The 57,671-nt window shown below is 42.9% G+C and carries 46 protein-coding genes (1 of these 46 only partly in view); 27 read left to right on the top strand and 19 right to left on the bottom strand.

What is annotated here, in order from left to right:
• The first annotated feature begins 112 nt into the window (after positions 1–112).
• The 9 genes from AC5RDS_RS04775 to AC5RDS_RS04735 all read left to right on the top strand — a co-directional run bounded on the left by AC5RDS_RS04775 (position 113) and on the right by AC5RDS_RS04735 (position 13,111).
• A complete protein-coding gene (locus AC5RDS_RS04775; protein WP_022160153.1) occupies positions 113–1,348 on the top strand; it encodes a sigma-54 interaction domain-containing protein in 1,236 nt (411 codons plus the stop codon).
• Between the two features lie 18 nt (positions 1,349–1,366).
• Entirely contained in the window at positions 1,367–1,966 is a 600-nt protein-coding gene (locus AC5RDS_RS04770) for a sigma-70 family RNA polymerase sigma factor (protein ID WP_288791543.1), read from the top strand.
• A gap of 68 nt (positions 1,967–2,034) precedes the next feature.
• Complete coding sequence (locus tag AC5RDS_RS04765; protein ID WP_288791544.1) at positions 2,035–3,195, top strand: FecR family protein; 1,161 nt, start codon at positions 2,035–2,037, stop codon at positions 3,193–3,195.
• A gap of 99 nt (positions 3,196–3,294) precedes the next feature.
• Positions 3,295–6,747, top strand: coding sequence for a SusC/RagA family TonB-linked outer membrane protein (locus AC5RDS_RS04760; protein ID WP_288791545.1), 3,453 nt, complete (start codon positions 3,295–3,297; stop codon positions 6,745–6,747).
• A gap of 17 nt (positions 6,748–6,764) precedes the next feature.
• Complete coding sequence (locus AC5RDS_RS04755) at positions 6,765–8,195, top strand: RagB/SusD family nutrient uptake outer membrane protein (protein ID WP_288791546.1); 1,431 nt, start codon at positions 6,765–6,767, stop codon at positions 8,193–8,195.
• A gap of 14 nt (positions 8,196–8,209) precedes the next feature.
• The gene (locus tag AC5RDS_RS04750) at positions 8,210–8,926 is read left to right on the top strand and encodes a DUF4843 domain-containing protein (protein WP_288791547.1); all 717 of its coding nucleotides are present in this window, start codon (positions 8,210–8,212) and stop codon (positions 8,924–8,926) included.
• A 13-nt stretch (positions 8,927–8,939) separates the two neighbouring features.
• Complete coding sequence (locus tag AC5RDS_RS04745) at positions 8,940–10,391, top strand: PKD-like family lipoprotein (RefSeq protein ID WP_288791548.1); 1,452 nt, start codon at positions 8,940–8,942, stop codon at positions 10,389–10,391.
• Positions 10,392–10,395: 4 nt separating this feature from the next.
• Entirely contained in the window at positions 10,396–11,745 is a 1,350-nt protein-coding gene (locus tag AC5RDS_RS04740) for a TlpA family protein disulfide reductase (RefSeq protein WP_288791549.1), read from the top strand.
• Between the two features lie 16 nt (positions 11,746–11,761).
• The gene (locus AC5RDS_RS04735) at positions 11,762–13,111 is read left to right on the top strand and encodes a TlpA disulfide reductase family protein (RefSeq protein ID WP_288791550.1); all 1,350 of its coding nucleotides are present in this window, start codon (positions 11,762–11,764) and stop codon (positions 13,109–13,111) included.
• An 86-nt stretch (positions 13,112–13,197) separates the two neighbouring features.
• Here the strand turns inward: AC5RDS_RS04735 and AC5RDS_RS04730 are convergent, their stop codons facing one another.
• A complete protein-coding gene (locus AC5RDS_RS04730) occupies positions 13,198–14,070 on the bottom strand; it encodes an Rpn family recombination-promoting nuclease/putative transposase (RefSeq protein WP_288791551.1) in 873 nt (290 codons plus the stop codon).
• A gap of 135 nt (positions 14,071–14,205) precedes the next feature.
• Here AC5RDS_RS04730 and AC5RDS_RS04725 point away from each other — a divergent pair, with 135 nt between their 5' ends.
• The 5 genes from AC5RDS_RS04725 to groL all read left to right on the top strand — a co-directional run bounded on the left by AC5RDS_RS04725 (position 14,206) and on the right by groL (position 18,421).
• Entirely contained in the window at positions 14,206–14,727 is a 522-nt protein-coding gene (locus AC5RDS_RS04725; protein WP_013612558.1) for an LptE family protein, read from the top strand.
• A 15-nt stretch (positions 14,728–14,742) separates the two neighbouring features.
• On the top strand, positions 14,743–15,825 hold the full coding sequence (locus tag AC5RDS_RS04720) for a DUF8458 domain-containing protein (protein ID WP_013612559.1): 1,083 nt from the start codon (positions 14,743–14,745) through the stop codon (positions 15,823–15,825).
• A 2-nt stretch (positions 15,826–15,827) separates the two neighbouring features.
• Positions 15,828–16,190, top strand: a complete 363-nt coding sequence (secG, locus tag AC5RDS_RS04715; RefSeq protein WP_013612560.1) for a preprotein translocase subunit SecG — start codon at positions 15,828–15,830, stop codon at positions 16,188–16,190.
• Between the two features lie 283 nt (positions 16,191–16,473).
• A complete protein-coding gene (locus AC5RDS_RS04710; RefSeq protein ID WP_013612561.1) occupies positions 16,474–16,743 on the top strand; it encodes a co-chaperone GroES in 270 nt (89 codons plus the stop codon).
• Positions 16,744–16,792: 49 nt separating this feature from the next.
• Positions 16,793–18,421 carry a chaperonin GroEL gene (gene groL / locus AC5RDS_RS04705; protein ID WP_013612562.1) on the top strand — a complete coding sequence of 543 codons (1,629 nt, stop codon included), beginning with the start codon at positions 16,793–16,795 and terminating at the stop codon, positions 18,419–18,421.
• 59 nt (positions 18,422–18,480) lie between these two features.
• Here groL and AC5RDS_RS04700 read toward each other — a convergent pair whose 3' ends face one another.
• The gene (locus tag AC5RDS_RS04700) at positions 18,481–18,960 is read right to left on the bottom strand and encodes a hypothetical protein (RefSeq protein ID WP_013612563.1); all 480 of its coding nucleotides are present in this window, start codon (positions 18,958–18,960) and stop codon (positions 18,481–18,483) included.
• Between the two features lie 382 nt (positions 18,961–19,342).
• Between AC5RDS_RS04700 and AC5RDS_RS04695 the strand changes: the two genes are divergently transcribed.
• Positions 19,343–21,109 (top strand): Na/Pi cotransporter family protein, encoded by a 1,767-nt coding sequence (locus AC5RDS_RS04695; protein WP_013612564.1) that lies wholly within the window; start codon positions 19,343–19,345, stop codon positions 21,107–21,109.
• A 42-nt stretch (positions 21,110–21,151) separates the two neighbouring features.
• The gene (locus AC5RDS_RS04690; protein WP_087381317.1) at positions 21,152–22,705 is read left to right on the top strand and encodes a glycine--tRNA ligase; all 1,554 of its coding nucleotides are present in this window, start codon (positions 21,152–21,154) and stop codon (positions 22,703–22,705) included.
• 509 nt (positions 22,706–23,214) lie between these two features.
• On the opposite strand, the gene AC5RDS_RS04685 is transcribed toward AC5RDS_RS04690, so the two are convergent.
• The 6 genes from AC5RDS_RS04685 to AC5RDS_RS04660 form a co-directional block, all read right to left on the bottom strand.
• Positions 23,215–23,844: a hypothetical protein gene (locus AC5RDS_RS04685; RefSeq protein WP_118107874.1), complete on the bottom strand. Its 630-nt coding sequence runs from the start codon at positions 23,842–23,844 to the stop codon at positions 23,215–23,217.
• Between the two features lie 177 nt (positions 23,845–24,021).
• Positions 24,022–25,956: a discoidin domain-containing protein gene (locus AC5RDS_RS04680; protein WP_118121981.1), complete on the bottom strand. Its 1,935-nt coding sequence runs from the start codon at positions 25,954–25,956 to the stop codon at positions 24,022–24,024.
• Between the two features lie 109 nt (positions 25,957–26,065).
• Entirely contained in the window at positions 26,066–27,517 is a 1,452-nt protein-coding gene (locus AC5RDS_RS04675) for an oligosaccharide flippase family protein (protein ID WP_022160169.1), read from the bottom strand.
• Between the two features lie 47 nt (positions 27,518–27,564).
• Positions 27,565–28,086: a hypothetical protein gene (locus tag AC5RDS_RS04670; protein ID WP_046404215.1), complete on the bottom strand. Its 522-nt coding sequence runs from the start codon at positions 28,084–28,086 to the stop codon at positions 27,565–27,567.
• A gap of 16 nt (positions 28,087–28,102) precedes the next feature.
• Positions 28,103–28,465, bottom strand: a complete 363-nt coding sequence (locus AC5RDS_RS04665) for a hypothetical protein (protein ID WP_046403989.1) — start codon at positions 28,463–28,465, stop codon at positions 28,103–28,105.
• Positions 28,466–28,537: 72 nt separating this feature from the next.
• A complete protein-coding gene (locus AC5RDS_RS04660; protein ID WP_494222232.1) occupies positions 28,538–28,759 on the bottom strand; it encodes a hypothetical protein in 222 nt (73 codons plus the stop codon).
• A 224-nt stretch (positions 28,760–28,983) separates the two neighbouring features.
• On the opposite strand from AC5RDS_RS04660, the gene AC5RDS_RS04655 reads away from it, so the two are divergent.
• The 3 genes from AC5RDS_RS04655 to AC5RDS_RS04645 all read left to right on the top strand — a co-directional run bounded on the left by AC5RDS_RS04655 (position 28,984) and on the right by AC5RDS_RS04645 (position 33,498).
• Complete coding sequence (locus AC5RDS_RS04655) at positions 28,984–31,194, top strand: sensor histidine kinase (RefSeq protein ID WP_494222231.1); 2,211 nt, start codon at positions 28,984–28,986, stop codon at positions 31,192–31,194.
• Positions 31,184–31,816 carry a response regulator transcription factor gene (locus AC5RDS_RS04650; protein WP_013612571.1) on the top strand — a complete coding sequence of 211 codons (633 nt, stop codon included), beginning with the start codon at positions 31,184–31,186 and terminating at the stop codon, positions 31,814–31,816. Before AC5RDS_RS04655 ends, AC5RDS_RS04650 begins: the two co-directional genes overlap by 11 nt.
• 437 nt (positions 31,817–32,253) lie before the next feature.
• On the top strand, positions 32,254–33,498 hold the full coding sequence (locus AC5RDS_RS04645) for a DcaP family trimeric outer membrane transporter (protein WP_494222230.1): 1,245 nt from the start codon (positions 32,254–32,256) through the stop codon (positions 33,496–33,498).
• 858 nt (positions 33,499–34,356) lie between these two features.
• On the opposite strand, the gene AC5RDS_RS04640 is transcribed toward AC5RDS_RS04645, so the two are convergent.
• The 4 genes from AC5RDS_RS04640 to AC5RDS_RS04625 all read right to left on the bottom strand — a co-directional run bounded on the left by AC5RDS_RS04640 (position 34,357) and on the right by AC5RDS_RS04625 (position 39,374).
• Positions 34,357–35,286 (bottom strand): bifunctional riboflavin kinase/FAD synthetase, encoded by a 930-nt coding sequence (locus tag AC5RDS_RS04640; protein WP_013612573.1) that lies wholly within the window; start codon positions 35,284–35,286, stop codon positions 34,357–34,359.
• Between the two features lie 175 nt (positions 35,287–35,461).
• A complete protein-coding gene (locus tag AC5RDS_RS04635) occupies positions 35,462–38,002 on the bottom strand; it encodes an adenosylcobalamin-dependent ribonucleoside-diphosphate reductase (RefSeq protein WP_013612574.1) in 2,541 nt (846 codons plus the stop codon).
• Between the two features lie 276 nt (positions 38,003–38,278).
• Entirely contained in the window at positions 38,279–38,812 is a 534-nt protein-coding gene (rimM, locus tag AC5RDS_RS04630; RefSeq protein WP_046403980.1) for a ribosome maturation factor RimM, read from the bottom strand.
• A gap of 10 nt (positions 38,813–38,822) precedes the next feature.
• On the bottom strand, positions 38,823–39,374 hold the full coding sequence (locus tag AC5RDS_RS04625) for a 30S ribosomal protein S16 (RefSeq protein ID WP_013612576.1): 552 nt from the start codon (positions 39,372–39,374) through the stop codon (positions 38,823–38,825).
• Positions 39,375–39,592: 218 nt separating this feature from the next.
• Here AC5RDS_RS04625 and AC5RDS_RS04620 point away from each other — a divergent pair, with 218 nt between their 5' ends.
• Both AC5RDS_RS04620 and AC5RDS_RS04615 read left to right on the top strand, forming a co-directional pair.
• On the top strand, positions 39,593–40,183 hold the full coding sequence (locus AC5RDS_RS04620; protein WP_022160280.1) for a hypothetical protein: 591 nt from the start codon (positions 39,593–39,595) through the stop codon (positions 40,181–40,183).
• A 3-nt stretch (positions 40,184–40,186) separates the two neighbouring features.
• A complete protein-coding gene (locus AC5RDS_RS04615; protein WP_013612578.1) occupies positions 40,187–40,765 on the top strand; it encodes a PepSY-associated TM helix domain-containing protein in 579 nt (192 codons plus the stop codon).
• A 3-nt stretch (positions 40,766–40,768) separates the two neighbouring features.
• On the opposite strand, the gene AC5RDS_RS04610 is transcribed toward AC5RDS_RS04615, so the two are convergent.
• Together AC5RDS_RS04610 and AC5RDS_RS04605 are read right to left on the bottom strand one after the other, a co-directional pair.
• Positions 40,769–41,698 (bottom strand): PorV/PorQ family protein, encoded by a 930-nt coding sequence (locus AC5RDS_RS04610; RefSeq protein ID WP_118404707.1) that lies wholly within the window; start codon positions 41,696–41,698, stop codon positions 40,769–40,771.
• 4 nt (positions 41,699–41,702) lie between these two features.
• Entirely contained in the window at positions 41,703–44,384 is a 2,682-nt protein-coding gene (locus tag AC5RDS_RS04605; protein WP_494222229.1) for a S8 family serine peptidase, read from the bottom strand.
• 251 nt (positions 44,385–44,635) lie between these two features.
• On the opposite strand from AC5RDS_RS04605, the gene AC5RDS_RS04600 reads away from it, so the two are divergent.
• The 6 genes from AC5RDS_RS04600 to AC5RDS_RS04575 are packed head-to-tail and all read left to right on the top strand — an operon-like array spanning position 44,636 to position 52,957.
• Complete coding sequence (locus AC5RDS_RS04600; protein WP_195305515.1) at positions 44,636–47,419, top strand: TonB-dependent receptor; 2,784 nt, start codon at positions 44,636–44,638, stop codon at positions 47,417–47,419.
• A 4-nt stretch (positions 47,420–47,423) separates the two neighbouring features.
• Entirely contained in the window at positions 47,424–48,677 is a 1,254-nt protein-coding gene (locus tag AC5RDS_RS04595; protein ID WP_046451038.1) for a DUF4876 domain-containing protein, read from the top strand.
• Between the two features lie 10 nt (positions 48,678–48,687).
• Entirely contained in the window at positions 48,688–50,214 is a 1,527-nt protein-coding gene (locus AC5RDS_RS04590) for a DUF6850 family outer membrane beta-barrel protein (protein ID WP_087394958.1), read from the top strand.
• An 11-nt stretch (positions 50,215–50,225) separates the two neighbouring features.
• Positions 50,226–51,116 carry an ABC transporter ATP-binding protein gene (locus AC5RDS_RS04585; RefSeq protein WP_013612584.1) on the top strand — a complete coding sequence of 297 codons (891 nt, stop codon included), beginning with the start codon at positions 50,226–50,228 and terminating at the stop codon, positions 51,114–51,116.
• A gap of 4 nt (positions 51,117–51,120) precedes the next feature.
• Positions 51,121–51,792, top strand: a complete 672-nt coding sequence (locus AC5RDS_RS04580) for a hypothetical protein (RefSeq protein WP_195203501.1) — start codon at positions 51,121–51,123, stop codon at positions 51,790–51,792.
• Positions 51,793–51,814: 22 nt separating this feature from the next.
• On the top strand, positions 51,815–52,957 hold the full coding sequence (locus AC5RDS_RS04575) for a DUF4857 domain-containing protein (RefSeq protein WP_013612586.1): 1,143 nt from the start codon (positions 51,815–51,817) through the stop codon (positions 52,955–52,957).
• Between the two features lie 32 nt (positions 52,958–52,989).
• Here the strand turns inward: AC5RDS_RS04575 and AC5RDS_RS04570 are convergent, their stop codons facing one another.
• The 5 genes from AC5RDS_RS04570 to AC5RDS_RS04550 form a co-directional block, all read right to left on the bottom strand.
• Complete coding sequence (locus AC5RDS_RS04570; protein WP_113028473.1) at positions 52,990–53,709, bottom strand: precorrin-2 C(20)-methyltransferase; 720 nt, start codon at positions 53,707–53,709, stop codon at positions 52,990–52,992.
• A 159-nt stretch (positions 53,710–53,868) separates the two neighbouring features.
• Positions 53,869–54,822, bottom strand: a complete 954-nt coding sequence (locus tag AC5RDS_RS04565) for a DUF4369 domain-containing protein (RefSeq protein ID WP_022160271.1) — start codon at positions 54,820–54,822, stop codon at positions 53,869–53,871.
• On the bottom strand, positions 54,819–56,081 hold the full coding sequence (locus tag AC5RDS_RS04560; protein ID WP_022160270.1) for a hypothetical protein: 1,263 nt from the start codon (positions 56,079–56,081) through the stop codon (positions 54,819–54,821). Before AC5RDS_RS04560 ends, AC5RDS_RS04565 begins: the two co-directional genes overlap by 4 nt.
• 22 nt (positions 56,082–56,103) lie before the next feature.
• Positions 56,104–56,304, bottom strand: a complete 201-nt coding sequence (locus tag AC5RDS_RS04555; protein ID WP_013612590.1) for a hypothetical protein — start codon at positions 56,302–56,304, stop codon at positions 56,104–56,106.
• Positions 56,305–56,319: 15 nt separating this feature from the next.
• Positions 56,320–57,671, bottom strand: the 3' portion of a protein-coding gene (locus tag AC5RDS_RS04550) for a RagB/SusD family nutrient uptake outer membrane protein (protein ID WP_041557372.1). Its footprint extends 25 nt past the window's final position; the window shows 1,352 of its 1,377 coding nt (coding positions 26–1,377); its start codon lies off the right edge, out of view — the gene reads right to left on this strand; it ends in the stop codon at positions 56,320–56,322.

The following is a 57,671-nucleotide window of genomic DNA, read 5'->3' as shown; positions in this document are numbered from 1 at the left end:
GAAAGAGTAAAAATGAATAAATGTTTCCTGATTCGGGCTTTTTAATGTAATTTTGTCAGAGTACCTGTAACTTTTACAGGTCCGGAAGAAAATATGAACAAGATAGCTGAATATGGAAGATATACAAGCGATCAAACAACGATTTGAAATCATCGGAAACAATCCGGGTTTAAATCGGGCCATCGATATTGCTACCCAAGTAGCCCCGACAGATTTGTCCGTATTGATAACCGGAGAGAGCGGAGTCGGGAAAGAGATTTTTCCCCGTATCATCCATGCCTACAGTACCCGCAAACACGCTCAGTATATAGCGGTAAACTGCGGTGCGATTCCTGAAGGAACGATCGACTCCGAGCTTTTCGGTCATGAGAAAGGGGCTTTTACCGGAGCCGTATCCGACCGGAAAGGATATTTCGAAGTAACGGACGGCGGAACCATTTTTTTGGATGAAGTAGGAGAACTGCCTTTACCGACCCAAGCCCGTCTATTAAGGGTATTGGAAACGGGAGAATTTATCCGGGTAGGCTCCTCGAAAGTACAGAAAACCAACGTCCGGGTTATCGCAGCCACCAACCTCGATATCCCGCAAGCGGTAAAAAACGGAAAATTCCGGGAGGACCTGTATTATCGTCTGAATGCTATTCCGATCACGATCCCTCCTTTACGCGAACGTAAAGAAGATATTCCTTTGTTATTCAGGAAATTTGCCGCCGATTTTGCCGAAAAATACCGGATGCCGGCAGTCCGGTTAACGGAAGAAGCCGTTAAAATCCTTCAGGACTTCCGTTGGCCGGGAAATATCCGGCAACTGAAAAACGTAACGGAACAAATCTCCATCATCGAACGAGAACGTATGGTAGATGAAACCACCTTACGTAAATATATACCGGAACACGATCCGATGTTACCGACCCTGACCACCGGCCACGACAAAGGAGAAGCCAGTTTCGCCTCTGAAAGAGAAATCCTGTATAAAATCCTTTTCGACATGAAAAAGGATATGAACGACCTGAAACGCCTGGTCTATGATCTGATGCAAAATGAACCTCAGCAAGAAACAGGGACTACCGAGCCAACCACTTCTCTGGTACTGAGGAATCTCTACGATCACGAACCGGGACAATTCACTCCTTCCCCCAGTCCAACCCTCCTCAACCACCGGGAAGATCATATTCAGGATACCGAAGCAGTCATCGAGGAGTCGTTTTCTATCGAAGAAAAAGAAAAAGAACTGATTACAAAAGCTCTGGAAAAAAACCATGGGAAACGCAAACTGGCAGCGAAAGATCTGGGCATATCGGAGCGGACGCTATACCGCAAACTGAAAGAATACAATCTGGAAAACTAAACTCCAATCACCGGCCATATGATAACTCCACATACGCCCGATAAAATCACGAATCATCCGGAAGAGGAGATCTGCCGGCTATGGACTGCCGGCGATTGGCGGGGTATGGAGTTGATGTTCCGGGTCTATTACAAACGTCTCGTCGTATATGCCGACACTTTCGTCCAAGACATGCAACTAGCGGAAGACATTGTACAGGAGTTATTTATTACCCTTTGGGAAAAAAGGAAAAAGAAAGATTTACAAAGTTCTTCCTTATCCTCTTTTTTACTTGTGTCGGTACGTAATCGATGTTATCACCGTCTGGAAAAAAAAGATATACTCCGGCATACTTTAGATTTGAAAGAAGTAAATGTAGCTTTTGAAGAATATAATGAAAAACATGATCATATTATCACCCGGATACTGAGTGAGATCGAAAAATTACCACCCCGTTCACAGGAAATTATGCTGGCCGTATTTGTAGACGGCCTAAAATACCGGGAAGTAGCTGAAAAATATCATATTTCTTTATCCACTGTAAAAACTTTGTTAGGTAATGCTGTCCGCAAACTGAAAAAGGAATTAGGAGCAGAAGGACTTTCCATTTTTTTATTCTTTTTCCGAATTAAAAAATAATTTTTTCTTTTCGTTAGACTTTTTGGGGATTATCCGGTATTATTATCAAAGAGCCCTATACGAATAATATGAAAAAAGAAATTCCAGCATCGGTAACGGAAGAACGGTTAATCGCCTATTTTCATCATGAATTGGAGGAAAGAGAGCAAAAAGAGGTAGAAGAATGGCTGAGCGTATCGGAACAACACCGGAAGATATACCGTCAAACATGCCGGACAGTATTGTGGATCGGATGGAGCCGGAAAGAGCAAATGATAAACGAACAGGCTGCATTCAAGCAATTAAAACGTAAACAACCTCAATCTTTCCTTTATCGTTGGCGTTATGCAGCTGCATTAGTCATACTGACCATCCTGATTGCAGGCGGATTACTATGGAAACACGAACGGCAACCATCGGTAGTGCATGTGGCAGAAGTCTTACCCGGCTCACCCAAAGCACGCCTTGTCTTATCGACAGGTCAACAAATCGATTTAACCAGAGAAAAAGCAGCGGTAATAGAACAAAACGGCAGTATCGTAAAATGGGATTCTACCGGAGAAATTCGCTACCACCGCTCCTCACAAGATAATGAACGGACATTGATTTACAACCGAATCGAAGTCCCCCGATGCGGAGAATTTCAAATAACCCTAAGTGACGGAACCCGGGTATGGCTAAACGCAGCAACCGACTTGGAATATCCAGTCGAATTTGCAGCCGGTGTCAGGGAAGTAAAATTACAAGGTGAAGCTTATTTCAAAGTGGCCAAAGACGCTGATCATCCTTTTATTGTCCGGGCCGGTGATTATCGTTTACAGGTATATGGAACGGAATTTAACCTGAACACTTACGACTCGAATAGAATAGAAGCGGTGTTGGTAAAAGGAAGCATCGGTTTTCAGGCCAATACAGCTGCAGAAGAAATAAAATTAAAACCGAATCAGGTGGGAATAGCAAACCCCCAAAGCGGAGATATGCAAATTTACGATACAGACATCTACCCTTATATCGCCTGGAAAAACAACGATATGGTTTTCGTGAACGAACGGCTAGAAAGCATTATGCAAAAAGTTGAACGTTGGTATGATGTGGAAGTGATATTCGGAAAAAATGAATTGAAAGAACTTCGCTTTTACGGAGATATCAAACGATATGCAGACATCCGGGAATTACTGGCCTATCTGGAACAAACTTCCCGGATACGGTTCAAGATAGAAAACCGGACTATCGTTATTATAGAAAAATGAAAAACACCGGAATAATTACGACATTCCGGTGTGATCGATAAACAGATAAATACAATTGCGGTGTATTTCTCTGATGTTTTACTTAATCATTACAAATCTATGAAAAAAAAATGTCTGTTAAGTCATTTATTTGACAAGATTCATCCGAAAATCTGGAAAACGATGAAATTGTGTTGCGTTTTTGTGTTGTGTTTTGTACTGGCTGGCTATGGGAACGGCCGGGCACAGAATCAGAAAGTTTCCCTGAATCTGAATAATGTAAGTCTGTACGAAGTGTTCAGCCAAATCAAACAGCAAACAGGGATTCGCTTCCTCTACAATGTAGAGGAATTAGGAAAAATGGAAGGAATAAACATTAAAGCCGAACAAGAAAGCGTTGCCGATGTATTGGTTCGTCTGTTCGAAGGTACTTCCCTACGATTCGTTTTCGACGACGAAGTAATTACCGTCATGCGGCGGGAGGCACCTCAGCAACAATCAACGAATGTTCGGGTAAATGGTACGGTACGTGATATTTACCACAACCCGTTACCCGGAGTAACGGTAAGATTGAAAGGGACGTCATTAGGCACCTCTACCGATGCTGAAGGAGCGTATATGCTGAACCTTCCCGAAGGACAGCACGTACTGGTTTTCAGTATGATCGGTATGGAAAGCCACGAAGAAACGGTTGGCAAACGTAAGGAAATTCATGTTATCCTCAAAGAAGAGGCTACCGAAATGGACGAAGTGGTAGTCACCGGCTATTTCAACCAGGCCAAAAACAGCTTTACCGGAGCTGCCCGCACAATTACTGCCGAAGAATTACAAACAGCCGGAAATCAGAATATTTTGAGTGCCCTCCAGAATATCGATCCTTCGTTTGTAAAAATCGAAAACAACCAATTAGGTTCCAATCCGAATGCTATTCCCGATTTCCAGATCCGCGGTGCGGGAAGCATCAGCGGCATGCGTGACGAATACAGCGGTAACCCGAATATGCCGGTATTTATCGTAGACGGATTCGAGACTACAGCGGAGAAAGTATTCGACATGGATCCTTACCGGGTGGCGACGATTACCTTGCTAAAAGATGCAGCAGCAACAGCAATCTATGGTTCACGAGCTTCTAACGGAGTGGTCGTGATTACAACCGTAGCTCCGGCCAGCGGAAAAATGGCGGTGAGTTACAATGGGGATGCAACATTCTATATGGCCGATTTAAGCGATTATAACCTTTGCGACTCATGGGAAAAGTTACAGTTGGAAACCTTGGCAGGATTGTACGACATCGAAAAGAAAACTTATTATAACAGGGATAAAAATTCGGACCGCTCCGTACTAGAAGATGCCTATAACAAACGCCTGGCAAACGTTCGTCAAGGAGTAAACACCTATTGGTTGAATAAACCGTTGAATAAATTGACAGTAGCTCACAAACACTCCTTACGACTGGACGGCGGTAACGATTACATCCGCTACGCGATGGAAATCAACTACAACAACACGCCGGGTGTGATGAAAGAGTCTGGGAGAGAACGGCTAGGTCTGGGATTAGAATTACAGTATATTTATAAAAACCTGACTTTCCGTAACCAATTGAACTATTCACGTGTAAAAGCCACTAATTCGCCCTACGGCAGTTTCAGCGAATATACGAAATTGAATCCCTATGTCAGATATAAGGATGAACAGGGAAATTACCTTTATGAAATAGAACGGGACGATCGCATTTACATGAAAGAAAGCCAGACGCCGATCTACAGTCCTTTATACAATGCTACATTAGATATGCGGGACGAATCACGGTATAACGACCTGACCAACCTATTCGGTATCGATTGGCAAATCATCGAGGGATTACGATTGAAAGGTAGTTTCTCTTTCACTTTACAGAATACCTCGGCAGACATTTTCAAACCAGCCAAACATACCGACTTTGCAGAATATACCGGTGATGATTTCGACCGACGCGGAAGCTATTCTGCTTCGCGCGGGGATGTGTTCAACTACGATGCCAGCGTTGTGTTAAGTTATTTCTGGCAGTCACGAAAACATGTGATCAATTCCAATTTGGGATGGAATATCCAACAAAGTCGTACAAAGGAATTCTCTGTGACAACAGAAGGTTTTCCCAGTGAACGTTTAGATTACATCAGTTTTGCCACACAATACGAAAAGAACGGTTCGCCTGCAGGAAATGAATACACCTCCCGGCTGGTAGGTTTCCTTGGCAACCTGAACTATAGCTATGACGAACGTTATTTGTTCGATCTCTCTTTCCGTGAAGATGCCTCTTCACAGTTCGGAGCAGACAAACGTTGGGCCCCATTCTGGTCGACAGGTTTGGGCTGGAATCTGCACAACGAACATTTTATGGAAGGAGCAGACTGGTTGCAACAATTCAAAATCCGCGGTTCATATGGTTTGACAGGCAGTCAAAATTATGATCCCTATCAAGCGATTACCACTTATGAATACCTCACTGGTGAACGCTATCATTTAGGTATAGGTGCCACAGTCATTACAATGGGTAACCGGAATTTAGCATGGCAACGTACCTGGCAACAGAATTACGGGGTAGATATGACTCTGTGGAAAGGCAGAATCGATATTTCTGCCGACTATTACATCAAAACTTCCAAAGATGTACTGACAAGCGTAACCCTGGCGCCATCTCTCGGATTCTCGTCCTATATGGACAACCTCGGTGAAGTGGAAAACCGGGGCTACGAACTGAGCCTGCGTGCCACTTTGATCCGTAACCAGGCGAAAAAGATTTTCTGGAGCATAAACGGTTCTGCCATTCACAATAAAAACAAATTATTAAAAATATCGAACGCATTGAAAGCCTACAATGAAATACAAGACAAAGAAGCCGATGCAAATAAAAATGATTTTTCCACTTCAGAATGGGAAAACATGACCAGTATAAATCGTCCACGCGTGCGTTATGTGGAAGGTGCTTCCATGAATTCTATTTGGGTAAATCATTCTCTGGGTATCGATCCGGCTACAGGTAACGAGCTTTTTACAGATCGGAACGGAAGGATCGTATCAGATTGGTCCTCCGATAATTATGTCATCGGAGGATGCACCGATCCTGATCTGGAAGGTATTTTCGGAACAAATTTTACCTGGAAAGGCTTATCTCTGAACATGACATTCCGTTACCGCATCGGTGGTCAGATGTATAATCAGACTCTGGTGGATAAGGTGCAAGACATCGATCCACGTTATAACGCCGACAAGCGGGCATTTGAACAACGTTGGCAAAAACCGGGGGATAAAGTACGCTTCGCCGCTTTCTCGGAGGATTCACAGGGGATCAATATCGGTTACCGAACGAAACCCACCTCTCGTTTTGTAGAAGACTATAATTATCTCGAATTAGCTACTTTGAATTTTTCTTATGAATTCGGTACGGCAAAATTGAAACGTTATGGCATCAAACGGCTAAAAGCCATGTTTTACATGAACGATGTATTCCATGCCTCTAATGTAAAGCAGGAACGGGGTATCGATTATCCGTTTGCACGGAATTTCAGCATCGGATTACAAGCAAGATTTTAACCTGAAAAATGAAAAACATGAAAAAGAAAATACTGAAATATTCGATTTTATTCCTGTCGTCGATAGCAGTAGGATGTAACGACTGGTTGGACGTACAGCCGAAATCACAGGTAAAAGAAGAAGAACTGTTCAAATCTGAAGCAGGATTCCGCGAAGCCCTGACAGGCATTTATACCCTGATGGGCAGAACGACGACCTATGGTGGCAACAACACTATGGGCTTTATCGATATGATAGCACAAACTTATTCTTCGGTCAACTCCGGCTACACAAAAGCTTTGTCCTATGATTATAAAGACAACGCAGTGAAAGATATCATCGATACGATGTGGAATTCCAATTATAATGCTATTGCCAATTGTAACTACCTTTTGAAAAATATCGCTGAAAAGGGCAGTGTAATGAATGAAGATCTGCGTCAATTAGTAGAAGGAGAAGCCTTGGCACTAAGGGCATTTCTACATTTCGACCTATTACGCGGTTATGCACCTTCATTTAAAATGGGAAAAAACGAACCTGCCATTCCTTATGTAAAGGAAGTAACCCATAGTCCTGTGGCACAATCGACGGTAACTCAAACATTGGATTATATTCTGAAAGACCTGAATAATGCACGTGCACTCTTGAAACCGGTCGATCCACTCGGTCCTGCCTTCGAAAAGTATTCGGAAAAAGAACAATTAGAAATGAATGACTATATCACAGATGACGGTTTCTGGTTATACCGTCAATCCCGCTTGAATTATTATGGTATTACCGCTTTACTAGCCCGGGTGTACCTTTATGCGGAGGATCCGACGAATGCTCTGACATGTGCCCGGGAAGTGATTGAATCCGGACGATTCGAACTGTTGACGGATCAACATCTTAGCGAAGATAAGAGCACATCGGAGCGTCGTAATTGGTCGTACCTGCAGTCCATGGCAGCCCGGGAATATATCTCTTCGTTATATGTATATGATTTAAAAAAGAAACGTTCGGAATTGTTTTTCAAGGATTTGTCTACTTATACTTGTGTGATAAACGAACAACGCAAAAGTAATATCTTCGAAAATATAGATTTGGATATGCGCAGTAAAAGATTATTTGCCATTCCTTCCGGTTCACAAAAGGAATATGTATGCAAATATGAAACGGGCAACCGGATTCCTCTACTGAAGTTGTCGGAAATGTATCTGATTGCTGCTGAGGCATCCGGCGATATCGGCTATTTGGAAAAACTGCGTTTACACCGGGGATATGCCAATCAACCTTTACCGGCAGATGCCGATCTATCGTCAGAAATACAGAAAGAATATCAAAAAGAATTTATAGCCGAAGGCCAATTGTTTTATTTCTATAAAAGAAAAAACCTGACGACAATCCCATTCACAGCGCAAACCATGAATCGGGAGACCTATATATTCCCGATGCCGGACAATGAATATGAATTTGGTAATATCAAATAAAAACGGACACAACCATGAAAAAGATATTTTACATCGGAATATTTTTAGGACTGCTTTCGGCAGCCTGCCAGGAAAACGAAATGAAAGATTTCGACAGTAACGGAGCGGTCTATTTTCAGTTGAGTGCACAATGGAGTAATTCGGTGGACAGCGTAGTTTATTCTTTTGCCGGAAAACCGGAAGACACCTATACGGTGAAACTGCAAGTGAATCTAATGGGCTCAGCAGCCGATTACGAACGAACTGTCCGGGTAACGCTCGATAAGCAGCTTACAACAGCCAAGGAGGGAACACATTATGACGCGCTACATAGTTCCTATACATTACCAGCCGGAGCATATCGGATGGAGATTCCTATCGTACTTCATGGAAACGATCCTGAATTGGAGGAACGTACTTTCCAGATCGCATTAAAATTAGAGGCATCGGACGATTTACAATTGGGATTATCGAAACGTACTTCGGCAAGAGTGATCATTTCGAAACTCTTCACCAAACCAGTTTATTGGGAGGAGTACGGGTTAGAATATTATTTCGGCACTTATTCCAAAGTGAAACACGAGCATATCATGCTGGAATTGAAGAAAGATTTCCCGGCGACATCCGAAGAATTCCTCGAGGAATGGGCTACATGGGAGGCCTATGGCAAACACATGGATAAATACTTCACCGATCATTATCCGATCGTAGATGAAAACAACAATGTAATAGAGCCGTGGATGAATTATTAAAACACAAGAACACATGAAAAAGATACAAGGAATAATAGTATGCCTGCTAGCGTGGGCTGTGAGTGCCTGCACGGAAGATAAGGGAAATTACAACTATACCCGTTTGAACGATTTGATGATCGGTGGTATTGAAAAGGTATATACTGTAGAACAATCCGACCGTCTGGCCATACCGGTAGAGATCAAAGGTACAGAGAACTTCGATTCAACCCGGTATGATTACGTATGGTATGCCTGGCGGATAAACAATAGTGCAAATCCAGACACCCTCTCATTTGAAAAGAACCTGAACATCGAGGTAAAAATTGCCGTGGGGGAATACAACCTTCGTTATGTAGTGACTGACAGAGAAACAGGAATATATTACACGACGGAAACCGATTTAAATGTTATCAACTCTTATTCCAAGGGCATCATGGCATTAAGCAGCGTAAACGGTAATGCGAATGTGACTTTCATCAACGCACTGAACCGGGTAACCGAAAATGCTTATGAAGCAATAAACGGGAAAGTGGCCGGAACCCATCCTGTCGGTATTTATTATACCGGAGCCGGAGAGGATATTATGGCTACAGTCATTATAGCAACGCAGGAAGGTTCGAAAGTAGCGGACCCTTCGGATTTTTCTGCCATGATGGATTTTTCCGAATTCTTTTACATTACTCCCGAAAATCAAATTATGCAATGTTTATGTAAAAGTGACTGGGGGTACAATGAATTTGTGATAGTAGGAGGGAAAATATATAGCCGAAGATTAGCTTTTGCAGATAATCCTTTTCAAAAATACGACCCACAAATTAAGGGAGATTATGAAGCAGCTCCATTCTCTATGTATGAATCGAACGATTTTTTCTTTTACGATCAAAAAGGGAAACGCTTTCTGTATGTAGAATCTTACGGAACGATGCCGACACCCATAGATAAACCCACTTCCGGCGATTTCGATCCGACGGATATGAAAGCGACCATGATCTACGGCGCAGCTTTCGGAGAAGATGCCCGTGCAGTGATGGAGGGTGACGACGGAGAACGCTTTGTCATTGCAATCAATAAGAATACCGGATACAATGAAGATTATACGGAACAGTATATCCGCGTGGTTCCCCAACGGAAAGTGATCATCGATCGACCGGATTTTGACGATGCCACTTGTTTTGCAATTTCTTCTTACGATATCGACTTCCTATATTATGCCACCGGGAATAAAATTGTATGTGCCGGCATAAACGGAGGGACTGTTATTGCCGAATTCGATGATTTTGCAACCGGTGAGCAGATCGATTACATGGAATTCGACCGTGCGGAGAATCCCACCCGCCTGTATGTCGGTGTCAGCGACGGTTCGGGCGCAACGAACTCCGGATCGATTTACTATCTGCAAATGAAATCCGACGGTAGTCTGGAAAAAGAAGCTTATTTTGAAAAAGTGTGCGGAAAAGTCGTCGATTTTGAATTTAAACCGTAAGCGTATGAGAAATTTATTCATCATTTTGTTGTTGGTTGTTTGTTCGGGGTGTCGCCCCGGACAAACCGTCCTAAAAGGACATATCGGCAACTATCACGGTGAAGTGGTACGGATATGTGCAGAAGGGCAGAGCGACCGCCGCGATACGCTGGTAGTGGACACACTCGGAAATTTTATATTCTCTCCAGCTAACGGGGTATGGAGCATTTATGAGATCTCTGTCAAAGACCATTCCCCATGGGTGCCGGTATATATTGGAGCAGGAGACCAAGTGGAAATGAAACTTGTTTTGCAACAAGACAAACGAATCGACGTTACGTTTTCGGGCGACCGGCCGGCAGAGAATGCCTATTTATGGGCTTATTGCGAAGCAAAGAACCGGAGATTTTGGAACGATCCGGAAGTGAAAGGTATTTCCTTCCGGTCCTATGAGGATAAAATCGAGGCCATGCGGAAAGCCTTGCAGGAAAAGTTGGATAAAGTAAAAGATGAGGTAACCCGTGAGAAGTTAGCAGTAAAACAGCATCTAATGTTACAGGAACATTTACTGAACTACAACTGGCTACAGGATGAAGACCGGACACCCAACGCCGATTATGCGTTTTTTGTAAAATCTATTGATTTGAACGATCCCCGGCAAGCGAACGAACGTATCGTAGAAAGTGTGATCGGCTGGTATTTAACCTTGGAGCCGGATAAGGAAGAAAACTACCAGATTGCCTATCTGGAAACCTTGGAACGTAAAGTAACCGACCGAACGATCGTTGACAAGCAGGCTACACGCTCGGTGACCGGATTATTCCGTCATTACTCAGGTAACCTAGACGACGTCATGGCGGTATACAACCGGATATGTTCGAACGATTCGCTCCGAGAAGCAGTAAACGACGAATACAAGGAATACGTACGGGCATTCGGCAACCTGATGCCTGGCAAACCAGCTCCCGATTTTGAAATGACGGACATGACGGGGAAAAAATGCCGGTTATCGGATCTGCGGGGCAAATACCTGTATATCGACGTTTGGGCCACCTGGTGCTCACCTTGCCGGGAAGAGATTCCCTACATGGCCAGATTATACGAGCATTTTGCCAAAGACAAACGTATTGCATTGGTAAGCATCTCTGTAGATAGCAATGTGAAAACATGGGAACAATTTATCGAACGTGAAAAACCGGCCTGGGCACAATATGTGGTGGACAGAAAAACAAATGCTTTTCTCGACAAAGAATACCGCATTTACGGGATACCGCATTTTATGCTCATTGATCCGGAGGGACGTTTTATCGCTTATTCCTTTAGCCGTCCTTCCGAGCCGGATTGTGCCGCTTTGATAGAAAATAGTATGAAATAATTGGAAAACAAGGAATATGAAACATTTAGCGATATATTTAGTGGCTCTGCTCACTGTAAATACAGTGCAGGCAGAAGAGATGAAACCTGCCCGTATTCAGGGAAAGATTAAAGATTTTGCAGGCGGAAATGTACTGATGTACTACAACGAAAAGATAGATACGCTTTCGGTAGACAAAAACGGTGTGTTCGACTATTCGGTTGTTGTTGAAAATCCGCAAGGTGTTTTTTTAGTTTTCGAGGAATATAAATGCAGTATAAATCTTTTTATAGAAAACGGCATGAATGCCCGGTTGACGATTTCTTTCGTACAGGAACCTTCTATGGGAATGATGATCTATAAACCCCAATTCGTTTATGAAGGGGATAACGGAGATTGTACGCAATTTACAAATGACTATGAGGATTGGTCGCTTTACAAAAGTCCATGGCCTTTCTCACGTATAGACACTCTATCTTTTGCCGAATACCGGGAAAAATTCCAGGAAGATGTAGACAGTGTGAAGTCGGAACTGATGAAAGTAAAGAGCAGGGCTTTCAAACGGATAATGGCAGAAGAAATAGACCGTAGTATTCCCGCAAATTTGTTCCGTTTTGCCTGGTCAGAACTGAGAAACGATGCCGACTTCGAACAATTTGCAGAGTCTTTCGACCGAAACGACGTGGATAACATAGATATGGCAGAACGATATCTGCGCCATTATCTGCGCCATCATCCCGCACCGAAAGGGCAAAAAGGAACACATTACCTCATTAGCCTAAAGCAGGTATTTACCAATCAGGAAGTAATCGATGCCTTTGCAGACGATTATATCGACGGATATCTCAAACAAGCTCCGGAAGACATGGAAGCTGTATTGGATGTCTATAAAAAGATTTCCACCAATACAAAAGCTCACGTCTCTGCCGAAGCCGTATATGCCCATTATAAAAATTTAAGAAAAGGAGCGGATGCTCTGGATTTCGAGATGACGGACGAAAAAGGAAAAAAGTGCCGTCTGTCCGATTTCCGCGGGAAAGCCGTGTATATCGACGTATGGGCTACGTGGTGCGGCCCGTGTTGTGCGGAAATTCCCTACATGGAAAAACTGGCAGCCCATTATGCCAAAAATAAAAAGATTGTTTTGCTCAGTATCTCTTTGGACGAAAACAAAACCAAATGGGTCAAGAAGCTGGCAGCCGACAAACCGCAATGGAAACAATTCATTTGTCCGGATGCGTTCGAGTCCGGTTTGAGTAAAAACTACGACATTACCGGCATTCCGCGTTTCCTGTTTTTCGACAAAGACGGCAAAGTAATTTCGTTGGATGCTCCTCGCCCCTCCTCTGCAAAGATAATCGAATATATAGATCAGCACATTCGGTAACCGGTATGTCAATCATGAGGAGCCCGAAAAGTATCCGGCTTTTCAGCTCCTCATTTATCGACAATCTTACACTAAAATCGACCACATCACAGTATATCGATTTCTTTTGCTGTCAACCCTGTAGTTTGTATTATAACATCCAGAGGCAAACCTACCCTTTTGAGATTACAAGCAATTTTACGCTGCATTTCTGCTTCACCTTTTGCTTTTCCCGCTTTCATTCCTTCTTCCCTTCCTTCTTTCACACCTCTTCTCCAACCGCTACCGTATAACGTTTTTTCGACACTAATAATATCCCAGAATTTTTCATAACCTAACAATTGGGCATCGGTAAAAGCAGATTCTTCCAAAACGGAAACAGCTTTTTTTATCTCCGGATTTTCCATTAATTCAGCAGGAATTTCCCGGGTTTGCTCATTGATTTCTGTCAAGTAACGCAACCACAACACCTGCATTTTCTTTTCGGAATAATTACGGGGATTGAATTTGGGTAATTCAACGAAAATCAAATGAAGACCGTCGATTACTTTTTCGGAATGTTCGACATGAACCATTTTATAATAATGATAGAATCCCTCCAATTCCGGCTCAAAGACTTCATTTACAAGATTAAGCGAATACACAGGTTGAAGCAATTCATATTCTTCTCCGGTCTTTACTTGTCGGACATACGCTTTCGATGCATTGAACAGCACTCGTTGTTGAAACTCCGGAGACCATACCATTTGCATCTCGACAAGGTATTGTCTCCCGCATTTATCCTTGCAGCGAACATCGACAATGCTATTCTTCCGCAATGGGTTTTCAGGAACCAACTCGGCAGGAAGATACTCGATCTCCATGACCTCTTCATCCGTCTCTAAAGGAAGCAAAGCATTCAGCAGACTAATTACTAAATCCGGATGTTCACCGAAAACTTTTTTAAAAGTCAAATCAGCTTTAGGATCTAAATATCTCATAACATCAAAATTTCATATCCATACAAATATAACAAATAATTTTAAATATACAGAATGCAGGATATTCCCCCAAGATAAGATTACAATAACAAAAATTTCATGTACATTTGTATTCAAATATCAGGAGAATGATCTATGGGAAAAATCAATTTTTTAATTCTATTGTTTGCCGCAGTACTTTGTTGCAATTCTTGTAAGCTTTATAAAGTAACATATTCCACGACAGGAGCTTCCATCAGTCCTGACGTAAAGACCTTTTCCGTGGATTATTTCCCGAATAAGGCTCCTCTGGTAGTACCTTATCTAAGTTCGCTGTTTACCGAGAAACTGACAGATTACATGCGTTCCAAAACAGGCTTGAGTCAATTGACCGATAACAACGGAGATATTCGTTTCGAAGGCCAGATCACCGAGTACAGCCAACGGCCCATCGATATCCAAAAAGATGAAATCGCAGCCTCCAACCGGCTGACGATCGGAATCAAAGTAAAGTATACGAATACGAAAGACGATAAATACGATTTCTCTTCTACGTTTTCCAACTATGCCGATTACTCGACCGACGCTGATTTCGATTCCATAGAGGAGAGCTTGATTATAGAAATCCTGGATAAGATTATCGACGACATATATAATAAGGCACTCGTCAACTGGTAATCGATCGGCAGAAGAATGAAAAGTGAAAAAATCATAGAATTTATACGTCATCCTGAAAAAATCAACAATGACGATCTACGGGAATTACATACACTCGTAGAACGTTATCCTTATTTTCAGACGGCTCGTATTCTATATTTAAAAGCTTTATATCTTCTGGGAGGTGTCAGATTTCGCAGCGAACTAAAAGCTTCGACCGTCCATCTTACGGATCATAAGCAATTTTTCAGGTACCTGAACAATCAGATCGGTTTCGAACCCTTGGGTTCCGGTACGGCAATCCCTAAAAATTCGCTGAGTCATATTGTCGACGAACGTATCCGCGAAATCCATGGTCATACCGTCGTTCACAGCCAGGGTATTCCGGTCTGTCAGACTACCGAAGAGACAACTACCGGATGCGAAGAAGACATCATACAATTCAATCTCCGGCAAAAGGGAAGAAAACGGCCGGAAAACGATGAGAAAGAAATCATTTCCAACCCTATCCGACTGGACGATGTACCGGGAATAATCGACGATTATTCCAACTCTACCCAAGAGGATAGGTCCGAAGCGAACCATTCTGCCACCCCGTATGCCTCCCCCATCCAGCCCATCGATCTGAGCGGAATACAGGGCATCGTAGATGAAGCCCCCCGTCCTGAAAATAATTTCTCTATCGATGTCGATCTGGACGAAGAAATAGCGGATGCACAGGAAGAAAAACCATCGGTCTCTCTCGATACTCCCGAAATCATCAGTGGCGGATACCGGCTGACCGACCAGCCTCATACCGAAGAAACCGTCATAACAGAGAAAGAATCCCGGAAATCCCGAAAGAAAAAAGACGATCTCATCGAGCGTTTTATTCAGTCTGAACCCATCATGCCCAAAATAACTTCGGCCTCGACGGATAACAGGGATCTATCTAAAGAAAATCCTTATATCCAAGAGGAATTATTCAGCGAAACACTGGCAAAAATATATGTCAAACAACATCTGTACGAAAAAGCAATCTCAACTTATATAAAATTAAGTTTGAAATATCCGGAAAAAAGTGTTTACTTTGCAGACCGAATCGAAAAAATAAAAGAGAACATTAATAATAAAGAGTAATTATGTATACGGCAATTTCTGTTTTGATATTCATTATCTGCGTTTTATTGATATTGATTGTATTGGTACAAAACTCCAAAGGCGGAGGCTTGGCTTCTTCATTTGCTTCTTCTAACCAAATCATGGGAGTAAGAAAAACGACCGATTTTCTTGAAAAAGCAACCTGGACGTTAGCCGGAGGAATGATGATCCTGTGTGTATTGGCCACCTTTTTTATCCCCAGAGGAGAAAATGCAGTAAAATCTGCTATCCAGGAACAAATCGAAGCTCAGCCTGTTCAGCAACAAACCATCCCGACTTTCCCGACCAATCCGGGAGCCGGCGAAAATGCCCAGGAAACAGGAGCTGCAACACCCGGAGAATAATTCCATTAAAACTTAAAATAGAATGTCAGTATGTCAGTCATACTGACATTTTTTTGCTTTTCTGCCAAACCCTTTTTTCCCCTATTTTTTATCTTTTATCATTTTTCCTCTATTTTTCAATGATTTACATTTTCTTTCCTCCTCTTCCTTTCTGTCGTATTTTTTTTGGCACAAAATATGATAAGAAGGAAATGTTGTAACATTCAACCTTACAACGACGTTGAAATATTGCGTATTAATTTGAAAATAAAATCATATTATAAACTTTTAAATTTTTAACATTATGACACTGAAGACCGTACTTAACAAGGTAATTGTTGAGCCTGTTGAAGCAGAAACTGTAACTAAAGGAGGGATCATCATCCCCGACACAGCACAAGAAAAACCCCAGAAAGGTACAGTTATCGCAACCGGTAAAGGTAAAGCAGACGAACCGATGGAAGTAAAAGCAGGCGATACTGTTTTATTCGGAAAATATTCCGGTACAGAAGTTCATATCGACGACAAGAAGTATCTGGTCATGAACCAAAGTGATATCCTTGCAATTCTTTAATTGTAAATTGTAAGTAATCCCAAAAATTAAAATCTAAAACTAATTTGTTATGGCAAAAGAAATAAAATTCAATATCGAAGCTCGTGACCTGATGAAAAAAGGGGTAGATGAGCTGGCAAATGCAGTAAAAGTAACTCTGGGACCGAAAGGCCGGAATGTAGTCATCGAAAAGAAATTCGGAGCTCCCCATATCACCAAAGACGGTGTCAGCGTAGCTAAGGAAATCGAACTAGCCGATCCGTATGCAAATATCGGAGCACAAATGGTGAAAGAAGTCGCTTCCAAGACCGGAGATGATGCCGGAGACGGTACGACTACCGCTACTATCCTGGCCCAAAGTATCATCAATGTAGGGTTGAAAAACGTTACTGCCGGAGCTAATCCGATGGAATTGAAAAGAGGTATTGAAAAGGCAGTTGCTGCTGTCGTAAAACATCTTGAAGGACAAAAAGAAGAAGTAGGTAACAACTTTGAAAAAATCCGTCAGGTAGGTCGTATCTCTGCCAATGGCGACGAAACGATCGGTAACCTGATCGCCGAAGCAATGGAAAAAGTCGGCATCGAAGGAGTAATTACCGTTGAAGAAGCCAAAGGAACCGAGACAGAGGTAAAAACGGTCGGTGGTATGCAATTCGACCGTGGATATATTTCTCCTTATTTCGTAACCGACAGTGAGAAGATGATCTGCGAATTCGAAAATCCTTATATCCTGCTTTATGACAAGAAGATTTCTTCTATGAAGGAATTACTTCCGGTTCTGGAACCGGTAGCACAATCAGGTCGTGCCTTGTTGATCATCGCCGAGGATGTCGAAAGCGAAGCCCTGGCTACTTTGGTGGTCAACCGTTTGAGAGGTTCTTTGAAGATTGCAGCAGTAAAAGCTCCGGGATTCGGTGACCGCCGGAAAGAAATGCTGGAAGATATCGCTATCCTGACCGGAGGTGTCGTCGCTTCGGAAGACAAAGGAATGAAACTGGAAAACCTGACTATCGATATGTTGGGTCGTGCAGACAAAATAAGCATCGACAAAGAAAATACGACGATTGTCAAAGGGGCCGGTAAAAAAGAATTTATTCAGGAGAGAATCGAGCAGATCAAGAAATTGATTGAAAATTCGACTTCCGACTATGATAAAGAAAAACTGAAAGAACGTCTGGCAAAATTGTCAGGTGGTGTTGCCGTCCTGTATGTCGGAGCAGCTTCTGAAGTTGAAATGAAAGAAAAGAAAGACCGCATCGATGACGCTCTGCACGCAACCCGTGCTGCCAGCGAAGAAGGTATCGTACCGGGTGGTGGTGTCGCTTATATCCGCGCACAAGCAGCCCTGGAAGGTCTGAAGGGAGAAACCGAAGACGAAACTACCGGTATCGAAATCATCAAACGTGCTATCGAAGAACCGTTACGTCAGATTGCTTATAACGCCGGTGTCGAAGGTGCTGTCGTTGTCAACAAAGTACGTGAAGGTAAAGGCGATTTCGGATACAACGCCCGGAAAGATATCTATGAAGATTTGAAGAAAGCCGGTGTGATCGATCCGAAGAAAGTAACCCGGGTAGCCTTGGAAAATGCAGCTTCTATCGCCGGAATGTTCCTGACTACCGAATGTGTATTGGTGGAAGAGAAAAAAGATGAACCTGCCGCTCCTGCCATGGGTGGCGGAATGCCGGGAATGATGTAATAAAAAATGGTTCAATACAAGGAAGCTGTCTGCGTTTGCAGACAGCTTTTTTTGATTAATTACCCGTATATTTTTTGATTAGTATCATAATACCCACTACTATTCGTAGGTAATCTTTTCAATTCTACTCCTTGCCAGATAATTTTAAGAATAATTTCTCCATTAGCCGTAAAATTTATCTTATTTCCTGATTTATAAGCACTACCACTTAAATGATTATAACCAATAAAAGTATCCCCAAACCCCGTATTGTAAAAAGCACTATTAGTTACAGCAGGTACAGTGATATCCAAAAAAACATCTACCCGTCCATCAGAATTCAAACCAGAGATTTTGACAATCCTTTGCCCACCACTTTCATTAGTTGACTTTAAACGAGGTAACATGTCAAATTGTTCAGAAACTAGTGTTCTAATATTTTCAGATTGCATATTCTGAATATATTTCAACACTTTTTCTAGCTCTTCAAACGAAGTTATAGCTTTCAAATTTTTGACTACTGACTTGTCTTTCACATTTTTCCACATTCTCCCATCCATATTTGGAAAACAACTTATCGTACTCCATTATTTCTGAAGTGTCATCCGATATGTTTTTTGAACAAGAAATGGAAAATAGTGATATCACCATTAATACTAAATACAATTTTTTCATCATTTTTAAATTAATACTTATCTATTTGACAATGATATGAAAACATTTTATTATACCCAATAGTGAATCCTCGGAAAATATTCGGAATATTTGTCCTCCCTTTTCGGGAAAAGTTTAGGGAACACACCGGCAAAAACGGTCTTATTCCTGCGTATTGTTTAATTCTTTCCTAAAAATCTTAAAAATATAAGTTCGTAATATTTTCGTAATCTGAATGAGTTTCCTATTTTTACAGTCGCAAAATTCGGAATCTTAAAAAATGCAAAAATGGATTATGGAATCTTTGATGTACTGAAGCTCATCGGATCGCTTGGTGTATTCCTTTATGGAATGAAACTAATGAGTGAATCTCTTCAGAAACTGGCTGGCAACAAAATGAGGCAGATATTGACAGCCATGACTTCCAATCGTGTTACGGGTGTACTTACCGGCTTATTTATTACAGCCCTGATACAAAGTTCTTCGGCAACGACAGTCATGGTCGTGAGTTTTGTCAACGCCGGATTGTTGGACCTGGTCGGCTCTATCGGTGTTATTTTGGGAGCCAATGTCGGCACAACCATCACCAGCTGGTTGGTTGCGGTGTTAGGACTGGGAAAATTCAGCATGAGCGATCTGGCTCTTCCGATTATCGGTTGTTCACTGCCCCTATTGTTTTCACAAAAACGTTCCCGCAAAACCTGGGGTGAAATGTTCGTCGGTTTCGGTTTGTTGTTTTTAGCCCTGCGTTTTCTGCAGGAATCGATGCCGACCGATTTGCACACTCTTCCCGGAGTAGGAGAATTCATACAAAAAATCAGCTTTCTGGGATTCCGTTCCTGGATGATCTTCCTGCTTATCGGTGCCGGTTTGACTACGATATTTCAATCCTCCTCGGCTACAGTTGCTTTAACTTTGGTGATGTGTTCGAAAGGCTGGATCGGTTATGAAGATGCTGCAGCGATGATTATGGGTGAAAATATCGGAACGACTATTACCGCCAATCTGGCAGCAGCAGTGGCCAACGTACAAGCCAAACGGGCAGCCCTAGCCCATTTTATCATCAATGTATTCGGAGTGATCTGGTTATTCCTGATATTTACCCCTTTTTTGAACTTCATCGGAGACTTGTGTGTCACCCTGCATCTCTCGACTTATAATCCCAAATTTTCGGACCCGAAACTGTTGAACGAAGCTTTCTCACCGGAAGCCCGGGCCGGAGTGACCGCTTCTATAAATGCCGCCATGCCGCTTGTATTATCTCTTTTCAACACCTTGGCAAAGGGGATCAACGTGGCTATTCTGATTTGGTTTACCGAATATCTGGCCCGGATTGTCAGCCGGATTATTCCTCCCAAGAAAGGGGAAGAAACTTTTACTTTGAAACATATCAAAATCGGTTTGTTATCTACGCCGGACGCCTCGCTTTTCCAAGCCAAACAAGAGATCTCCCTCTACGGGCAAAGTACGCTGGAAATGTTTCACAAAACAATCCAGGCTTTCGATATGCCCTCCGGAGAATATGAAAAAGAATTCGATTATCTCCAGAAAATGGAAGACGAAAGTGACCAGGTGGAAGTTGAAATTGCCGATTACCTGACCAAAGTTTCCGAATCCAGACTAACCTCCGAAAACTCCCAACGGGTACGTGCGATGTTTAAAATCGTATCGGAAGTGGAAAGTGTAGCCGATTCTATTTTAAATGTCGCCAAAGCGATTTATCGTCGTAACGAACAGAAAATCACCTTCCCGGAAGAATTGTCCAATAAACTCAAACATATGTTTGCCTTAGTGGATGAATCTATCGTCGTTATGTGTGCCAATCTGGCTACCGAATATACCCAGGTAAACGCCAAGAAAGCCTATGAACTCGAACAAGCCATCAACGATTACCGGACCATTTTGAAACAGGAACACCTGATGGCGATCGAAGAAAAACGATACGAATATTCTATGGGTATTCTGTATAACGACCTTTTCTCCGAATGTGAGAAAATCGGAGACTATACGATAAATGTCACACAGGCAATGAAAGAAATCGGACACGAAGAATAAAATTTCATTACCTTTGTCACTCAAATAATATTTTATAAGATTATGGCACAGGAAGATGTATTCAAAAAATTAGTAGCTCATTGTAAGGAATATGGGTTTGTGTTTCCGTCTTCAGATATTTACGACGGACTGGGAGCTGTATATGATTACGGACAGAACGGCGTGGAACTGAAAAACAATATCAAACGGTATTGGTGGGAATCGATGGTCCGGTTACACGAAAATATCGTAGGAATCGACTCTGCCATTTTCATGCATCCGACCATCTGGAAAGCTTCCGGCCACGTAGATGCATTCAACGATCCCTTGATCGATAACAAAGATTCTAAGAAAAGATACCGGGCAGACGTTCTGATCGAAGATCAGATTGCTAAATACGACGAAAAAATCGAGAAAGACGTTGAAAAAGCCCGGAAAAGGTTCGGGGAAAAGTTCGACGAAGCCTTATTCCGGGAGACCAATCCTCAGATTCAGGAACACATCCGCAAAAGAGAAGCTCTCCACGAGCGGATGTCCAATGCCTTAAATGCCAATGACCTGAATGAAGTACGTCAGATTATTCTCGACGAGAAAATCGTCTGTCCGATCTCCGGCACCTGCAACTGGACCGAAGTACGCCAGTTCAACCTGATGTTCGCAACTGAAATGGGGTCTACCGCAGAAGGAGCCAGCAAAATTTACCTGCGTCCCGAAACAGCTCAGGGAATCTTCGTCAACTTCCTGAATGTACAGAAAACCGGACGCATGAAAGTGCCTTTCGGTATCGCCCAGATCGGTAAAGCTTTCCGTAATGAAATCGTCGCCCGCCAGTTTATTTTCCGGATGCGCGAATTCGAACAGATGGAAATGCAATTTTTTGTACGCCCCGGTTCGGAACTGGAGTGGTTCAAAAAATGGAAAACGACCCGTATGCGTTGGCATCAGCTCCTGGGATTCGGGGAAGAAAACTATCGTTTTCATGATCACGAGAAGCTGGCCCATTATGCGAATGCCGCTACCGATATCGAATTCAAATTCCCCTTCGGTTTCAAAGAAGTGGAAGGAATTCATTCCCGTACGGATTTCGACTTATCACAACATCAGCAATATTCCGGTAAAAAGATTCAATATTTCGATACCGAACTGAACGAATCTTATGTGCCTTATGTGATCGAAACCTCTATCGGTGTAGACCGAATGTTCCTGCAGATTATGTCGGCTGCTTATTGCGAAGAAGACCTGAGCAAAGACGGCAAACAGGATTCCCGTGTCGTACTGCGCCTGCCGGCAGCTCTGGCCCCGGTAAAGATGGCCATTATGCCACTGGTGAAGAAAGACGGGCTGCCTGAAAAAGCGCAGGAAATCATGAACCTGCTGAAATACGATTTCAACTGTCAATACGACGAGAAAGACTCTATCGGTAAACGCTACCGCCGTCAGGACGCTATCGGTACTCCTTTCTGTATCACTGTCGACCACCAGACTCTGAAAGACCATGCCGTCACTATCCGCGACCGCGACACCATGCAGCAGGAACGGGTAGCCATCGATCAACTCTTCGGTATACTCAAAGAAAAATGCGATATGCAAACTTTGCTGAGAAAAATGACCGAATAGTCAGCTCATCGAGGGATCGGTTTCTTTGGTTAATAATCAGAATCACCGTCCTCCGGGTATACTTCGCGTAAGTGCTGTGAATTCTGACGATCCGGAAGAACCCTGTCGGAATAATTATAATACATAGAATAAACCCCGAAAGCCAGATAAAACTTTCGGGGCTTATTCTATAATAATTACACCGCCATGTAATAAGCAAATTTTAAATCGTCATTTTTCGGTAAAGTTAAATCACCACATTATAATCGAGATCATTTGTTTAAACTATTGATAATGTCGGTTTGCTTGTCATTATACAAAAAATGGGTTAAGGTATATGTCAGTTTTTCAGGGTTCATGCCGGAAGTGTTGGCTTCGAAAATAGGCTCCGGCTTCGTCGGAACTTCTACAAATTCCTCCCCATTGCGAACTCTGAGAATCTCGGCTATCTCCATCAGGCAGCAGCCGTTGAAGACACCCGTCTCAAGGTATTTGGAGAAGGCTTCGACAAGTGAAGCAAATTAAAAATTTTAGTGAAGATTTTCTTTTGAATTTAAACGTTCTACAGTATTAGTTGTTGTCGTTGTTGTATACTCTAAAATATTTGAACCGATAGGGTCATAAATAAATCCGCCATGTTCATTAGATACAACACATAATGATTTAAAGTGCTTATTTTTATAACTCCATTCTAATTCCAAATATTCATAATCCAAATGAATTAAATTATTAAGCTGTTGTCTTAGTGAGGTAAGCAGACTTTTTTCTCCTATAGACTCTGCAATTTCTAATCGCTTACGAATAGAAATGATTTCAAATTTAGGCAACACTCTTTCCCGAATGACGCAGGAATCTCCCCTTGATACAGTATCTCTCATCACTATGGGAGGTAAATGCAAAATAGCAGGAGCATTGTAGGATAATAAGGAATCTATTATATCGGATTTAACAGTTTGAGATCCAATTATTCTTTTATAGGTATACCCTAATAGTTTCAAAAACGACACATCACCCCTATTTTCTTCATTGAAGCTATTTTTTAAAGCTTCGAGCCGGTCTTGCCAAGTTGTAGGTGTATTTTGTGAAAAACATACATTTGTATATAAAACACCTGATATCAAAATAACAAAATAGAATAAATTGAATGATTTTTTTTCCATACTTTTCTAATAATTTTTATTAGTTCAAATATATAACAATCCCAAATCAAAAATAAACGACTAATTATCTTATTTTTCCGAACATTGAGCCCAATTTTCAGTAGCCTAACTATGGTGTAACTGAATATTTTTTATTATAGGAAATTTTTCAATAAATGAAATTACTGCTTATGAGAATTACCAGAAAATCTGTTTCCCGTCAGAATAGGTAAAAATGCGTTCTTCTCTTCCACGGCTTACATCCCTAAGCCAATAGAGCGCATTCGAAGGAGCCAGATACTCCAGAACGACATCCCTGGCTATTCGGGGTCCGCCAATCAGTTGCCATCCCTCCGGTCCCCACCAATACAACTCGTAAGTGTCGCCCAATTGGATCATATTTCCATCGGTACGGGGAATAAAAATCAGTTTACCGATGTTCACTTCCTTTCCGAAATCCATCCCCACCCAGGCACCACTTCCAGTCGGCGCATCGAAAAAAGTCAATGGGTCTCCGTCGAATACCTTTTCTTTCACATGGTTAGGATCATTAAAACAACTTCCTTCCGTCCCTATAATTTCACCCACAATAGGGCGCATAGAATCTCTCTGATAAAATACCAATTCGGCAATATTACAAAGTCCGTTTTCGGCAGACAAATACCTCCAATAGCGCCAGGCAGTATCGGTAGTAACCTTCAGGGAATAAGCACTTTTCCACTCAGGTACCCGATAGATAGTAACCGAATCGCTGAAGTCCGCCCGATTGGCAGCCTGAATTTTTCCTCCTACAATCCGTCTTCCCATAGCATAAGCATTGTCAGAAGGAGGATATTTCCGGTAGAGTTTCAACTGTTGCCGATTCAACGTATCCCCTTTCAGGACAATTACCTTCCCGTCCGTATCCAATAAAAAAGGACTGGCCAAGGGTTTCAGCCCATCGGAAGTATAGTAAACAGGCAGATAAACAATATCACGGGCTACATTTTTAAAGAGGGCTTTTCCCCGGTGTATTCCGGCCCAATCGACCGGTACCCAATCTTCATTATCGAAAATAGTCAGATAAGCATAGTTTTCAGAGCATTTCACCGAAGAGGGAACTTCGATTTCCACATCGGAAGTGCGCATATATTCGGCTGTCACATCTTTCATAAAACAATTCTGGAAAAAATCGGGCACATCGCCACACTCCCGGTTCAATCTTTCCAGGTCACGGTTGATTGCATAAGTCTGCCTGTAAACTTTCCCTAACTTTTCTTCCACTTTATGAGGCATCCCCGGATCACTCTCCGTAGCCAGAAAAACTACATTTTTTCCCCTGTTATCCAACATCACATTCCAATAATGCCTACCGGACCTGACAGGCCATTGAGGGATAAAATCCATCATGACAGGAATCCCTTTCGAACGCATAATACTCAATCCCATCAAAGCATACTCCCGGCAAGACCCTCCCCTGGATTTCGGCAACAAGGAAGGAAACAACAGAGGAATTTTAGAAAAAGGTTCGAGGGTCTGAAAACGAATCTGAGTCCCGATCTCCCGGTTTACCCAAGTTGCAGCCCAAAATGCAGAGTGACTGAGCCGGGGATGCCGGAGGTCTATCTGTTCTTCATAACCGGTAGCCAATTTTTTCCGCCAATCTTCCAAAGGTTGGTATTGTCCGACCGTATAAGGCAATATGTATTCACAGAAATCATCAAAACCGACATGTGAAGCCCAGGGTTTTTCCCTCCAGACCCGAAAAGCACTATCGATATTGGCAATCAGAAAACCGGACTTTATCACCTTTATATCTTCCTGTACACGCAATCCGGATTTATAATACTCATGGATCTTATCGAGACTATCCTGCCAATTTCTCAAAGTATCGTTACTGAACACCGCATTCAAAGCCGCATAATAAGGCCCGATCGAATCGCCACCGATAGATAAATGCCCGGGCATATTTTCGATTAAAAAGCGGGCAGCCTCCCACTTCAGGCTATCTTTATCCTCTTCGGAATAATGACGCAATACCCGTTCCAGTTCTATCCGATTTTCCCCGGCCCTTTCAAGAGCCGATTCCAAAACCGAAGGCCGGCAAGCCGAACACCCGACAATAATAAAAAAAGAAAAGATTCTAAATAGCATTTTACATCCGAAATCAAAATTTATCGATATCCCCCTCTCAGCGACAGCCCATATTTGAATTACAAATATAATATTAAATTATTCTTCCAGAATTCCGATCATAATTTAACTAAAAAGGATGTCTGGAAATATTAATCTTTTCAACCTTCACTACTACCCCGGTATAGATTACAATCAAAGAGAGATTGAACAATATATTTCCTGTCCAGGATATATCCTTTTGCCATGCTCCCAAAAAATAGAATAATATACCGCCTGAAAGATAAAATAGGATACGTTTGAGCGGATAAGGAACCGGATAATATATTCTGCTCAAAATATAACTGACGATCACCATAATCCATTCGCTTCCCAGATGTGCCCAGGCCGTTCCGGCATATCCCAGACGTGGAAGTAATAATAAATTAAAAACAATCGTGCAAATCAATCCACTGCCGGTGACCAAAATGGCCAGACGGGTCTTACCGGTCCGCTTATACCAGAATGAAAGATTAAAGACTATACCATTTCCGATATTAGCAAACAAAACAACAGGGATAATAAATAATCCATCCCGAAAATCCGAACCGAGGATCAAACCAAAGAAATCGGAGAAAAGGGAAATCACTAAAAACAACAACATAGAAACGATCAAAAAATATTTTAACGTCTCCGCATTTGCTTTCAAGAAATCTTCCTTTTTAAAAGCAGCCAGAAAAAACGGTTCTGCAGCCAAACGGAACATTTGCACAAACAACAACAAAATGCCTCCGAGTTTAAGGGCAGCTCCATAAATACCTAAAGTACTCATTGCCGACTCTTGCGGCAGCAAATATTTAATAAATTGGCGGTCGATAAATTCATTGGCGGTACCCGTAACCCCGCTGATCAGCAAAGGCAACGAATAGATAAATAAAGGCTGAAGCAATTTCCGTTTTATCCGAGGCCGGATCCCCCGGACGGCAGGAATCAGCATAAAAGCCGCTGTCACGCTAGCGATTAAATTCGATATCAAATAATATCCGGCACCATATTCTGCCGGGAAAATATTTTGCAGGTCTCTAATCCCAGGTATCACAGAATAAAAAACGATACAAAAAAACAGATTGACCAGTATCGTAACGACCCGGATTTTCACATAGGCCGATGCTTTATTTTCCTCTCTTAACTTAGCGAATGGTAAGGCCGTCACAGCATCGACGGTTATAATACTTCCCATCAATAATAGATACGACGGAGTTCCGGCATAATCCATCACCACCGACAAAGGATGTAAGAACAATAAGGTGAAACCGAAAAATAGAAGGCTCACTAATATAACGATACCCCAGGTGGTTTGAAATATCAATCTTTTCTCTTCAGAAGTTCCCGCTTTACCGGCAAAATGAAAATACCCTGTTTCCATCCCCATCGTAAGCAGTAACAGGATAAAAGGAATGAGGGCATAGAGATCGGTCACCACCCCATACTCACCCGTAGTCATAATACGAGTGAGATAGGGGGTCAATAAGTAATTAAGAAAACGGGCAATAATACTACTGATCCCATATATAGCCGTCTGTGCAGCCAATTTCTTTAACATACCGGTATTCTATGTGGGATGAACAATCTACGACCAGTTAACACCGGTCATAAAGTATGGCCCGAAAAACTTCTTTCACTTAATGGAGATGAAACAAAATCCAGGTTCTTCAAAGTTACACGAATTTCATCCCCCATATTCAGGTTCGAATGATAAAAATCCAACAATACGTTACCGGCGGTAATAGAACCCGCATCAACAGATACTTGACCTTGATTTATGGTTACAACAAAAGTGACTGCTCCCCCATCTATAAATGGCATACATATCGTATTGTTTTCTGTACAGACTTCCATTCCATATATTCCCTTATCACTCATAAACTCCTTTTTCTGGTTAGAGAAATCAGGCATAACAAACTCATGTACCGACTCAGTACCCTCAGAAACAATCCTCTTTATGCAAACTGAATCACCTATATTCAAAGAAATTCTATCATCCGAAATATCTGAGACAATACATGCTAATTCATTTCCATATTTATTATTACAAACAGAAATTACACCAGTATGATCGAACGGGATATAAAACAATGATTCATTAATACTTAATGCAGTCATATTTGCCATATATTACATAACTATATTATAAAACTCCTTTTTTCTTTAACTGAGCTTCTAAAAGATAAAAATCTTTCAAATATTCATCAAGCATTTGTTGCTTCTGTTTTTCGGATAATTTTAGTGGATTAGGATCTAATTTTTTTACACAAGTCGGAGACGAACAAACCTGCTCGTCTGCATTTATAATTTCGATCTCAATACTTTCTCCAATATGCATATCCGATTTTATCCAAAAAGTATCCAGGGCATCATCTCCAAAGCCTTTGATACCGGCAACCGATAGTTCATAGCCGTTCGAACTACTATAAAAAATAGTGACTGATGAACGGAAGTCAGGGGTAACAACAATTTCTTCTGACCTGAATTTTATTCTGAATCCTCTCATTTCAACACACCTTCTTTTGTTAAAAATTTTTTAAGTTGATTATAGTATCCTAACATATCTTCATCTGTCATACTACTCATATATATGAGTATCATACTCCATACCCTCAATAGCAGTAATTTTCACTTTGTCTCCTACAGCCAACTCTATTTTACCCCAATCCAACTTAACGCTGTTTTCTTTGTCTTCACCGAGAACAACCATATTGTCAGCTTCTACAAACACACAAACCTGCCCTTTCGGTGTGACGCAATTCATTATTTTTCCTCGAATATCTATTTGCAAACCTTTCATAACATATGTTTTTTGGCGCTTTTCACTTCAACACAACTACAACTTGTTAAAATACCTAATATTTTAAGAGGTTTTTCACCTTTATTGATGATTCCAGGAGTATAAAAATACGTTATCCACTTTTCTCACACCAGGCTGAATCATCGGAAAATGTTCGGAATTATTTCCACATTCAACAGAAACAAAAGTTGTGATTCTTTCACTTAATCTTTATTTTTAACCCGATGAAAAAATTATTTTTATATAATCCCGGCATGATCATCCTGTCGATAATCCTGTTTCTCCTGACAGAAAGCAGCTGGCTGATCTATTGGTTCCGGATTGAAGAAAAAAATTTTCGGAACGACATCAACCAGGCGATACATGCTGCTATTCAAGAAGAAGCATACAGGATAAATGAGGAGGACGACAGTTTCGTCGACTTCAGAATAGAAAACAGAATTATCATGGAGTATACTCTTCGGGGACAACATTTCAGAATAGATACCCTGCGGAAAGAGATGACCGACTTATTCAACAAACAACGTTATGATTATAATAAAAAGTTGTGGAAACTGGACAGTATAGCCCACTATTTCCGGCATTTTTGTCCGGTAACGGAATTACCCGTAATTTTCACGCGACAAGACCCGAACGGAAAGCTTATAGATCACTATCCCTCCCATCTATTGCCTCAAAGAGCTCCTGCTTTCGGCCCGCAGCAATTGGGTAATATCGAGAAAGACCAGCTGATGGCCTGGTATGATTTTCCGCTTATTTATTTTTGGAAGTATCAGAAATACGGAATTTTACTTTCATTACTTCCACTCTTCCTGGCTATTTATTATGGATTCCTGATCATAAAGAAAGAATGCAGGGAACGTAAGAACTTACGCTATATCGAGAAACAAGTTATTTTTATCCATGACCTGAAAACTCCGCTATGTACCAATCGCGATATAGAAGGCAGGATCCTGAAAAATCTGGCCACCTGGCCTCCCGAAAAAATATATGAAAAACTACAAATCAGCCACCACCAATCGGAGCGTTTATTAAAAGAAATGCAACAAATCACCATACAGTCGGCAGGACGCTGGGGAGGAGAAATAGAAAACCGGACTTTCGATTTGAAAAAAGCACTCGAAGAACTGATCGACAACTACCGGTGTGGCCACGAAAAAGCCACTATCAATCTTGATTTTCAATTGAAAGATCCGGAAATCTTTGCCGATCCTTTTCATTTGATCCACCTGGTAGACAATCTGATCAGCAATGCGCTGAAATATGCCGGAGAAAAAGCCGAAATTCAGATTAGCTGTAAACAGGAAAAACCAAATAAATTACTGATTTCGGTCAAAGACAACGGACCGGGTGTTTCCACTCATTCCCGGAAACGTATTTTCAGGACCGGTTTTCGTTCCAATCACCGTCACCAGAATAGCCACGGTATAGGACTTGCTTATGTGCGTAAAATTGTGCGGCAGTACAATGGACACATACAGATAAAAAGCAAAGAAAACGAGGGATCGGAATTCTGTCTGTCGCTGTGTCTGGATAAACCGAAATCATATAAAAAATCAGTTTCTTCTTCACACATATACCGCTATTTTTTCATTGCCTTATTACTGGCTGAAATGGTCTGGATGCTCAATTTATATTCAGCCGAACGGACTAATTTTGTAAACCACAAAAATCCTTTAATCGACGAAACGATTTTTAAAATGAGTAAAAATCTTTTCCAGATACGGGATACCGCCAGGTTTCAAAACAATTGGCAGGAGAATTCAATTACGATCACCCGGGGAGTAAAAGATACGACAGTAGAGATGGGCGGGATCGTCAATCAAAGCTATGTATATGGCCGTTTATCTTATGATCTTCGGGATTCATCCTGGTGTCTCGATTCACTTGTCCACTATTATAAGAAGAGCGACCTGCCATTTCCAATTTTCTTCATCCGGAAGGACGCCAATGGAAAAATCATCGACCGGTATCCTTCCGAAGATCCGAACATCTTCCTGCCGGCTATTTTCCGTATGCCCCTGGGGTATGTCGAGAGACACCGACTGGAGGTACAACTCGCTTATCCCTGGTTACAGCCTTTGACCACCCACAAAATTTGGCTACTATTTGCCTTGCTATCGATCTTATTGTCGGGATGGTTCACCCATTTATTGATGGCGGTCGATCGCCGCCAGAAAGCACTGATCCATCTGCAACGGAATGAAGTACAACATTTCCTTCGGGAATTACAAGTACAACTCTGTCATTTACATGGCACAGAATCGGATCACCCCTCCCCGGCTATCCCTATATCCCCACCGATCCATACCGAACTGTTACACAAAAACATCAAACAATACGAAAATATGATCATTAAAATAAATTACCTGCTGGACAAATTAACCATACTCAAAACACATCCGATGATTTTATACCACGACTATGGATACTAAAAAAATAAAAATACTGTACGCAGAAGATAACCGCATCACCGCACAAGAAACCGGGGAAGCCCTGGAAGACAACGGTTATGAAGTAAAAACAGTCTTCGATGGCGACGAAGCCTGGCTCGCCTACCAGTCTTCCCGTCCGGATGTAGTCGTACTCGACTATCAAATGCCGGGAAAAACAGGAATAGAAGTATTTTTATTGATCCGGCAATTGGATAAAAAAATTCCGGTACTCATCCTTAGCTCTTACACCGAACTATGTGCAGCCTCATTAAAAATAGGTACCAGTGACTTTGTCCGTAAGGACGGAGGTATAGACGAATTGTGTGCCCGGATCGAAGCAGCCCTGAATCGATATCCGGGACCGGAAATAACCGGCCACCCCTCAGAAAAAGTATATCAGCTATCTCCGACCAGCCGTTTCTACCCTGCAAACTCTACCCTTGAAATCGGTGACCAGCGTTACCCGCTCAAAACGATGCTCGCCGAATTATTGACTATTTTTTGTCAAAATCAGAATTCCTTTATACCGGGAACAATCATTTGCAGAAGACTTTGGAACAATGACAACGCGTCCAAAATAAGTCTGTTACGGGATTTATCTCTGAGCTCCGGAAAATTCTGAAAACTGATACTTCGCTGAAAATCCGTTCTTCCTATGGAAAAGGGTATTGTTTCAGTACTCCCGAAAAATAATAGTAAACGGCTAATTATCAAGATATCACAAGGGACACCTAATTTGCTAAATCTTATCGATCTTTATTCCTGAATTTCCCAATAAATCATCCATAGCGAGGGTTGCAGCATTGAAATCCCACTTTATACCAATACATAACTTCATAAAAAAGCAAAGGTGTTTATATACATATTTACCCTAAATGTACCTTTATAAGTGTAAATATGTATATAACTGCCAAAAATTATTCTCAGCTTATACAGAGTTATAAATTCTTTAACCAATCGCAACCTACTTTATAATATTTCCTTTCTACTTTTTCGCTCCCTAAAGCGTATATACTCCATAACAAAAATGAAAATGTAAAAAACCAAATAGGTAGGATTATGAAAAAAAAAGTTTTAATCGTATTATTTTCTGTGTTTGTGGCAGGGTTTTATGCACAAGCACAAGCACAGAAAGTAAATATCGTATCGGTATCGAAAGAAAGGGATATCCATAATTTCTATACCATGATGAAAGAAGCCTTTCCACTGGCTTACAATGACCCGGCAGCTCCACGCTTTATTTTCTTCGATGACAACAAAAATTTTATTTTCGGTGTCGGGGGATACGTTCAGTTGTCAGGAGTTTACGACTTTAACGGCGTAGAAGATTATAATTTTTTTACAACTTCGACTATTGCCATGAAAGGACATCAACCCGGTGCCAGTTACGGTATGACAGTCGGACAATCCCGTTTGTTTTTTAAATTAGTAGGCAATACGGATGTAGGACGTTTAGTGTCTTATATCGAAATGGAATTCCAGGGGCCGCAGAACACCCCGAAGCTCCAGCAAGCTTTCGTACAATTCAAAGGTTTTACGCTGGGACAAGCCTGGAGTACTTTCGGCGATATGACAGCCGTACCTACAACTATCGATGAAGAAGGACCGAGTAGTGGTATCGAAATCCGTCAGCCGATGCTTCGGTATACTTACCATATCAACGATCGATGGCAATCTTCTTTAGCCTTGGAATATGCCAAAGCATCGTATACAACCGGGAAAAATGCCGAATCCATCCGGCAGAAAGTTCCGGATATTCCTTTGAATGTACGCTATACGATGAAAAACGGGAGCCACGTTCAGGTAGGAGCTATCTTAAGAAATATCGGTTATAAAAATGTAGTGAAAGATAAGGATAAAATCAGAACAGGTTGGGGTGTAATGGGTAGCGGTAAATTAAATATCACCTCATCGACCAGTTTTCTGTTTCAGGCCGAATATGGTAAAGGGATTGCCAATTACATTCAGGATATCTCGGGTATCGGTTATGACCTGATCCCGACAGCAGACGACAATGGAAATCTGAAAGCTCCCGGTATGTGGGGCCTGTTCGGCGCTTTCCAACACAATTGGAATCCTAAGCTTTATTCGACGATCACCTACAGTTATGCCCGGCTTGAAGCCCGCGGCAGCCTGGAAGGGGATACTTACAAATATGCACAATATGCAGGAGCTAATCTGTTATGGAATTTTACGGAATTCGGAACTACCGGCATAGAATATGTTTTCGGACGCCGTAATAATTTCAACCACGACTATGGTAATGCCAGCCGTATCAATGCTATGATTCAATATCGGTTCTGATTATTTACCGAAATAGATCGGCAGGAAGAAAGCCAAAAGGTTTGAATTTATAAAGTTCATAAAATTAGTATTCCCCCTGCATGGCACCTTGTTTATAGGACTTTCAGTCCAGGTCGGTCGCATTAACGACCGTAAGGAAATGACCGCAGATTCAGAAACTCTAAACTTTATGAGCTTTATAAACTAATTTAATTCTAGAATTATTCCGGTATTTGTTCGTCTTCGGTGTTCATGTTCGGTGACCCGGTCGCTTCTGTCGGTCATCTAGCTTTTTCTTTCACTGACCGGCGGAACTCCTCACTTCGTTCGTCAGACACCACCGGTCGGGCGCTCAGAAAAAGCAAGACGACACTCGCCAGAGCTCCAATGGTCTCCGAACACGATCACCTTCGACTGATCTTATCACTTCATGGAAAACGAATCAGGATCTGAAAAATAGAAATCACAACGGAATAAGGGTTTTCCATTCCTTATGCCAGAAATCGAATTAAAATCAAAGGTACTGAAGACGCTCCGATAAAGTAACTCAGCAATCCATATCACGATAGAGGTGATCCGGTATTTCATTTTACAAAACTTTCCTTATTCTTCCTTTGCTCTGTAGCGCAAACGGAAGATGCAGGGTTTTGTGCCGGAAGACCCTTGGAGCAGGAACGAGGGTCCGGTTAGGTTTTCCGAGCGCCCGACCGGTGGTGTCTGACGAACGAAGTGAGGAGTTCCGCCGGTCAGTGAAGGAAAGCCTTAACGGACCGTTCCAGGCGACCGGGTCTGACGACACAGAACCCGAAATCGGAATAGAAAGAAAAAATAAAACCTACCTTTTTTCAGAACCCGCTAATCAGGTTTACAGGGCAAACGTCATTGCTGTAGCAACACCGATACTTCCTGACGGTCCTTTTTCAGCTGTTCGCTCAATTCGTCGATTCCGTTGAATTTCCGTTCACCCCGGATACGGGCAATAAGTAAAAGCCGGATTTCTTTACCATAGATGTCGGCATCGAAATCAAAGATATTCACTTCGATCCGCACTACGCCGGAACAACTGACTGTGGGGCGTACGCCAATATTGAGCATACCACGATATTCTTGTCCTTCAACCTTCACTTTTACAGCATACACTCCGGCGGCCGGCAATAGTTTACGGTCATCGTTCAACCGGATATTGGCGGTCGGGAAACCCATACTCCGTCCTATTTTATCACCGGCAACAACTTTTCCACTAACAGAATACGTATACCCCAGAAATTCATTTACCCGATCGATATCTCCGATTTGCAAAGCATTCCGGATTTTTGTGGAACTGATATTGATTTGGTTCTCTTCATATACTTCTTCCTGTTCGAGGTAAAAGTGATAACGGTCAGCTAATTCTTTCAGTTTTTCAAAAGTTCCCTCCCGGTTTTTCCCGAAACGATGGTCATACCCCACGACCAAACCTTTTAAACCGATTTTATCGACCAGGATATGACGTACAAAATCTGCATATTCCAATTCGGCCAGCGAACGGGTGAATTGCAGGACGACCAGATGTTCCACTCCATAAGTGGCGAGAATAGCAGCCTTTTCCTCCAAAGTGGTCAAAATCCCCGGCCTTTTTTCCATCGGATAGAGTACCTCCCGGGGATGGGGCTCGAAACTGATGATAACAGTCTCTCCCTTCAAATTCCGGGCCACTCTTTTCAGTGACTCGATCACCTGCACATGCCCTTTATGCACTCCATCGAAACTACCGATGGTTACTACCGGATTGACTATTTGTAAATTTTCGGTTCCGTAATGTATCTGCATCTCAAAAAGTGAAAAGTGAAAAGTAAAAAGTGCTGTCATACACCTTCAACTCTCCGGTTAGGAGGACAAAAATACGAAATTGTTATTATAGTGATAGCGGTTACACCGGTTTATTTGCAATTCAGCCTAAACCCATGTAACCGCTATCCGCAAAATATTCGGAGGAGTGATTATTCTATCCGCACTTCGATGTTCCGCAAGTTTTACAGATCAGACAACCTTCCTGATAAACCACCGGAGAGCCACAATTCTCACATTTTTCGCCGGTAGCCTCTGTTCCGTTGGGAATATATTTCTTTAAGGCTCTTTCGACGCCATTCTTCCAGGTATTGATATTTTCGTTATCGAATTCCATAGAAGCCACCAGTTCTACAGCCTGATGCACCGGCATACCGTGGCGTAAAACCCCGGAAATCAATTTGGCATAATTCCAGTATTCTTTATCGAACTTATAAGACAATCCTTCTACCGTCGTTTTAAAACCCCGTTTGTTCTGAAACTGGAAGTCATACCGGGAATTTCCTTCAGCATCATAATGCTTGACGATCTTACCCGAAGTAACCGCTTTAGGCAGCATAATTCCTTCCTCATCATCGGCGATACCGGTAAATATCTCATAAGGCCGACCGTTATACAAACCGATAAAAGCAATCCATTTTTCTTTGTTATTCTGGAAACGCACGACATCGGCATCCAGTTCCATCGGACGTTTTGCCGGCATTTCATTAGGACTAGTAGTCTGTTTTTTATCTTTATTAGACACCAATACACCGGCCCGTGAACCGTCGCGATAGACCGTACATCCTTTACAACCGCTCTTCCAGGCTTCGATATAAAGATTACCGACCAATTCTTCGGTTACATCCGAGGGTAAGTTGACCGTAACACTGATAGAATGGTCCACCCATTTCTGCACCTGTCCCTGCATACGTACTTTAGCCACCCAATCGATATCATTGGAAGTTGCTTTATAATACGGCGACTGTGCTACCAATTCATCGATTTCTTCGTCGGTATAGCATTTAGTGGTATCATAACCATTCGCTTTCATCCAATCAGCGAACTTGTGATGGAAAACGATAAATTCCTCATAGCTATCCCCTGACTCATCCACAAAATCGATATGTACGTTCTGATCGTTCGGGTTTACCTTTCTTCTCCGTTTGTATACAGGCAGGAACACAGGTTCGATACCGGAAGTCGTCTGAGTCATCAGGCTTGTCGTTCCGGTTGGTGCGATCGTCAGACAAGCAATATTCCGGCGTCCGTACTTCACCATTTCGGCATACATGTCAGGATCGGCTTCGCGTAAGCGCTTGATGAAGGGATTATTCTCCTCACGGCGAGTATCGTAAATCTTAAAAGACCCTCTGTCTTTTGCCAGATGTACAGATGCCCGATAAGCTTCGACCGCTAAAGTCTTCTGAATATCCACGGCAAAATCGATCGCTTCTTCACTTCCATAACGCAGACCCAAAGCAGCCAGCATATCTCCCTCGGCCGTAATACCCACTCCGGTCCGCCGGCCTTCTTTCGCTTTCTGTTTGATTTTCTCCCATAAGCGAATTTCTACGCCTTTCACTTCTTCACTCTCAGGATCTTCGTGTACCTTATCCAGAATAGCATCGATCTTCTCTAATTCGAGATCGATAATATCATCCATTATCCGCTGAGCGATAGCTACATGTTTCTTGAACAAAGGGAAATCGAAAAAGGCTCCTTTAGTAAACGGATTCTGTACATAGGAATACAGATTTATAGCCAGCAGCCGGCAAGAATCATAAGGACATAAAGGAATTTCACCGCAAGGATTGGTAGAAACCGTACGGTATCCTTTATCTGCATAACAATCGGGTACACTTTCCCGGATGATCGTATCCCAGAAAAGGATACCGGGTTCAGCCGATTTCCAGGCATTGTGTACAATTTTATTCCACAATTGGCGTGCATTGATCTGTTTCCGGTTTTTCGGTTCATCGGAATAAACCGGATATTTTTGTTCATATTCTTCGTCGTTGATCACCGCCCGCATAAATTCGTCATCGATCTTCACGGATACATTCGCACCTGTTACTTTCCCTTCAGTCATCTTTGCATCGATAAAGCTTTCCGAATCAGGATGATTGATCGACACACTCAGCATCAAAGCCCCACGCCGACCGTCCTGAGCAACTTCCCGGGTAGAGTTAGAATATCGCTCCATAAACGGAACGATACCGGTAGAAGTCAATGCAGAATTTTTCACAGGTGACCCCTTCGGACGGATATGAGACAAATCATGTCCCACTCCACCCCGGCGTTTCATCAGTTGCACCTGTTCCTGATCGATTTTCATAACTCCACCGTATGAATCCGAAGGACCTTCATTTCCGATCACGAAACAATTAGAGAGAGAAGCGATCTGAAACTCATTTCCAATACCGGTCATAGGCCCCCCCTGCGGCACGATATATTTAAAATCCCGTAATACCTCAAAAATTGTATCCTCACTCAGCGGATTCGGATAACGGTTTTCTATTCTGCTAATTTCTTTGGCTAACCGACGATGCATATCATCGGGATTCTTTTCAAAAATATTCCCATAAGAATCTTTCAATGCATACTTATTCACCCAAACCCGAGCAGCCAATTCATCGCCGTTGAAATAATTCAATGAACTCTGAAACGCTTCTTCTTGCGTATAAGTATCCTTCCCCTTTGTTTCGTATTCATTCATAGCATATTGATTTAATAGATTTTTTCTGCATTAGGATATTGCAAATATATAGAAAAATAGATCAAAGATGATAACTTTTCTCCATGATTTTTTCGACAAGTTTTCCAAAACAAACAGACAACCATTTATTTATCAACAAAATAAAAAGTTACCAACAGGTTAAAAGTTTTCCAAAATATAGTTTTGGTGAATAACAAAAATGAAACAAACAAGTATTTTAACAGAAATAGTTTTCAACAAGAGGACACCCGGAACAAGCATCGGAAAACAGAGTTGTCAATTCAATTCTACAAGTTCCCGGGGAATCTGCACCAGCAACCGGCTATGCTCGAAGTCGATCTCGCAGATATAATTTTCGGAAAGAGGTAAAAGAATCTCCTTATTCATAATGGAAACCGTCAGCACAACATTACCGGAATAATCGGCAACATCCGCTACTTCTCCCGTTTCTTCGGAAACCTGATCTTTCACTTCAAAACCGATTAATTCGAAAATATCATAACCCGATTCTTCCGGTTCCTGTCCCTCCAGCAATTCTTTTTCGAAGAGGACTTCACATCCGACAAGCCGTCCTGCCTGGGCTAAGGTATCGACATAGTCGAATTTTACAATATAAGAAGTATGATTACGGACCGTCAAGCCTTCATCAGCTATAAAAAAAGGAACCGGCGCTCCGTCCAAAAGGAGGAACACCGGTTCGTCTGCATATTTTTCGAGCAGATCGCTATCGGTAGTAATAACCACTTCCCCTTGCAGGTTATGTGTTTTTGCAACTTCTCCGACTTTAAAGCAATCTTCCCGTGTAATCATTACCAGAAACTTATTCAGCAGCAGGAGCTTCGGCAGCAGCTTCCTCAGCTGGAGCAGCAGCAGCTTCTTCTTCAGCTTTCTTAGCAGCTTCGGCAGCAGCTAATTCAGCTTTTTTCTTAGCAATTATTTCTTCTTTCGCAGCACGAACTTTAGCTTCGGCTTCCAAAGCAGCTTTAGCAGCTGCATCACCGGCCTGAGCCAATTTCTGAATTTTAGCCTGTATTTTAGCTTCTTTTTCTTTCATCCAGGCTTCAAATTTAGCTTCAGCAGCAGCTTCATCAAAAGCACCTTTTTTTACGCCTTCCAACAGATGTTTTTTCAACAATACACCTTTATAGGACAAGATTCTTGAAGCAGTATCGGTAGGCTGTGCACCAGTCATCAACCAATACAAAGCTCTGTCGAACTTGAGATCGATAGTAGCCGGGTTAGTGTTCGGATTATAAGTTCCGATTTTCTCAATGTAACGACCATCGCGTGGTGCTCTACTATCTGCTATCACTACATGATAGAATGGACGACCTTTACGTCCGTGTCTCGCTAATCTGATTTTTGTAGACATTGTTTCTAATTAAAAAAATTAATACTCTCCCCATACTCGATAGGGATTGCAAAGATATATGAAAAAGCCGGAAGTAAAAAATGAATGTCAAAAATATTTCGCCCGGAGTATATCTAAAACCGAATATCCCCACTCTCAACCTTCTAAATACCTATATATTGGTATTTAAAAAAGTGAAAATAAGCTCTATTTTTGACCGAAATTTAAAAATCGGAACAATGAAACATATTTTGTTATTTATCATGCTGACAACTATTACAGCTTGTCTGTTGACATCCTGCAAATCCAAAACGACTCAATCGGCCACGTCACAATCCCAAATGTCACAATCCCAGATTCTGGAAGTGGACGACATATTGGCCCGGGCCGACAGTCTGACCGGAAAAACTTTCACGACAGAAGCGCTCTGTACGCACATCTGTGCTCACGGAGGCGGCAAAATCTTCCTGATGGGTAGCGACGACACAAAAACCATCCGTGTAGAGGCCGGCACGAAAATCGGCAGTTTCAAACCCGAAACCGTAAACAATCTGGTCCGGATAACAGGAAAATTAGTCGAACAGCGAATCGATGAAGCCTATCTGACCGAATGGGAAGCCCAGGTGAAAGCCCAGACTGCGGAGAAACACGGTACGACAGAGCAAGGATGTGCATCCGAACAAAAAGCAAGGGGAGAAGCGCCTGCCAACAGCATCGAAGAACGGATCACCAATTTCCGGCAAAGGATTGCCGACCGTCAAGCCAAAGAAGGCAAAAATTACCTGTCTTTCTATTACATTGAAGGAGATACATACGAAATTGTCGAATAAATTATGTCACAAAAATCATATTCTGATATCATCCGTAAATGGAGCAGGTTACTTCATCGTGACCTCTCCTTTTTTTTTGCCGGCATACTGATGATTTATGCCATCTCTGGTTTTATGCTCAACCACAAAAAGGATTTCAATTCCGATTATCTCATCCGGCAAAAACAAATTCGGTTTACCGAGCCAATCCCGGCGAATCCCCAGGAAATAAACCGGGAATTTGCCGAAAGACTGTTAAAAACAATCGGAGAAGAGAACCGTTACCTGAAACATTATTCCCCTGAACCGGGATGCATCAAAATCTTCATAAAAGGAGGAAGTTCCCTGGTAATCCATACTGAAAGCGGAGAAGGGATCTACGAGTCAATCAAAAAACGGCCGGTTATCAGCTGGTTTAATCGCCTTCATTATAATCCGTCTCGTTGGTGGACTGTATTTTCAGATATTTTCATTTTGTCTCTACTGATAATTACCTTCACCGGTTTGATTATGATCAAAGGCCCCAAAGGTTTCTGGGGACGCGGAGGGATCGAATTCGCACTCGGTTTGCTCATTCCTATCGGGTTCATATTCTTTTCCTGATTTTCAAATCGCAAAAGTAAGGGCCAGATGCCATGCATTTCTCTGGGGACTGTCGGAAGATGCCAGTCTCCAGGTTGCATCAAGGCCGATTCCGTGCCATTTCATCCCGCCTCCCAAAGCCGTACAGGCAAATATACCTTTCGCAGGTCTGCCACTCCGGTATCCGCCCCGTAAAAATATCTTCTTCCGGAAAGAATACTCTACTCCTGCACTTCCCAAAGTACAAAATCCATAAGCCAATTCCTGATGGGCTATTCCTCCGGTACACATCACCCGATGTGCCCCCTGTTCCCAACCGGCACTCACGGCATACTCGATTTTTAAAGGCAGATAAGCCTCACCGATATTCGACAGCTGCATTCCCGCCTGCCAGAAGTAAGGACGTCCGGCAAGCGAATCGCGATAAAACAAAGACAGATCACAAGCTACATATGTTGTCAACAATGTTTTTTGGTCCAGGCGGAAATAGCGGCACGTCAGCCCGGCCGCCAGCTTTCCTCTCCAAGCATAAGCATATCCGGCATCCACTTCCAAGGCGTAAGGAGTAAAACGGCTCTGAAGATTTCCTTCTTCATCAGTCAATTCGACAGTAGGCAGATTCAGATAACGCACTCCGGTAAGTACAGCCTGTCTTCCTCCGAATGTAAACAGCCCTCCGGCATCATGTATCCAATGCCGATCCGCCAAATTCCATCCCGGCATCCAGGAAGAAACCGCATAACCGGCAATAACCTTCGCATCAGCCAGGGCCCCCTGTGCCGAATTCCTGAACACAGCAAAAGCATCCGGTCCCCAGGCAACCCCGTTGCCTCCCAAAGAAGCTGTAACCGTCCCGGCCGCCGAATACGTAAACAAACCGGCATCAGCCACCGACTGTGCGGATACTCCGAATGCCTGACAACATATCACCAATATATAAAAAATACGATTCATTATTTCATTGTTTTATTAGAGTTCGGGTATAGGTTTCCTGCAAATATTTCAATTGTACGACATACGTTCCTTTTTTCAAACCGGAAAGGTCTACTTCCACCGGAGCAAAAGGTCCGATCGGAGCATTCACCTTTTTGACCAATTGTCCGTCCAGCGTCGAAAAAGTCAGGTAAATAGTTCCTTCTACTTCCCGCCCCATCCGGACATTCAGTTTATCCGTAACCGGATTGGGATAAAAGGTTACCTCTTGCCGATAGTCATGGGTCATCACCCAAAAATCAGTTTCCCCGGCAAGCCCTTCAGCATCCGTCGCAGTGATTTTCACTTGGGAAAGACCGAATTTCAAGGGTTTCAGTCTAAATTCTCCCTGCCCGGAAGTTAAAGTCAAATAGGCCGGATCATATTCATAAGCATAACTCAAGCCTCCGGGACCTTCATCAGTAAAATGAGCGGCCAGCGACACCGTACGCACTTCCTGCAAGGAACCGAACCATACATTTTCAAAAGGAGATTGCAAACGGGGACTCTCGTTCGGCTCCAGAACCACCGTAAATTCTTTGGAAGCCATTGCCCCTCCGCTATCCGTCACTTTCAGACACAAACGATATGTCCCGGCCTGAAATCCATAATTACGTATTTTCACCGTAATCCGGTCATTCAGTTGTGTCGCTGCCGCCAGATGGTTTTCATCTTCCAATTCATAATTAAATTCCTGGTTTTCAGGATCTGAAATCCAAAAAACTATTTCTCCGGTTTGGTTATACTTCAAAGTAAGCGCTTGTTCCTCATATTCAGAAGTAATCATCGGGGGTTCATTATGCGGCGACACAAAAGAAACCGTCGTAGTCCCGGAATAATGTCCCCAGGGATCAATAGCAACAATACCTACATAATACCGGGTTTCTCCCCGGATAGCTGTCAGCCGGCACGCCATCGTATCCCCGACCTGCCCGGCCCTGGGAACAGTAACCCGTACCGAAGCAACTCCTTCGGGTAACCGTCCGGGATCCAATTGCCCCAAAGGGTCTTCACTCCAACAAACCAAATACTGAAAAGGTTTGCCATCATCTTCATCGGCCGAGATCTGCCAGGTCACGTCAACCACTCCGGAAGTATTTCCGCAGTATAAGGTATCGACAGCCTGAGGAGCGATTCCCTGATCTTCAGCAAGAGCCAAATAGGCATCAGCGGCCCCTATCCCCAATCTACCCGCATACTCCGGATTATAAATATCGATGTCCCGGGTTCCCTGATACAGGTGAGCCAAAAGTTTTTCCGGAGTAAATCCGGGCCCTCCGAATTGGGATACGATTAAAGCAGCGATACCCGAAACATGAGGACAAGCCATAGATGTCCCCTGCATATAGCCGTACTGGTTATCCGGTAACGTACTGTATACAGGGCATTCACCGTTATACTTCCTCCCATAGCCGTATGTCCCGCCCGGAGCAGCGATATCGACCCAGTCGGCAAAATTGGAATACCAGCTTTTTTTGTAATCAGGAGCATAAGCCGCAACAGAAACGACTTTTTCATAAGCCGCCGGATAAGTCCGGTAATCTTTATTTTCATTACCTGCAGCAAATATGACTACTCCTCCTTTCATCGGCCCTGTCTGCTCCCCTCGTTCATCGACTCCGGCATACTGAATAAAATAATCGATCGCTTCCTGATCTGCCCGGGGTAAATAAGTGATATTTTCATACCCCCAGCTATTCTGAGCGATAACCGCACCGGCATCCGCAGCATATTTGATCATTTCCGGGAAAGAAGCAGAAACCTCCCGGCCATCTATCGTCCCGAACAGCTGACAACTCAACAACCATACTCCCGTATTTCCGCCATGTCCACCGGCAATACCGCAAACACCGACACCATTGTTATTCTCAGCCCCGATAGTACCGGCAACATGGGTCCCATGATCATCCGCTTCGATCTGATTCGTTCCATTGATAAAGTTCCATCCATATATATCATCGATATACCCATTCCCATCATCATCGACCCCCGGCTCTCCGAATAATTCTGCAGGATTTCCTACATTTCCGGTCAAATCCTCATGCCGGTAATCAATACCTCCGTCGATGACCGCCACAATAACTTCCCTCGACCCTTGATTTTTTTGCCAGGCCGCAAATAAATTGATATCCGCCCCTGCCACAGAATTCGGTAACTCTCCGGTATTGGAATAATGCCACTGTCTGGATAGTTCCGGATCATTGAAAGGTGCAGTTCCATCCGAATTCCGCTCTCCGGCAGAGCGGACAGGAACCGTTCCCTCTCCTCCGGTATTACGGATAATGTATACCGGTTCTGCGATCTCAATCTCCGTTGTATCTCCCAATAAGGCGAGAGCCCGGGTCACAGGTGTCTGTTCGTCGAACTCGACCTCATACCAAAGATGCAGACCCGCTTTCCGGGTCCTTTCTTCAAATTTCCCGGCAAAGGGAAATAACCGTTTCATAGATACGATCCGGATATCTCCGGTTCCGGCACGGGTATATACCGCCTGCTCAGCTTTCCCGGCAAACCGGGATTTAAATTTTAAACGAAGGCGTCCTTTTTGTGCCTGCATCCCGATCGGAGTGTCCTGTACAGAAGTTTCAGATACGATGATTTCCTCCCGGGCACAGGCCATCATGAACAGTCCGAATACAGACAGGAATAATGTTCTAAATTGTATCATACAAAATTTCAATTAAGCATGCGAAGTAAAGCTTTCTCTATCGATTTTGTAATCACAATTTTTAGGTATTTTAAACTACCTGACAAATCCGGATTTTCCGATTATTCTGGTAAATACATCCTGTCTTTACTCTAAAATCAAGTAATCATATCCCGTTATCCCAGTAAGAAAAAAAATAACAATAAATGGGGATTTTTTTTCTCTGACAGCTTTACAAACTTTGCGATCTCAAATTAAATTTTAATAAAAACATGAAAACACTATGGGCAATCATTCTGATTTTTGTTTTGACTGATAATCTGACCGGTCAAAACACAAGAAAGAATACATTCCCCATCCGGATTACAGTGTGCGATTCTATCAATCATGAACCCCTTTTTTTGGCGACAATCAGCTTAACACAGGATAATCATAAAATCATTGCAGGAAGTAGCGACGCACAAGGCGAATATTTATTCCCCTCCGTTCAGACAGGAGTCTATAAATTGAAAGTCAGTTTTATCGGTTATAAAACTTATACCGACACCATCCGGATTACAGGTGATTTTTCCCTGCATATTCTGCTGGCTCCCGATCAGGTTGTCATGCAGGAAGTTATCGTCACCGCCCGGGAGTCTCATGGTATGACTTCCTCCTCGATAATCGACCGCAAAGCCATGGAACATCTTCAACCTTCCAGTTTCAGCGATCTTCTGGAATTGTTACCGGGGGGACGTTCAGCGGATCCGGCCCTAAATCAGGTAAACCCGATTCGGTTGCGGGAAGCCGGCGAAGGTTCTTCGAGTTCCGACTACGATGTCGCTTCCCGCGGTATCGCTTTTTTCATCAACGGTACACCGATCAATACCGGAGCCGATATGCTGTACGTCAGCGGTGAAGCAAGTACAGACGACCGGAAAAGAAGTACCGTAAACCGGGGAGTCGATATGCGCAGCATTTCTACCGATGGAATCGAACAAGTAGAAATCATCCGGGGTATTCCTTCGGTAGAATACGGAAATCTGACCAGCGGAATCGTAAAAATCAAACGTAAAATGGGAGGTAACCATTTCAATGCCAGATTCAAAGCAGATGAAAGCAGCAAATTGGTTTACCTGGGAAAAGGATTCGAATTTCCGAAACGGCAAATCAAAATCAACAGCGATATCGACTGGCTGGATGCCAAGGCAGACCCCCGGGACAATCTGGAAAACTACAAACGCCTGACCTTTTCCCTCCGGTTGGAAAAAACCTGGAAAACCGGTCCGTACAATGTCTTTTACAGTACTCACGCCGATTATAACGGTTCGTTCAATACCGAAAAAATCGACCCGGACATCAATCGTCATAAAGAAGACAGTTACAAATCCAGAATCAACCGGCTGTCCTGGATCAATAATATCGAATGGCAATCGGAAAACCAAACCGCATTTTTCAATTCCTTATCTTTTAATAGTTCTGTCAGCTTTTCCAAAGACAAGGTCGATGAGGTACGCTATAATTCTCTCAGCCGGGCTATGGCAGCCCCGAACAGCAATGAAGCAGGGGAACATGACGGCGTCTTTCTGCCCTTTCAATTCGTAGGTACTCAAAAAGTAGACAACCGTCCTTTCGGAGCCTATGTCCGGTTAACGGGTAATTTCAGGTTATTTATAGCCAAAACAAGACAGGAACTGAAAATAGGTACAGACTGGCAGATGGATAAAAATTTCGGAGAAGGACAACTTTACGATCCCCTGCGGCCGGTCAACTACACCTCCATCTCTACACGTCCCCGCCCCTATAACGACATACCGGCAGGACACGACCTATCCTTTTTTGCCGAGGATTATTTTACATTACCGGTCAGTACCCATACCTTGGAAATACAGGCTGGAGTCCGGGCTTCTTCCCTTCTGAATCTACCGAAAGCATATAAACTCCACAACAAATTTTATTTCGATCCACGTGTCAACATGAAATGGCTGTTTCCCGCTTTCTTCATCGGAGACCAGAAACTAAGCTACGAAATAGGAGGAGGGATCGGATGGCATTCCATGATGCCTTCTTTGACTCAATTGTATCCCAATCTGTTATATGAAGACATCATACAACTGAACTATTATCACAACAATCCGGCCTACAGACGTCTGCAGATGATCACTTACATCATCGACCGGACGAACCCCGATTTGTCGGCTGCCCGGAATTTCAAATGGGAAATCCGGGGGAATATAACATACGCTGAAAACAATCTCAGTGTCACCTATTTTAAAGAAAATATGACCTCCGGTTTCCGGACGGGAACCCGGCTGCTACCGCTGGCTTACAAAACATACGATAACAATTCCATCGATGCAACGACTTTAGACGGTCCCCCCGATCTAAGCCAGATGACTTATACACAAGATACCCTGATGTGTATATACGGCATCACGACCAATGGGACAAAACTCCGGAAAACAGGCGTCGAGTTTCAGTTTTCAAGTAAACGGATTCCGGCTTTGGCCACCCGGATCACCATTTCAGGAGCCTACTTCCGGACCGTCTATTCCAATAGTCAGGGTTACTATGAAAGCAGTACCAAGATCATCAACAACCGGCGGTTACCTTATGTCGGCTGGTACACCGATCCCGACGGATACATCAGAAAAAGCTTCAATACAAATTTTATGTTCGACACCCATATTCCCAACCTGAAACTAGGCTTTTCCCTGTCGGCACAATGCCTGTGGTTCAGCAATCAGCAAACGGAATGGAAAAGCGGGATTCCCGAATATTATATAGACAGTCAGGGCAATAGTTATCCTTATACCGAAGAATCCAGCCAGGATATGTATTTGCAATGGCTGAAAAAATCATACAATGAAGCCCTATTCGACCGGAGAATCAGCGAGGCTTTCAATGTCAATTTCAATCTGAAAGTCACAAAACAACTATATAGAGACCGGATCAATCTGGCGCTTTTTGTCAACCGCCTGATCAGCTGTCATCCCGATTATACCTCCAATGGAGTAAAGGTCAGACAGATCGGTCAATCTCCTTATTTTGGTATGGAACTAAATTTTAACATTTAATATTATGAAATCTAAGTACAATCTATTTCAGGCCATTTTATTGGCATTTATCATTCCTTTCACATTCACAGCCTGCGATGATGATGATAAAGCAGTCCCCGAAAGTCAGGTAAGCTGGACGCTGTCACTACCGGAAGATATCGAAAACCCGACCCTATCGGATCTGAAGGTAACCATCACCAACATCAACACCAACACCCAATACGATGGCAGTGTCAGTATGAACGAACAAACCGTCACCGTCACGGCAACCGTCCCGGAAGGTTTATACCGAGTTATTGCAGAGGGAAAAGTCAGCTACTCGATCAGTGGTATCCAGACTCCGACAGTTGCCAATATCCGTGCTTATCAGGAATCGGTAACCATCAGCGGAACGACAGTGACCCTGCCCGCACAGGTCATGTCTTTCTATACCCCCTCTACCAACGGTTTCGTCATTGAAGAGATCTATTTCGCCGGTAGTACGACTCCGTCCGGAGACCAATACAGCGCAGACCAATACATCAAAATTTACAACAACTCTTCAGAAGTACTGTATGCCGACGGTCTGGCAATTCTGGAATCGGAATTTATGACCGTAGACAAGCAAGATTATACCCCGGATATTATGGAACAAGGGTTCTCTGTAGACTTCATTTTCGTCATTCCGGGTTCCGGTCAGGATCATCCTGTACAGCCGGGCGAATCCCTGCTATTGGCCCTGGATGCCAGCAATCATACAGAAGCCAATCCCAACTCATTCGATCTGAGTGTTGCAGACTTCGAATTTTATGACGAATCTTCGAACCCCAACTTTCTGGATACAGATAATCCGAAAGTACCCAACCTGGACAAATGGTATTCTTACACAGCTACTTACACCGGCTTACACAACCGGGGATTCCATAGCTATGCCTTAGCCAAAATGGAAACAGACAAAGAAACTTTCCTGGCAAAATATGCCTATACAGCCAATTACACATTCGTTTTTAACGAATATTCATTTCCCATGAAAAAAGAAACCTATTACGTCCCCAATTCCTGGATCATCGATGCCGTCAATCTAAGTGTAGAATCCAAATTCCAGTGGATCGTCACCTCTTCTTCCCTGGATGCCGGCTGGACACACTGTGGTAGCATAGATCACGATCCCAATCGGTACAACAAATCCGTACGGCGGAAAGTCGAATCGACAGTTAACGGACGCAAAATATTACAAGACACCAACAATTCGACAGTAGACTTCGAAGCCGATGCGACCCCGTCTCTGAAAGAATAAACAAATATCCATGAAAAGGAACGGTTATCTATTCATCATATTGTTTTTGTATACGACACCGATCTTAGGAATAGGAAAAGACAACCCGGACAGCCTCCAAGCCGTCCGGGAATGTCTTTCCCCTCTGTTCGCCTTCGGAGAAAAGTCATATGCCAATCCGGCCTTACAACCCTATGCCCGGCAATTCAGTCTCTCTTCTCTCCGGTTAAGCGGAGAATACAAAAATGAAAAGGAAGCCGTTATCGTACAACAAGGGAGCGGATACCGGCAAGGAGTATTCCGGGCCGAAAGTTACCTCCACCTGAATCCCCGAACCACTGTCTGGGGGCATGCCGGATACCGGTCCGGAAAAATCAAATCGGTTTGCTGGAACGAAACTTCCGATTTCGAACTGCTGTACCCATACATTATGGCCGACACAGCCGGAGGCGACCTGAATACCGAATCCTATACATTCTGCGGAGGCTACTCGCGGATCTATAAACACTTTTCCTGGGGACTCAGCGGAGACTACCGGGCAATGATCGAATACCGGAAAACCGATCCCCGGCCGCGCAATATTGTTTCCGATCTGAAATTGTCGGGAGGTGCTGCCTGGCAGGTCCATACCCGATACCTCATCGGAGCCGCGGTTTACGGAAGGATTTACCGTCAACGGAACAGTATCAAATTCTTTTCGGACCTGGGCGTATCCAAAGTGTATCAAATGCTGGGATTAGGTATGTATAGTACCCGGTTTTCAGACGGAAATACAGGAATACAATACGACGGAGGAAGCATCGGAGGAGGTATCGACCTCGTTCCGCACGACCGGCAAGGCTTTTACGGCAGTGTCCATTTTCACAAGCTGAACATCAAACGAACCATGCTGGCTCACAATTACCTGCCATTGACCCGATTGAACGAAAACAGCATCCAGGGCACCTGGGGATGGAAACGGTCTGCCCCGGGACATCAGCAGGGCATCCAACTGGAAGGGCTGTACCATAAACGAAAAGGTACTGAATTTGTCTACGGAGAAGGCAGTAGTAGCAATTATCCGAAAATCAACGATTTGGAACAATACAGCAATAAAATATATGCCTTGTTGTTAAACGGAATATGGGGCTGGGGAAATGAACAGCAGGATATACTATGGGTAGAGCCACGGATCGGTTTCCGCTCTGTCAGCACAGGGTATCTGTCCCCCTCCCTTTCCCTGAAAGATTCCAAATATCAGGGAGGTCTGTCCGTTTCATCCCTGCTCATGCTCAGAAAATCATTGTTCCGGATTTCCATAGCGGGAGACTATTTCGGAACGACAACCAGCCATTTGGATATCGACCGCTTAAGTTCCGAAGAACTGATCAAAAATGCCGTCCGGCAACAATATGAAAACCTGAAAAGCGATTTCAGCCGCTACGAACTGTCCATCGTATGGAACCGTCCGTTAAACCATACGTTCACTTTATCCACAGACATCGGCTGGCAACATTGCAGGTTCCGGAATCACAATTATTCTGACCGGATCACGGTCGGCTGCAGTCTTAAATTCTAATTCAATTCAATATGCAGGATAATATCATAGAATGCCAAAACCTGACTCACTACTATGGGAAACGGCTGATATACGAAAATTTAAGTTTTCAGGTTCCCCGGGGTCGTATCCTGGGTTTACTGGGTAAGAACGGAACCGGTAAAACCACAACGATCAATATTCTCAGCGGATATTTACAGCCCCATTCCGGAGAATGCCGGATATTCGGGGAAAATATCCGGAACATGAATCCGCAGACCCGGCAGCGGATGGCTTTGCTGATCGAAGGGCACGTACAATACACATTTATGACGATCAAAGAAATCGAACGGTTTTATTCCGCCTTCTTTCCGGCTTGGAATAAAGATGCCTACTACGAACTGATGCACAAACTGAAAGTCGCTCCCGGACAAAAAATCTCACGGATGTCCTGTGGCCAGCGTTCACAGGTAGCTTTAGGACTAATCCTCGCTCAAAATGCAGAATTACTCGTTCTGGACGACTTCTCGCTCGGTTTGGATCCCGGTTATCGCCGGCTGTTTATCGAATACCTGAAAGAATACGCTAAAGCCGAATCGAAAACCATTTTCCTGACTTCCCATATCATCCAGGATATGGAACGTCTGATCGACGATTGTATCATCATGGATTACGGAAAAATTCTGATTCAAAAACCGGTAAACGACTTACTGAACACCTTCACCCGTTACCGCTTTACAACCGGGAGCGGAGAAGTACAATTACCGGCGGATTCCCAACTCTACAATACCTCCGTAATCCGCGGACATGCCGAGACCTATTCTTTTCAGGATATGGAATATGTCAAACAGTGGCTGGAACAAAACGGAATCCCACACACTTCTTTATCCGCTGAAAAAATGAATCTGGAAGACGTTTTTATCGGGTTAACCGGAAAATATTGAATTTATGAAAAAAGCAATTTTTTACAAAGAATGGATCAAAACACGCCGTTACTTTCCTATCGCTTTAACCGTATCGGTCATATTCATCATTTACGCCCTGCTTGGAGTACAACGAGTGATCAATTTCAGGGGAGTAGCCCATTTATGGGAAATCCTGTTGAGCAGGGATGTCGTTTTTATCGAAACTTTGACCTATATCCCCCTATTGGCAGGACTCTTGCTTGCCATTGTCCAATTTGTACCCGAAATGCAGCAAAAACGGTTAAAGCTGACTCTGCATCTTCCATATCCTCAAAACCGGATGCTAATGCTGATGCTGATTGCCGGTCTGAGTGAACTGATCGTCATTTATCTTATCAACTACCTCATCCTGTATGTTTATCTTCAAAATATACTGGCTCCGGAACTAACCGACCGCATCCTGCTGACCTCGCTTCCCTGGTATATTGGCGGTATTACTGCCTATTCCCTGACAAGCTGGATTTGCCTCGAACCGACCTGGAAACGGAAGATTCTCAACTTTTTTATCAGTTGCGGTATTATACGGATTTTTTTCCTCTCGAATGTTCCTCAGGCATATGACGGATTTATATGGATCCTGCTTCTTTTTACCGGTTTCACATTCATATTGCCCTGGCTATCTGTCACACGCTTTAAAGCCGGAAAACAAGACTGATCATCATTAAAAAATAAAATCAATGGCACGCTATAGCAAAATATTTTTCGTTTTTATCATCCTTGTCTTATCCCTTTGGCTCATTCCCTGGTTTTACCATTTCATGACCGCCCAGCCAATACGCAATCCTTTCACTCTATACAGCTGCATCATCGATGATTTTGCCTGTCTCGACTACAGTGAAAACAAAGGGGTACAATACAAAGACCGGAACGGACATCTTTATTCCGATCGTCAGTTCGACAGCATATTGCCTTTCTTTTATTACCATCAGCTCGCTTCCGACGGCCGCCTGCCGGACAGCCTGAACGGAATAAAACTAACTCCGCAAAAAATAGGATTGACCAATTTCATTTTCAGACAATCCGCTTCGGACATAAATAAAACGGTTCCCCGCTTATATCCGCTATTGGAAGCAATGTCCGGACGGGTAGACCTGCAAATGCCGGGAGACGTATTCCGGCTAAACGACCGGATCGAATTTATAGATATGGCAACCAACACCATACTGGAAAAGAAAAGTGAAATCTTTACCCAGGCAATGAAAAAGAAAGACTTTCGTTTTCCGGTCCGGTGTATCGGAGGCAATCCCACTGTGAAAAAGGAGTACGATGAAGGATATTTTCTAACCGATTCGGATCACCGGCTTTTTCATCTGAAACAATTGCGCGGACGTCCTTATTTTCGTCCGATCCCCTTACCCAAGGGAATCGAAATCACACATATTTTCGTAAAAGAATATCCGAACCGTAAATTTTATGCCCTACTGACAGATCAGGAAAATAATCTTTGGGCATTATCCAATCCGGATTATCAGCTATATCCCCTACCGATAGGAAAATACGATCCCCGGCAGGACGATATACAAATTATCGGAGATCTTTTCAACTGGACCGTCAGCATCGACAAAAAAGACGGAGAACATATTTTCGCTCTCGACGCAACGGATTATTCTTTGGTCGATACCCTGACTTATCCGCAACAAAGCAGCATGGCCTCAAAAATCGGACATTACTTTTTCCCGGCAGAGCTGTCTTTTGCCTCGTATGACGACCAATATGTCTATCCCCGGTTAGGAAACTATTCGGTCAAAGCCCTTTGGGTACCTATTCTGCTTATCCTGCTATTCTTAGGCAAGTACTATAAGAAAAAAACAGTTCATTGAAACCGTGACCGCTTTCTCCCGTCCCCTGCTTCTCAACGGGAGAAAGCCGGTTTTATCACTAAAATAGAAAAATAGGTAAACGAATGCCCCAATATTTCTTCCCGCACAGAAGAGTAATATTCCTGTCCTGTTCCCACTTGTTCGAAATAATAATAGTGTAATTCAGGATGCCGGGCTATAAAAGGACGCAATACCGCCTCGCCCAAAGGAACTTTCATGATAACGAGTGTACGCTTGCCAACTATAGTTTCCAGCAGTTCTTCGACAATCACATCCCCGGGAATCACCAACAGTCGTTCCTGCTGTTTTACCAAATGCAATCCGACAGATGCCCCGGCAGCAATAAAAGCAGGTACACCGGCGATCATCGCAACCGGAAAACCGGCCTGCGCAAGCTGCCCGTACATATAATGAGCAGAAGAATAAAAACAAGCGTCCCCTTCAGCTGTAATCCCTACTGATTTTCCTGATCTGACCAATTCCAATACCTCTCCGCAAACCCGGTCATAAGCACACAAAGCTTCCTGCCGATCCCGGGACATCGGCACCTGAAATAGACGAATTTTAGTTTCATCGACCTCCAATTGCCGAAGAATATCCAAAGCCCGGGATTTCATCCGCCCTTCGCCGGATTTCGTCCCCGGACAAAAAATAACATCCACGGCATTCAAAGCCTTCAACGCTTTTAAAGTAATCAATTCCGGATCTCCCGGTCCCAGCGATATTCCAAAAATCTTACCTGTATTTTCCATACTATCATATCTCTGCTTTATCCTCCGGCAAAAGTCATAAAAAAAAACAAAACAGTCAAAATAAAACTCAAATCTCTCATCATTTTACCCACTCCGGACACGTTTTTTCAGAAACAAATATTCTGAAAAATACGGATTATCGGATTTCTCTTCTACTAGTCAAAAATCTTCTATTTGCTGGCTGGAGGAAATAAGTACCCCCTTACTGCGACTTCTGACGATCTCTTTGACTTCAGGAGTCATTTCTTTGGCATGCCGCATAATAAAGGAATGAGCCACATCACCCGCAATCTGGGGACAAAGATGTAAAGCCGAAAGTTTATCGAACCATACATTGAAATACTGAGCCGGTTCCCCGGAAAAGTCTTTCAATTCCTGAGCGATTTTCTCATTCCAATAGGAAATTTCGTACGTTTTGTAACGATAGACCTTATTATAAATCATAGAGTCATTCTTGGGTAATATCTCATCGAAGATATTAAAGTCTTCGGGAATTTCACTCTGATCCTGGGGATTCAGCAAAGCATGATACACCGGATAATAGAAATAGGATACAGCCAAAGGTACTTTCACCTGCAGTTTGAACAAATCTGCAAAATCCCGGTCATAACCGGATGAATCAGCTTTCAAAAAATCTTCAATCAATCCATCATTATAGCCGACAATCGTATCCAGCAACTCTTTAAATTCAGCCGGAGTATAGATAAATAACTCTTCCGTAGAGGGGAACCATTGATTCTCGTAATAATGTATCATCATGCGAGTCTCTTTATTGATGCCTTCAGGAAATACAACCGACCCATATTCGCCATTTTTTATTTTGGCTGCATCCATTTCAACCCTGAGTTTCATGCCGGGTGCCAGATACAAAGGAAAAGCGGCTTTCCCATTCATCAGGCGCACATAAGTCCCTTCATCCAACTCCAAACATGCAGAAAATCTGCCGGCCGAATCAAGCTCCGCTTTAACTAAAGAATCCCGGCCGGAAATCTCAAAATATATTTTATTTCCCTTGTAATTTGTCAGCTTACCGTTTACCGTAACCTTTTGCTTTACATCCGGATTGCATGCCCCAAGACATGCAATCCATAAAATAATGACTATATATCTCATTCTTCCTCAACCAAACTGAAAATATACTGAATTTTTGCATCCCACATCAGGGCTTGGGGGTCGTCCTTGAAAAAATCATATATTTCCATAAAAAAGTCAACCGGTGCATAATCGAATACGGTTACTTCCAATGTTTTTTCATCTTCCAATATCCTGAAACCGACCTGAGCTTTCCTTTCGTTGACTGTACTGGCAGAAAAACTGACATTGACTTTGCTCATCTCGATCAAAGAATACACGACACGGGTTGACAAACCTGTACGTACAGTTGTATCACACACATAGACCAATTCACAATCCCTGAAATAATTTTTCATATCACCGGTAACATGAAGTTTCAATTTATTTTCATCCCCGGCAATAAACTCCAGGGTATCTGTCAGCAGATTATTCGTCGGCATATGGGTAAAATCACTGGCTGATACAAGACCTTCATAATCTTCTTTAAGTCCTTCAAAACTATCACAGCTCTTAAAAGCCCATTTACCGAATAACTTACCTACGGTTGTCGGACCATACACTTTTATGGTTGTCTTTCCATAATTTCCCAGCATAAATTTCTCTCCCGGATTGTCCAGTTCCAAGACCAATTCATCCTTTCCGTTTTCCTGTTTCAAAAAATTCAGTTTAACAGAAGCATTCTTCTTGCCGGCCGGAATAACAAATTCCGTCACATTACCTTCAACATCAAAATTTTCTCCTTTCACCGCCGTCGAAGCCGGACTTATTGTAAAAGGAAGATGAATATCTTCGGTAGCAATGTACGCCAAACCATCCGGAGTTTTCAATTCGGCCTCAATAGTTACTTCTCCGGCCAGCACATGGTAATCCGTTACAAAAGAATAGACAATCTTATCTTTTGTTTCTACCGTAATAGTCGTAATTTTCACTTTCCCCAATTCAAATCCCCCTACAGCATTTAATTCCAGCTGGATCTGCATATCCGGCGTATAATTGTCTTTCGGAGTAATCACGATCTGAGCTTTTGTTTCCCCTGCCTTCAGATTAAACTCCTTAGCCGAAATCGTGTAATCGATTCCTTCCCGTGCAGTCCCTGAGATAGTAAAACTTACGGATGTATTCTGTGTAGCAGCAGCCGATGCCTGCAATTCAACGACTAAAGATGCGTCTGCACTTAATGTATAAACAGATTGGGCAAACGACAAAGCAGGCGGATTCACATCGTCATTGTCATCACTACAAGACATCAGGGTTCCCAGTAACACAAACCATGATAATAAAAAAACGATTCTTTTCATAAGTTCAGATTTTTAGTAAAAATTATTGACCTTTAATTGCATTCTTATATTCTTCCCGTTTTGAATCAATCAATGCCCTCTCTTCGGGAGTCAAGGGAACAGGTTTGGGCATGACATAAGCCTTTGTCGACGTTTTCCGATAGGGAGGTACTTCATTCTCTTCAGCACATCCACAACAAAACAATACGATAAACAGTATCCAAAAACAAATCTTCGCTTTCATATTTTTCTGTATTAATTATTCATAACCCGGATTCTGTTGCATACCCGGAACCAACTCCAGGTCATTCCGATGTATGGGAGCTGTATACATAAACTTCTGACACACATATTTTTGTCCGTCTTTTGCAACCCAAAATTCAGGACGTCCATTCCGCTTTAACTCAAACCAACGATCACCTTCCATAAACAACTCTTTCTGTCTTTCATTCATAATAGCAGCCATCAGTCTGGTAAGAGGTTTTCCGGTCGCATCAACCCGGATCAAAGCGTCCGGATTCACTTCCGGCAGATTTTCCAGCGTATACGGGATATAGGGAGTGATGCGGTGAGATCGTAACAGATTCAAATATTTCAGGGCATTTTCTGTATCCGAAAGCTGAGCATAAGATTCCGCCAGCATCAACACCATTTCGGCACACCTTACCCGTCCGCGTAATACTTTTGTCTCTTCCCGCTTTTTATTAAATGAAAGGGCATAGCGAATATCAGCTTCTTTCTCGGTAAACAAATCGATAAAAGACTTATTTACAGGACGATAAGGGATTGCAGAACTTACCTGAGTCTCACTATTATCCGCTCCCTGAAAAACATAAGAACGAATGAAAACATTCGATTGGGTAGTCGCTTTATCTTGTATCATCTTCACATAATCGTCACCCTGAAGCAGTGGAAAATCCTTTAATAACTCTTCAGCCAAAGGAATCACATTTTCCCAATCCTGTGCCCAGAAATATAGTTTTGCCAGATAGGCTTTAGCCACTTCTGTCTTAAACCGGTAGATATCCTTTTTCATATTGAAACCAATGGCCCTCTTCAAGTCATCCCGGATAAATTCCACCGTCTTTTCCATAGAGGAACGGTCCGTCAGTGCTTCCATGTCAAAATTACTGACCAGAGGAATACCCAACTGGGTCTTTGCCATTGCTTTATCATAAGGTTCACAAAACCATCGTAAAAGATTATAATAACATACCCCTCTCAATGCATAAGAAGTTGCCAGAATATCCTTACCGAGTTCCGTATCCTGATCTTTCATATTTTCGATAATCAGATTACAATTCCGTATTTTCTCATAGAGTTCCCGATATACATTCTGGTAACCGTTCAAACGAGGAGCTACATACAAATCCAACTGGCCACCTTCAGGATAAATAGTCAAGCTGGCATCCAGATTATCGGCATAACTCTCATAATCCAGTACAGAACGGCTATTCCCAATGATAATCCGGTCTGTACCGTAGTCTATGTCATTCAAGATGCTATGCAACAAGGCCGAAAATTCCTCCGGAGTCTTCGGGATTGTCTCTCCGTACGGTTTAAGGTCCAGATAACTATTACAGGAGAAACATACCCCCAATAGCATCAGCA

The organism is Odoribacter sp., assembly GCF_985060555.1.
The sequence above is the reverse complement of the archived record's forward strand: the minus strand, read 5'-3'. Positions and strand labels throughout refer to the sequence as shown.

What these genes read in the sequence shown, in the direction of transcription:
- AC5RDS_RS04760 (WP_288791545.1), top strand. Translation starts at nt 3,295, where the DNA reads ATGAAAAAAAAATGTCTGTTAAGTCATTTATTTGACAAGATTCATCCG.
- AC5RDS_RS04775 (WP_022160153.1), top strand. Translation starts at nt 113, where the DNA reads ATGGAAGATATACAAGCGATCAAACAACGATTTGAAATCATCGGAAAC.
- AC5RDS_RS04700 (WP_013612563.1), bottom strand. Translation starts at nt 18,960, where the DNA reads ATGGATGGGAGAATGTGGAAAAATGTGAAAGACAAGTCAGTAGTCAAA.
- AC5RDS_RS04650 (WP_013612571.1), top strand. Translation starts at nt 31,184, where the DNA reads ATGGATACTAAAAAAATAAAAATACTGTACGCAGAAGATAACCGCATC.
- AC5RDS_RS04615 (WP_013612578.1), top strand. Translation starts at nt 40,187, where the DNA reads ATGTCACAAAAATCATATTCTGATATCATCCGTAAATGGAGCAGGTTA.
- secG (WP_013612560.1), top strand. Translation starts at nt 15,828, where the DNA reads ATGTATACGGCAATTTCTGTTTTGATATTCATTATCTGCGTTTTATTG.
- AC5RDS_RS04640 (WP_013612573.1), bottom strand. Translation starts at nt 35,286, where the DNA reads ATGCAGATACATTACGGAACCGAAAATTTACAAATAGTCAATCCGGTA.
- AC5RDS_RS04660 (WP_494222232.1), bottom strand. Translation starts at nt 28,759, where the DNA reads ATGAAAGGTTTGCAAATAGATATTCGAGGAAAAATAATGAATTGCGTC.
- AC5RDS_RS04665 (WP_046403989.1), bottom strand. Translation starts at nt 28,465, where the DNA reads ATGAGAGGATTCAGAATAAAATTCAGGTCAGAAGAAATTGTTGTTACC.
- AC5RDS_RS04625 (WP_013612576.1), bottom strand. Translation starts at nt 39,374, where the DNA reads ATGTCTACAAAAATCAGATTAGCGAGACACGGACGTAAAGGTCGTCCA.
- groL (WP_013612562.1), top strand. Translation starts at nt 16,793, where the DNA reads ATGGCAAAAGAAATAAAATTCAATATCGAAGCTCGTGACCTGATGAAA.
- AC5RDS_RS04710 (WP_013612561.1), top strand. Translation starts at nt 16,474, where the DNA reads ATGACACTGAAGACCGTACTTAACAAGGTAATTGTTGAGCCTGTTGAA.
- AC5RDS_RS04725 (WP_013612558.1), top strand. Translation starts at nt 14,206, where the DNA reads ATGGGAAAAATCAATTTTTTAATTCTATTGTTTGCCGCAGTACTTTGT.
- AC5RDS_RS04680 (WP_118121981.1), bottom strand. Translation starts at nt 25,956, where the DNA reads ATGCTATTTAGAATCTTTTCTTTTTTTATTATTGTCGGGTGTTCGGCT.
- AC5RDS_RS04635 (WP_013612574.1), bottom strand. Translation starts at nt 38,002, where the DNA reads ATGAATGAATACGAAACAAAGGGGAAGGATACTTATACGCAAGAAGAA.
- AC5RDS_RS04740 (WP_288791549.1), top strand. Translation starts at nt 10,396, where the DNA reads ATGAGAAATTTATTCATCATTTTGTTGTTGGTTGTTTGTTCGGGGTGT.
- AC5RDS_RS04565 (WP_022160271.1), bottom strand. Translation starts at nt 54,822, where the DNA reads ATGAGATATATAGTCATTATTTTATGGATTGCATGTCTTGGGGCATGC.
- AC5RDS_RS04595 (WP_046451038.1), top strand. Translation starts at nt 47,424, where the DNA reads ATGAAATCTAAGTACAATCTATTTCAGGCCATTTTATTGGCATTTATC.
- AC5RDS_RS04585 (WP_013612584.1), top strand. Translation starts at nt 50,226, where the DNA reads ATGCAGGATAATATCATAGAATGCCAAAACCTGACTCACTACTATGGG.
- AC5RDS_RS04645 (WP_494222230.1), top strand. Translation starts at nt 32,254, where the DNA reads ATGAAAAAAAAAGTTTTAATCGTATTATTTTCTGTGTTTGTGGCAGGG.
- AC5RDS_RS04690 (WP_087381317.1), top strand. Translation starts at nt 21,152, where the DNA reads ATGGCACAGGAAGATGTATTCAAAAAATTAGTAGCTCATTGTAAGGAA.
- AC5RDS_RS04675 (WP_022160169.1), bottom strand. Translation starts at nt 27,517, where the DNA reads ATGTTAAAGAAATTGGCTGCACAGACGGCTATATATGGGATCAGTAGT.
- AC5RDS_RS04590 (WP_087394958.1), top strand. Translation starts at nt 48,688, where the DNA reads ATGAAAAGGAACGGTTATCTATTCATCATATTGTTTTTGTATACGACA.
- AC5RDS_RS04620 (WP_022160280.1), top strand. Translation starts at nt 39,593, where the DNA reads ATGAAACATATTTTGTTATTTATCATGCTGACAACTATTACAGCTTGT.
- AC5RDS_RS04570 (WP_113028473.1), bottom strand. Translation starts at nt 53,709, where the DNA reads ATGGAAAATACAGGTAAGATTTTTGGAATATCGCTGGGACCGGGAGAT.
- AC5RDS_RS04730 (WP_288791551.1), bottom strand. Translation starts at nt 14,070, where the DNA reads ATGAGATATTTAGATCCTAAAGCTGATTTGACTTTTAAAAAAGTTTTC.
- AC5RDS_RS04555 (WP_013612590.1), bottom strand. Translation starts at nt 56,304, where the DNA reads ATGAAAGCGAAGATTTGTTTTTGGATACTGTTTATCGTATTGTTTTGT.
- AC5RDS_RS04770 (WP_288791543.1), top strand. Translation starts at nt 1,367, where the DNA reads ATGATAACTCCACATACGCCCGATAAAATCACGAATCATCCGGAAGAG.
- AC5RDS_RS04735 (WP_288791550.1), top strand. Translation starts at nt 11,762, where the DNA reads ATGAAACATTTAGCGATATATTTAGTGGCTCTGCTCACTGTAAATACA.
- AC5RDS_RS04600 (WP_195305515.1), top strand. Translation starts at nt 44,636, where the DNA reads ATGAAAACACTATGGGCAATCATTCTGATTTTTGTTTTGACTGATAAT.
- AC5RDS_RS04755 (WP_288791546.1), top strand. Translation starts at nt 6,765, where the DNA reads ATGAAAAAGAAAATACTGAAATATTCGATTTTATTCCTGTCGTCGATA.
- AC5RDS_RS04605 (WP_494222229.1), bottom strand. Translation starts at nt 44,384, where the DNA reads ATGATACAATTTAGAACATTATTCCTGTCTGTATTCGGACTGTTCATG.
- AC5RDS_RS04720 (WP_013612559.1), top strand. Translation starts at nt 14,743, where the DNA reads ATGAAAAGTGAAAAAATCATAGAATTTATACGTCATCCTGAAAAAATC.
- rimM (WP_046403980.1), bottom strand. Translation starts at nt 38,812, where the DNA reads ATGATTACACGGGAAGATTGCTTTAAAGTCGGAGAAGTTGCAAAAACA.
- AC5RDS_RS04745 (WP_288791548.1), top strand. Translation starts at nt 8,940, where the DNA reads ATGAAAAAGATACAAGGAATAATAGTATGCCTGCTAGCGTGGGCTGTG.
- AC5RDS_RS04695 (WP_013612564.1), top strand. Translation starts at nt 19,343, where the DNA reads ATGGATTATGGAATCTTTGATGTACTGAAGCTCATCGGATCGCTTGGT.
- AC5RDS_RS04750 (WP_288791547.1), top strand. Translation starts at nt 8,210, where the DNA reads ATGAAAAAGATATTTTACATCGGAATATTTTTAGGACTGCTTTCGGCA.
- AC5RDS_RS04575 (WP_013612586.1), top strand. Translation starts at nt 51,815, where the DNA reads ATGGCACGCTATAGCAAAATATTTTTCGTTTTTATCATCCTTGTCTTA.
- AC5RDS_RS04685 (WP_118107874.1), bottom strand. Translation starts at nt 23,844, where the DNA reads ATGGAAAAAAAATCATTCAATTTATTCTATTTTGTTATTTTGATATCA.
- AC5RDS_RS04560 (WP_022160270.1), bottom strand. Translation starts at nt 56,081, where the DNA reads ATGAAAAGAATCGTTTTTTTATTATCATGGTTTGTGTTACTGGGAACC.
- AC5RDS_RS04580 (WP_195203501.1), top strand. Translation starts at nt 51,121, where the DNA reads ATGAAAAAAGCAATTTTTTACAAAGAATGGATCAAAACACGCCGTTAC.
- AC5RDS_RS04655 (WP_494222231.1), top strand. Translation starts at nt 28,984, where the DNA reads ATGAAAAAATTATTTTTATATAATCCCGGCATGATCATCCTGTCGATA.
- AC5RDS_RS04670 (WP_046404215.1), bottom strand. Translation starts at nt 28,086, where the DNA reads ATGGCAAATATGACTGCATTAAGTATTAATGAATCATTGTTTTATATC.
- AC5RDS_RS04765 (WP_288791544.1), top strand. Translation starts at nt 2,035, where the DNA reads ATGAAAAAAGAAATTCCAGCATCGGTAACGGAAGAACGGTTAATCGCC.
- AC5RDS_RS04610 (WP_118404707.1), bottom strand. Translation starts at nt 41,698, where the DNA reads ATGAATCGTATTTTTTATATATTGGTGATATGTTGTCAGGCATTCGGA.